The organism is Sphingopyxis sp. (assembly GCF_035944815.1).
GTDB lineage: Bacteria > Pseudomonadota > Alphaproteobacteria > Sphingomonadales > Sphingomonadaceae > Sphingopyxis.
Genome location: NZ_DASZAU010000012.1, coordinates 1 through 57,671 on the forward strand (window position 1 = coordinate 1; position 57,671 = coordinate 57,671).

Annotated in this window: 50 protein-coding genes (1 of these 50 running past the window's edge); 15 read left to right on the forward strand and 35 right to left on the reverse strand. The window is 64.0% G+C overall.

What is annotated here, in order from left to right:
* The 6 genes from VGU00_RS16720 to VGU00_RS16745 all read right to left on the reverse strand — a co-directional run.
* A partial coding sequence (locus VGU00_RS16720; protein WP_327470540.1) for a peroxidase family protein occupies positions 1-6,102 on the reverse strand: 6,102 nt, incomplete at its 3' end.
* Positions 6,103-6,441: 339 nt separating this feature from the next.
* Entirely contained in the window at positions 6,442-7,197 is a 756-nt protein-coding gene (locus tag VGU00_RS16725) for a response regulator transcription factor (RefSeq protein WP_327470542.1), read from the reverse strand.
* 166 nt (positions 7,198-7,363) lie between these two features.
* Positions 7,364-8,305 carry a sensor histidine kinase gene (locus VGU00_RS16730; protein ID WP_327470756.1) on the reverse strand — a complete coding sequence of 314 codons (942 nt, stop codon included), beginning with the start codon at positions 8,303-8,305 and terminating at the stop codon, positions 7,364-7,366.
* A gap of 104 nt (positions 8,306-8,409) precedes the next feature.
* Positions 8,410-9,087 carry a response regulator transcription factor gene (locus VGU00_RS16735; protein WP_327470544.1) on the reverse strand — a complete coding sequence of 226 codons (678 nt, stop codon included), beginning with the start codon at positions 9,085-9,087 and terminating at the stop codon, positions 8,410-8,412.
* A 236-nt stretch (positions 9,088-9,323) separates the two neighbouring features.
* Positions 9,324-10,409 carry a flavin reductase gene (locus tag VGU00_RS16740; RefSeq protein WP_327470546.1) on the reverse strand — a complete coding sequence of 362 codons (1,086 nt, stop codon included), beginning with the start codon at positions 10,407-10,409 and terminating at the stop codon, positions 9,324-9,326.
* A 115-nt stretch (positions 10,410-10,524) separates the two neighbouring features.
* Complete coding sequence (locus VGU00_RS16745; RefSeq protein ID WP_327470548.1) at positions 10,525-11,505, reverse strand: nitronate monooxygenase family protein; 981 nt, start codon at positions 11,503-11,505, stop codon at positions 10,525-10,527.
* 121 nt (positions 11,506-11,626) lie between these two features.
* Here VGU00_RS16745 and VGU00_RS16750 point away from each other — a divergent pair, with 121 nt between their 5' ends.
* The 6 genes from VGU00_RS16750 (at position 11,627) to VGU00_RS16775 (ending at position 18,470) form a co-directional block, all read left to right on the forward strand.
* A complete protein-coding gene (locus VGU00_RS16750) occupies positions 11,627-12,808 on the forward strand; it encodes an acyl-CoA dehydrogenase family protein (protein WP_327470550.1) in 1,182 nt (393 codons plus the stop codon).
* A gap of 106 nt (positions 12,809-12,914) precedes the next feature.
* A complete protein-coding gene (locus tag VGU00_RS16755; RefSeq protein ID WP_327470552.1) occupies positions 12,915-14,009 on the forward strand; it encodes an acyl-CoA dehydrogenase family protein in 1,095 nt (364 codons plus the stop codon).
* Entirely contained in the window at positions 14,006-15,211 is a 1,206-nt protein-coding gene (locus tag VGU00_RS16760) for an acyl-CoA dehydrogenase family protein (RefSeq protein WP_327470554.1), read from the forward strand. Before VGU00_RS16755 ends, VGU00_RS16760 begins: the two co-directional genes overlap by 4 nt.
* Before the next feature lie 11 nt (positions 15,212-15,222).
* Complete coding sequence (locus tag VGU00_RS16765) at positions 15,223-16,005, forward strand: SDR family NAD(P)-dependent oxidoreductase (RefSeq protein WP_327470556.1); 783 nt, start codon at positions 15,223-15,225, stop codon at positions 16,003-16,005.
* 67 nt (positions 16,006-16,072) lie between these two features.
* Positions 16,073-17,323 (forward strand): acetyl-CoA C-acetyltransferase, encoded by a 1,251-nt coding sequence (locus VGU00_RS16770; protein ID WP_327470557.1) that lies wholly within the window; start codon positions 16,073-16,075, stop codon positions 17,321-17,323.
* A gap of 16 nt (positions 17,324-17,339) precedes the next feature.
* The gene (locus VGU00_RS16775) at positions 17,340-18,470 is read left to right on the forward strand and encodes a CaiB/BaiF CoA-transferase family protein (RefSeq protein ID WP_327470559.1); all 1,131 of its coding nucleotides are present in this window, start codon (positions 17,340-17,342) and stop codon (positions 18,468-18,470) included.
* 6 nt (positions 18,471-18,476) lie between these two features.
* Here VGU00_RS16775 and VGU00_RS16780 read toward each other — a convergent pair whose 3' ends face one another.
* Both VGU00_RS16780 and VGU00_RS16785 read right to left on the reverse strand, forming a co-directional pair.
* On the reverse strand, positions 18,477-19,190 hold the full coding sequence (locus tag VGU00_RS16780; RefSeq protein WP_327470561.1) for an acyl-CoA dehydrogenase family protein: 714 nt from the start codon (positions 19,188-19,190) through the stop codon (positions 18,477-18,479).
* On the reverse strand, positions 19,187-20,326 hold the full coding sequence (locus VGU00_RS16785; RefSeq protein WP_327470563.1) for an acyl-CoA dehydrogenase family protein: 1,140 nt from the start codon (positions 20,324-20,326) through the stop codon (positions 19,187-19,189). The genes VGU00_RS16780 and VGU00_RS16785 overlap by 4 nt, the downstream gene beginning before the upstream one ends.
* A 51-nt stretch (positions 20,327-20,377) precedes the next feature.
* Between VGU00_RS16785 and VGU00_RS16790 the strand changes: the two genes are divergently transcribed.
* Together VGU00_RS16790 and VGU00_RS16795 are read left to right on the forward strand one after the other, a co-directional pair.
* Complete coding sequence (locus VGU00_RS16790) at positions 20,378-21,181, forward strand: crotonase/enoyl-CoA hydratase family protein (protein ID WP_327470565.1); 804 nt, start codon at positions 20,378-20,380, stop codon at positions 21,179-21,181.
* Positions 21,178-21,963: a tyrosine-protein phosphatase gene (locus VGU00_RS16795; RefSeq protein WP_327470566.1), complete on the forward strand. Its 786-nt coding sequence runs from the start codon at positions 21,178-21,180 to the stop codon at positions 21,961-21,963. The genes VGU00_RS16790 and VGU00_RS16795 overlap by 4 nt, the downstream gene beginning before the upstream one ends.
* A gap of 4 nt (positions 21,964-21,967) precedes the next feature.
* Here VGU00_RS16795 and VGU00_RS16800 read toward each other — a convergent pair whose 3' ends face one another.
* From VGU00_RS16800 to VGU00_RS16830, 7 genes are all read right to left on the reverse strand, one after another.
* On the reverse strand, positions 21,968-23,302 hold the full coding sequence (locus VGU00_RS16800; RefSeq protein ID WP_327470567.1) for a metal-dependent hydrolase family protein: 1,335 nt from the start codon (positions 23,300-23,302) through the stop codon (positions 21,968-21,970).
* Positions 23,303-23,396: 94 nt separating this feature from the next.
* Entirely contained in the window at positions 23,397-23,834 is a 438-nt protein-coding gene (locus tag VGU00_RS16805; protein WP_327470568.1) for a hypothetical protein, read from the reverse strand.
* 46 nt (positions 23,835-23,880) lie between these two features.
* Positions 23,881-24,525 carry a phosphatase PAP2 family protein gene (locus VGU00_RS16810; RefSeq protein WP_327470569.1) on the reverse strand — a complete coding sequence of 215 codons (645 nt, stop codon included), beginning with the start codon at positions 24,523-24,525 and terminating at the stop codon, positions 23,881-23,883.
* Entirely contained in the window at positions 24,522-25,112 is a 591-nt protein-coding gene (locus tag VGU00_RS16815) for a hypothetical protein (RefSeq protein ID WP_327470570.1), read from the reverse strand. Before VGU00_RS16815 ends, VGU00_RS16810 begins: the two co-directional genes overlap by 4 nt.
* Positions 25,113-25,117: 5 nt before the next feature.
* On the reverse strand, positions 25,118-26,515 hold the full coding sequence (gene lpdA / locus VGU00_RS16820; RefSeq protein WP_327470571.1) for a dihydrolipoyl dehydrogenase: 1,398 nt from the start codon (positions 26,513-26,515) through the stop codon (positions 25,118-25,120).
* 14 nt (positions 26,516-26,529) lie between these two features.
* Positions 26,530-26,805 carry a hypothetical protein gene (locus tag VGU00_RS16825; protein WP_327470573.1) on the reverse strand — a complete coding sequence of 92 codons (276 nt, stop codon included), beginning with the start codon at positions 26,803-26,805 and terminating at the stop codon, positions 26,530-26,532.
* Between the two features lie 32 nt (positions 26,806-26,837).
* Complete coding sequence (locus VGU00_RS16830) at positions 26,838-28,178, reverse strand: pyruvate dehydrogenase complex dihydrolipoamide acetyltransferase (RefSeq protein WP_327470575.1); 1,341 nt, start codon at positions 28,176-28,178, stop codon at positions 26,838-26,840.
* A gap of 159 nt (positions 28,179-28,337) precedes the next feature.
* Between VGU00_RS16830 and VGU00_RS16835 the strand changes: the two genes are divergently transcribed.
* Positions 28,338-28,790 carry a universal stress protein gene (locus VGU00_RS16835; protein ID WP_327470577.1) on the forward strand — a complete coding sequence of 151 codons (453 nt, stop codon included), beginning with the start codon at positions 28,338-28,340 and terminating at the stop codon, positions 28,788-28,790.
* Here VGU00_RS16835 and VGU00_RS16840 read toward each other — a convergent pair.
* Positions 28,787-29,176 (reverse strand): hypothetical protein, encoded by a 390-nt coding sequence (locus VGU00_RS16840; RefSeq protein WP_327470579.1) that lies wholly within the window; start codon positions 29,174-29,176, stop codon positions 28,787-28,789. The genes VGU00_RS16835 and VGU00_RS16840 overlap by 4 nt on opposite strands.
* Positions 29,177-29,293: 117 nt before the next feature.
* Here VGU00_RS16840 and VGU00_RS16845 point away from each other — a divergent pair, with 117 nt between their 5' ends.
* Positions 29,294-30,076: a helix-turn-helix transcriptional regulator gene (locus VGU00_RS16845; RefSeq protein ID WP_327470581.1), complete on the forward strand. Its 783-nt coding sequence runs from the start codon at positions 29,294-29,296 to the stop codon at positions 30,074-30,076.
* A gap of 1 nt (position 30,077) precedes the next feature.
* On the opposite strand, the gene VGU00_RS16850 is transcribed toward VGU00_RS16845, so the two are convergent.
* The 4 genes from VGU00_RS16850 to phaR all read right to left on the reverse strand — a co-directional run bounded on the left by VGU00_RS16850 (position 30,078) and on the right by phaR (position 35,439).
* The gene (locus tag VGU00_RS16850; protein WP_327470583.1) at positions 30,078-32,396 is read right to left on the reverse strand and encodes a VacB/RNase II family 3'-5' exoribonuclease; all 2,319 of its coding nucleotides are present in this window, start codon (positions 32,394-32,396) and stop codon (positions 30,078-30,080) included.
* Positions 32,397-32,444: 48 nt separating this feature from the next.
* Positions 32,445-33,170, reverse strand: a complete 726-nt coding sequence (locus VGU00_RS16855; protein ID WP_327470585.1) for a hypothetical protein — start codon at positions 33,168-33,170, stop codon at positions 32,445-32,447.
* A gap of 160 nt (positions 33,171-33,330) precedes the next feature.
* Positions 33,331-34,857 carry a proline--tRNA ligase gene (proS, locus tag VGU00_RS16860; RefSeq protein WP_327470587.1) on the reverse strand — a complete coding sequence of 509 codons (1,527 nt, stop codon included), beginning with the start codon at positions 34,855-34,857 and terminating at the stop codon, positions 33,331-33,333.
* Between the two features lie 42 nt (positions 34,858-34,899).
* Positions 34,900-35,439: a polyhydroxyalkanoate synthesis repressor PhaR gene (gene phaR / locus VGU00_RS16865; protein WP_327470589.1), complete on the reverse strand. Its 540-nt coding sequence runs from the start codon at positions 35,437-35,439 to the stop codon at positions 34,900-34,902.
* A 577-nt stretch (positions 35,440-36,016) separates the two neighbouring features.
* On the opposite strand from phaR, the gene VGU00_RS16870 reads away from it, so the two are divergent.
* Positions 36,017-38,968 carry a TonB-dependent receptor domain-containing protein gene (locus VGU00_RS16870; protein ID WP_327470591.1) on the forward strand — a complete coding sequence of 984 codons (2,952 nt, stop codon included), beginning with the start codon at positions 36,017-36,019 and terminating at the stop codon, positions 38,966-38,968.
* Between the two features lie 136 nt (positions 38,969-39,104).
* Here the strand turns inward: VGU00_RS16870 and alr are convergent, their stop codons facing one another.
* Both alr and VGU00_RS16880 read right to left on the reverse strand, forming a co-directional pair.
* Positions 39,105-40,154: an alanine racemase gene (gene alr / locus VGU00_RS16875; RefSeq protein WP_327470593.1), complete on the reverse strand. Its 1,050-nt coding sequence runs from the start codon at positions 40,152-40,154 to the stop codon at positions 39,105-39,107.
* Positions 40,155-40,203: 49 nt separating this feature from the next.
* The gene (locus VGU00_RS16880) at positions 40,204-41,826 is read right to left on the reverse strand and encodes an MFS transporter (protein WP_327470594.1); all 1,623 of its coding nucleotides are present in this window, start codon (positions 41,824-41,826) and stop codon (positions 40,204-40,206) included.
* Between the two features lie 110 nt (positions 41,827-41,936).
* Between VGU00_RS16880 and VGU00_RS16885 the strand changes: the two genes are divergently transcribed.
* Positions 41,937-42,704: a cyclase family protein gene (locus VGU00_RS16885; protein ID WP_327470596.1), complete on the forward strand. Its 768-nt coding sequence runs from the start codon at positions 41,937-41,939 to the stop codon at positions 42,702-42,704.
* A gap of 96 nt (positions 42,705-42,800) precedes the next feature.
* On the forward strand, positions 42,801-43,406 hold the full coding sequence (locus tag VGU00_RS16890) for a hypothetical protein (protein WP_327470598.1): 606 nt from the start codon (positions 42,801-42,803) through the stop codon (positions 43,404-43,406).
* Between the two features lie 28 nt (positions 43,407-43,434).
* Here VGU00_RS16890 and VGU00_RS16895 read toward each other — a convergent pair whose 3' ends face one another.
* From VGU00_RS16895 to VGU00_RS16945, 11 genes are all read right to left on the reverse strand, one after another.
* Entirely contained in the window at positions 43,435-43,806 is a 372-nt protein-coding gene (locus tag VGU00_RS16895; RefSeq protein ID WP_327470600.1) for a tRNA-binding protein, read from the reverse strand.
* A gap of 4 nt (positions 43,807-43,810) precedes the next feature.
* Positions 43,811-45,817 carry an acetyl/propionyl/methylcrotonyl-CoA carboxylase subunit alpha gene (locus VGU00_RS16900; RefSeq protein ID WP_327470602.1) on the reverse strand — a complete coding sequence of 669 codons (2,007 nt, stop codon included), beginning with the start codon at positions 45,815-45,817 and terminating at the stop codon, positions 43,811-43,813.
* A gap of 28 nt (positions 45,818-45,845) precedes the next feature.
* The gene (locus VGU00_RS16905) at positions 45,846-46,628 is read right to left on the reverse strand and encodes a hypothetical protein (RefSeq protein WP_327470604.1); all 783 of its coding nucleotides are present in this window, start codon (positions 46,626-46,628) and stop codon (positions 45,846-45,848) included.
* A 26-nt stretch (positions 46,629-46,654) separates the two neighbouring features.
* Entirely contained in the window at positions 46,655-47,047 is a 393-nt protein-coding gene (locus VGU00_RS16910) for a lysozyme inhibitor LprI family protein (protein ID WP_327470606.1), read from the reverse strand.
* Positions 47,044-47,286 (reverse strand): hypothetical protein, encoded by a 243-nt coding sequence (locus VGU00_RS16915; RefSeq protein ID WP_327470608.1) that lies wholly within the window; start codon positions 47,284-47,286, stop codon positions 47,044-47,046. The genes VGU00_RS16910 and VGU00_RS16915 overlap by 4 nt, the downstream gene beginning before the upstream one ends.
* Positions 47,286-48,311: a biotin synthase BioB gene (gene bioB, locus VGU00_RS16920; protein WP_327470610.1), complete on the reverse strand. Its 1,026-nt coding sequence runs from the start codon at positions 48,309-48,311 to the stop codon at positions 47,286-47,288. The genes VGU00_RS16915 and bioB overlap by 1 nt, the downstream gene beginning before the upstream one ends.
* An 18-nt stretch (positions 48,312-48,329) precedes the next feature.
* Entirely contained in the window at positions 48,330-48,770 is a 441-nt protein-coding gene (locus tag VGU00_RS16925; protein ID WP_327470612.1) for a hypothetical protein, read from the reverse strand.
* Positions 48,767-50,914 carry a methylmalonyl-CoA mutase gene (gene scpA, locus VGU00_RS16930; RefSeq protein ID WP_327470614.1) on the reverse strand — a complete coding sequence of 716 codons (2,148 nt, stop codon included), beginning with the start codon at positions 50,912-50,914 and terminating at the stop codon, positions 48,767-48,769. Before scpA ends, VGU00_RS16925 begins: the two co-directional genes overlap by 4 nt.
* 82 nt (positions 50,915-50,996) lie before the next feature.
* Positions 50,997-51,437, reverse strand: coding sequence for a methylmalonyl-CoA epimerase (gene mce, locus VGU00_RS16935; RefSeq protein ID WP_327470616.1), 441 nt, complete (start codon positions 51,435-51,437; stop codon positions 50,997-50,999).
* Positions 51,438-51,441: 4 nt separating this feature from the next.
* On the reverse strand, positions 51,442-52,020 hold the full coding sequence (locus VGU00_RS16940) for a DUF4274 domain-containing protein (RefSeq protein WP_327470618.1): 579 nt from the start codon (positions 52,018-52,020) through the stop codon (positions 51,442-51,444).
* Between the two features lie 7 nt (positions 52,021-52,027).
* Positions 52,028-53,560 (reverse strand): acyl-CoA carboxylase subunit beta, encoded by a 1,533-nt coding sequence (locus VGU00_RS16945; RefSeq protein ID WP_327470620.1) that lies wholly within the window; start codon positions 53,558-53,560, stop codon positions 52,028-52,030.
* 110 nt (positions 53,561-53,670) lie between these two features.
* On the opposite strand from VGU00_RS16945, the gene VGU00_RS16950 reads away from it, so the two are divergent.
* Positions 53,671-55,080 carry a helix-turn-helix domain-containing protein gene (locus VGU00_RS16950; protein ID WP_327470622.1) on the forward strand — a complete coding sequence of 470 codons (1,410 nt, stop codon included), beginning with the start codon at positions 53,671-53,673 and terminating at the stop codon, positions 55,078-55,080.
* On the opposite strand, the gene VGU00_RS16955 is transcribed toward VGU00_RS16950, so the two are convergent.
* Positions 55,077-55,973: a LysR family transcriptional regulator gene (locus tag VGU00_RS16955; protein ID WP_327470624.1), complete on the reverse strand. Its 897-nt coding sequence runs from the start codon at positions 55,971-55,973 to the stop codon at positions 55,077-55,079. The two genes, VGU00_RS16950 and VGU00_RS16955, sit on opposite strands and share 4 nt — an antisense overlap.
* A 117-nt stretch (positions 55,974-56,090) precedes the next feature.
* Here VGU00_RS16955 and VGU00_RS16960 point away from each other — a divergent pair, with 117 nt between their 5' ends.
* Entirely contained in the window at positions 56,091-56,876 is a 786-nt protein-coding gene (locus VGU00_RS16960) for an SDR family oxidoreductase (RefSeq protein WP_327470626.1), read from the forward strand.
* Here the strand turns inward: VGU00_RS16960 and VGU00_RS16965 are convergent.
* Positions 56,873-57,671, reverse strand: the 3' portion of a protein-coding gene (locus VGU00_RS16965) for an NAD-dependent epimerase/dehydratase family protein (RefSeq protein ID WP_327470628.1). The gene runs 218 nt beyond the window's last position; only the last 799 of its 1,017 coding nucleotides appear in the window; its start codon lies beyond the right edge, outside the window; the stop codon is at positions 56,873-56,875. The genes VGU00_RS16960 and VGU00_RS16965 overlap by 4 nt on opposite strands.

Below are 57,671 nucleotides of genomic sequence, written 5' to 3' on the forward strand. Positions count from 1 at the left end.
CGCGCCTTCGACGACCTGATCGCCGGCATTGTCGACATAGTGCCAGTCGTCGCCCGCACCGCCGGTGGTCACATCGACCCCCGTACCGCCGAACAGGCGATCGTTGCCGCCGAGACCGAAGAGATAGTCGTTGCCGGCACCTCCTTCGACCGTGTTGGCACCATCATTGCCATAGATGGTGTTGGCAAGTTCGTTGCCGGTCAGGTTGATCGCACCGGTCCCGCTATGATTGTCGGTCGAGAAAATCTCGATCTGCGCGCCGACGCCAAGCCGATAGCTTGCACCTGCGAACACCCGGTCGACCGTTCCTTCGCCGGCGCCCTCGACCACCTGGTCGCCCATATTGTCGACGAAGTGCCAGTCGTTACCTGCACCGCCGACCGTCACGTCGAGGCCTGCGCCGCCGACCAGCTGGTCGTTGCCGCCCAGCCCATAGAGCCGGTCGTTGCCGACATCCCCGTCAAGGATGTTCACGCCATCATTGCCATAGATGGTATTGGCAAGTTCGTTGCCGGTCAGGTTGATCGCACCGGTCCCGCTATGATTGTCGGTCGAAAAGACCTCGATCTGCGCGCCGGCCGTCAGGCGGTAGCTGCCGCTGGCAAAGACGCGGTCCCCCGTACCCTCGCCAGCGCCCTCGACCACCTGGTCGCCCATATTGTCGACGAAATACCAGTCGTTGCCGAGACCGCCGGTCGCCGTGTCGGCGCCGCCGAACCCGTTGACCATGTCGTCGCCGTCGGTTCCGACGATCGTGTCGTTGCCCGACGGGTCGAACTGCGGTTCCTCGACCACGGCGCCCGCGGCTTCGTCAGCCGTGGCGACGCGGAACTCGGGCAGCCCGCCGACACTGGTAAAGGTGATGGTGTGGGTGCCGTTGCTCAGGATCGTCGTTCCCGACGGTCCGGCGCTGAACACATAATCGGTCAGCACCGACCCCGCCGGGAGTTCGATCACATCCTGTGGCCGCAGCGTGCCGAGGATGACGTCATTGCCGCCGAGCGCCTTGAACACGATACGATGGTCGGATTCGAGGCCCGACATGTCGATCGTGTCGCCGCCCTCGCCCCCGTTCACCGTGATCGTGTTGAAGTTCAGGCTCGTGCCGGCGAAGTTGCCGACGACATTGATCGTGTCGCCGCCGCTGCCGCCCGGGCCACCACCCGGTCCGGGCGACGTCACCAGCCGCGTGTTCACCCGGATTTCCTCGATGTTATCGAGCTGCGCGATCACCGAGGCGAAGTTCGTCCCGTTGCGCGTGATGACAACCTCGGTATTGGCATTGAGGTCCGCGATATTGTTACCTGCCAGCGCATCCCACGCCGCGCGCGTATAGATGGTGAAGGTTTCGGCCCCCGCCACGCCGTTGAGCTGGAACGTATCGATATCGCTGCCACCGTCGACGAAGTCGCGGCCCGCCGTGCTGACCTGGTTGATCAGGTCGTTACCCGCTCCGCCATTGATCGTGTCGGCACCTGTGCCGCCGTCGATCGTGTCATTGCCGGTCCCGCCGTTGATCGTGTCTGTCCCGCCGGCGCCGTTCAATATATCGTTCCCGCCATTGCCGTTGAGCGTATCGTTGCCGCCGAAGCCCAGCACCGGGCTGGACCCGTCGGCGATATCGTCTCCCGCCGTACCGTTCAGCGTATTGTTGACCAGCGGCAGCCCGTCCCAGTTGACCCCGACCGGCCCTGTTGCCGCCGAAATCACGCTTTCGCCGGTCCCGGCTCCATCGGTGAAGCTCACGACAACGCGCAGTTGCAGCCCAGCCTGATCACCGAACGAGGTCAGCAGATTGTCGTCGGGCGTAAAGCTCGCCCCGGTCGCGCCGCCGATATTGGTCCAGGTCGTCCCGTCGGCCGAGCTCTGCCATTGATAGCTGAACGCACCGAGGCCGTTCGCATCGGCGATGCCCGCCGTATTGGTCGTCAGCGTCTGCCCCTCGGTCGGGGTGGTGTCGCTGATCACCGGTTGGCCGGTCGCCGGTGTATTGACGGCGATTTCCTGATCGGCGAAGCGCATCCGCTCGATATTGCGCAGCGTGTCGGTCCCGTCGGTTTGCGTACCGCGGGCGTGCGCGACGGTGATCGTCCCGTTCGGATTGTTGGTGATGTCATAGTCGGCAAGATCGCCCGAGAAGACCGCGATATCGATATCGCCCACGCCGTTCGCGGTCAGTATTTCGCGAACGATGCGGAGCTGCCCGGCATTATACACACCATTGAACATTTCCGACGCCAGTTCGGTCATGCTGTTGGCGGTGTCGATCTGCGCGCCCGTCCCGTCGTTGTTCTGGAACACGCCGATGCGGACGTTCAGATATTTGTCGCCGTCGATGATATCGTCGCCGCCCTGCCCTTCGATCAGGTCGCTGCCGTCGCCGCCCAGGATGATGTCGCCTCCCGTAAAGGAGGTGACGCCGGCGCCCACCACGGCCTGCAGGCCGCTGATGAGGTTGATGCCGGCCTGGTCGAGCGCGCTGCCGCGGTAACCGCCCGAACCGCCCAGCGAGGTCGGTCCCATCGCGACGGCATCGTCGTTCGTGCCGCGCAGGACATCGTTGAACGCCGAACCCGACAGGCCTTCCATGCTCTCATATTCATCGAGCGCGGCATTCCCAGGGATGACCGGAGATTCGTCGAAAACGATCGGGATCGACAGGTCGGCGTTCACACCGGTGTTGCTGTCCTTGTAGGTCGCCCAGTCGAAGCCCGACATGCCGGCCATCTTGCCGCGCCCGGCGCTGCCGACCATGATGTCATGACCTCCCTCGCCGATGAACTCGTCGAAACCGCCATCGCCGAGGAAGACGTCGTGACCGTCGATGCCGTCACGCGCAAAGACCTCATCGAAATTGTCGCCCGGCGCACCGTCGAAGGTGCCGGTTTCGATCCAGTCGCTGCCCTCGTTCCCGAGGATGCGCTCTGCATTCTTGTTGCCATAGATGAAGTCGTCGCCCTCGCCGGCAAACACTTCCGACCCCTCGTCGGTGCCGAGGAAGATGAAGTCGTTGCCACGCCCGCCAAGGACAAGGTCGAGACCGGGGCCCGCGTGGACGATATCATTGCCGTCGCCGGCCTTGATATTGTCGTCGCCGCCCGTGTCCTTGATGAAGTCGTCGCCGGCACCGCCGTTGATGATATCGTTGCCGAAGCCGCCTTCGAGCCGGTCGTTGCCGCCGTCGCCGTGCAGCGTGTCGTCCCCGATCCCGCCGATCATGATGTCGTTGCCCTCGGTCCCGCCGAGCACGACATGGTCGCCGCCATTATAGCGCAGATAGTTGGTGTCGGCGCCCGCCGTTCCGGGATTGTCGCGGCTGACGAGCGGGGTCAATATGCCTCCACCCGCGGGGTCCCCGCCCTCGAGCGTCCCGTCGCCGTCGAGATCGTTGTACTGCCGGGTCGGATCGACTTCGAGGATCAGTCCCGGGGTCGAGAAGACGTCGGACGGCAGATGCGTCGCATCGGTGTTCCGCATGATCATCGCGGCGAAGCTGTTATTTTCCATCTCGCCGAACAGGTGCAGGCCGTCGAGCCGCTGGAGATAATAGAAGCGGTCGCCGCTCTGCAGATTTTCCATCTGGACCTCGAACACGAAGTTGAAGGTCGAACCGAGCATGCCGCCGAACGGCATGGTCTTTTCGGCAAGACCGCCGATCCACAGGTCAACATTGTTGAGGCCGCCGAGCGAACCGCCCGCATAAGCGCCGGTCGCGTTGAGGAAGTCCAGCCGATCCGCAGGAACGAGGTGCCCGCCGGTGCTTACCCCTGTGATGATCGTCAGCGCCGCGTCGCGTTTTCCTTCGATCGTGGTCTGCGACGTGATCAGGCTGTGCGTGCCATAGGCCGCGACGAAGTTGATGATCGACGCCTCGTTCTTGAGGTTGGCGGCGAAATCCACCCAGCTTTCATAGGGCTTGAGCAGTTCATCCTCGTTCGTCGCCTCATAGAAGCTCGCCCGCGCGGCGTTGAGCGACGGGACGCCGGTGTCGCGGCCACGCGCAAGGTTGATAGTGGCGAGATCGAGCGGCAATCCGAGCAAATTGTTGCGCAGCGCGCTGGTGACGAACTCGTCGATCTGGTTGCCTGCCTGCCGCGTCATCCCGCGGATGATCGCGCCGGCTGCAATATCGGCATCGACGCCGACATTCCCTCCATTATTCTCGAACTGGAGCGGATTGAGGAAGCCCTGGATCAGCGAGATATGATCTTCGTTGAAAGAGGTGTCGAAGCGGTCGATCGATTCCGTCAGCATCGAATGGCCGAAGCGGTACACGACGTGCGCAAACTCCGCCACGATCGACGGATCGAGCGTGATGTCGAAGCCGTCGGGCACAAGGAAGGTGTTCACCGCCGGCTGGATCTTGCGTGCAAATTCTTCGAATACAAGGTGCTGATATTGCATCTCGGTGCCGAATTTCGCGGCCTGGAACAGGCGTTCGCCATTCCAAGAACCGTCGGGCATCTGCCATTCCGCGATGAACGCCGCATCGCCCGTCGCGAGCACGACCGCCTTGGTATGTTCGACCAGCCGGTTATGCTCGGAGTGGAAGACATGATGGACGGCGGTCAGGCCGATATTCTCGTTCGCGCGGCCGTCGCCGGCCATGAAGTGCGCGTCGAGCAGTTCATCGTCATATTCGCCGTCGGCCGGGATATTGCCGCCGATCTCGGTGTCGCCATCCTCGAGTCCGTCGGGCACCGCATTGTGCGCGATATCGGCGAGGAAGGCATGACCGGTCCGCACCGCGCCGGCCACGAGCACGCCGAGCCCGCCATTGGCAGCCGGATCGCCTTCGACAAGGAAGGGTGGATCGCCGGGGTTGAGGCCCGCCATGACGATCTGCGGATAGCCGTTGGGTCCGCGGATGAAGTTGCCATATTCATCGGTCGCGAGCAGCGGAACATTTCCGACATCGACGTCGAGCAGCTGGATGCCAAGAAGATCCGCCGCCTGCGCTTTCACATCGGCCCACGTGGCCATGCCGCCATTCACGCCCTGGATCAGCTTGCCGGTCGCGACGGGATCTCCCGCGACGTTCAGCTCATATTGCCGCAGGAAAACCTGGTGCGAGGCATGCGAGGTGTAGGTCTGGTTCTGGTCGACGAACGACGTCGTGGTGTTAAGATGCGTATCGTCCGCCGTGTTCATGATGCCGTCGGCGCCGGGCCCCGTGGTCGCGCGCGTCAGCACCATGAAATTGGTCGGGCTGGTGGGATCGTACAGCGGATCGTCCGGCTGGAGCGGGATGAACACCGTGCCGCTGCCGCCTTTGGCGACCAGATCGAGGCCATGGTCGAAGAACTGGCCGAACAGCGTGAACCACGAGTTGAACGGCGCCGAGAGCCCCTCGTCGGGTGCGATGTTCGGCAGCTCGACATTGGCGCCGCTCAATTCGATCCCGTTCGGAACGAGTAGCGCATCCAGCGGCCCGCGAACGGCCGTCAGCGCGTCCTGTGCGGCCTGGAGGTCGGCGAAGGCCGCCAGCGCGGCGGCGTCGAGCGCGGGGTCGGGCGGGTTCGCGGCATCGGCTGCCGCCTGCGCTTCGGCATAGGCATCGGTCGCGTCGTCGACATCCTTGAAGAAGGATTTGATCGGCTCATATTCGGCCTTGATGCTCTGCGCGAGCGCGATCAGGTCGCCCTCGATGCCGCTGCGCTGCAGCGCCACGATGATCGCCGCCGGGTTGCTCAGCGTCTGGTCGACCAGCAGGTTCGAAATCGTGCGCAGGCTCGAATCGATGACGACATTGTTCGGATTGTTCGACGGATTGTAATTGGGTGCGGTCGGAAAGGACGGCGCGGGTCCCGGACCGTCGGGGTCGAGCATACCGCCCTGCGCGGGACGGTAGACAGGGTCCAGCAGGCGCGGAAATGGATTATCGGCTGCGCCCTGCTCTTCGGTGCCCGGAAGCAGGTGATTATAGGTCCCGTCGACGGTCCGCAGACCCCATGCGATGTTATAGGAAGGAATCGAACCATTGGGTCCGAACAAGGGCTTGCCCAGGGGATCGGTGGGGTCTTGCGTCCACCTTGCATGCGCCTCGGCGATCTTGATCTGATCGAGGATGAATTCGAGATCGCTGCGGATATACGTGACCATGATTTGCCTCCCTACAGTGGACCTGCGCAGAGCGGCCTCCCCGGCCGGCGCCGACTCGCCTCCACGGCAGTCGATCAGCAGGTCTTGTGGTTGGAATGTATGACTTATCGCGATCGGGCGTCGAGTTGGACTGGTGGGCTATTACCTTCTGCTAGCACTATACTTGTCATGACTATATCTTTGCAGATGAAGACATAGGCCATTCGATATAGGCACTCCATATATACGGCACCACGAGAAGGCCGCGGAAGCGGTACGCAGCCGTCAGGAAGCGGATGAAGTGCAGGTCGCGAATGGCGCAGCGAAGCGCGTTGCGCGAGGAGCGAAGCGATGGTCGCCTTAACGCCGATAGGAAATTTGCGGCATCGTGTCGAAGCTGCGCCGTAAAACCGGCTGACCCGGCCTTTCTTCCAATATGCCAGGCAGATAGGTGTCGAACGGATCGTCGTTGAACGCCCTGGCCTGCATCGCCGCCGCCGCGCTGACCCGATTATGGACCCCCAGCATGCGAAATGCCGCGGCGATGTGGACCTTCACCGTTCCTTCGGCGATGGACAATAGGCGCGCTATTTCCTTGTTCGATCGTCCGGCCGCGAGCAGGTTCAAAACTTCGAACTGCCGGCTCGTCAGTGCCGCGTCGTTCGCGGGGCTACCGGACTCGGTCGCGGCGTCTTTCCGCGCGGTCAGATCCGAAACAAAATCCGGTACATACATCCTCCCGGCGATCACATTCCGTAACGCCTCGGCCATTTCCTGAACCGATACATCTTTGGGAATATAGCCATGGACGCCCGCGCCGAGCGCTTCGAGAACCACGTCGCGATCACGCGGAGCGGCGACGACGACCACGCGGACATCGGGATATCGGACGCGCAGATCGCGGAGCCCATCACTCTTGTGCAAGCCCGGCAAGCCAAGGTCGATCGTCACGAACCCGATGGACGGGCGCGTCGCTATTCTGGAAAGAACCGCCGGAAAATCCGACGCCTCGAATATGTTGGACAAACCGAAGTTTCTCGCAAAGAGCGTGGTCAGCCCTTCGCGGCAAAGCGGGTGATTATCCGCAACAAGAATATCGCTGGTTGCTTCCGCCACGGAACGTCCCCCCCACGGGCAATTTACGGTGGCATATGCCGGTAAATATGCGCCGCCCAAATCCTGCCCGCCGCCGCGACCCGTGCGGGAAGACCATCATTTCGAGTACTCACGACTCGACCGAAAAAAGCTAAGCTATAGGATCAAGCTGACGCCAACCTGACGATTAACCCTGTTCGGAAGGCGATTGTTTATCAGCACTGTCCGGGTCTTGAAATGACAGGCAGATTTCTTTTTTCTGAGGGTCGGTGACTAGCTCGGCATCATGGATTTCGACGATCCGGGCAACGATGGCGAGGCCCAATCCCGCTCCACTGGCACTGGCATGATCGGCTCGCGCAAAGCGCCTGCTCAACCGTTCGAGATCGTTGGGAGACAGGCCGGGCCCCTCATCCCCGACACATATTTTCGGGCCCGGACCAACCGAAATGACGACGAGTCCATCCACGGGGGTCACGCGCAGCGCATTATCGACCAGATTGCGAACGGCGGCGACGAGCGTTTCCCTGATCCCCGCTACCATAACCTCCGCATGGATCTTCAATTCGAGATGCCGCCCCTGCGTTGCTGCCAGCGGCGCGAGCTGGGCCGCGACCTCGGCCGCTACTTCGGCAAGCGAAACGGGATCGCGCGCGATCGGCGCCGCGACATAGGATTCGACTTGCGCCATCAGCATCAGCTGGCCGACCAGCCGGTTCATTGCCGCGACATCCTTTTTCAGCCGCAAGGCCTCGGATGATCCGAGCCGGTCCAATTCCCCCATCAGGATGGCGAGCGGCGTCCTCAGTTCGTGCGCCGCGTTGATCGCGAACGCTTCACGTTGCCCGGCGACGTCGTCGAGGCGCTGCAGCAGATTGTTGAGCGCCCCGGCAAAGGGCTGGACCTCGAGCGGCAGGTCATCCGGGTCGAGACGAAAGCCGCGATCGGTACCGGCGACCATGTCCATGCGTGCTGCTGCCACGCCGAGCGGCTCTAGCGACGTCCGGATCACCCAGCGCGCCGCTAGGAACATCGGCATCATCAGCACGACCAGCGGCAGCACGACATGCTCGGCAATCTCCAGCCATTCGCCGCGCCACCCCTCTGCATCCGATCGTTGTTCGAGCATCACCTCGACATCGAAACTGACGAATATGATCAGCGCGAGCCCGCCGAACAGCCCGATCCAGCTGAAGCCACGCGACAGGCGCCGCGATACCGAAAAAGGCCGCTTCAATCGCCGACCTCTTTCAGGAGATAGCCCATCCCGCGGACCGTAATCAGCACGTCGGGATGATCGACATCGTTCAGCTTGTGTCGAAGCCGCGATACGATCGCCTCGACCGCATTGGGTGTCACCGCTTCATCGAAACGATATAGCGCTTCCTCGATCGTCGAGCGCCGGACGACCGTCCCGGCGCGCCGAATGAGCAGTTCCAGCAGATCGGCTTCACGGCGCGTCAGTTCGATCGCGCGATCGCCGCTTCGCGCGGCCCGCGCCGCTACGTCGAACGCCAGCTTGCCCGCGCGGATGATCGGCTGGCTCCGCGGGCCGGGGCGTCGCAACAATGCACGAAGGCGCGCGGCGAGTTCGTCGATCTCGATCGGCTTGACCAGATAATCGTCCGCGCCGGCGTCAAGCCCGGCGACCCGGTCGCCCAGGGCATCGCGGGCCGTAAGGATGAGGACCGGAGGCAGCGGTAGCTTCGCCCGTTCGCGTCGCAACCAGTTCAGGCCGTCCCCGTCGGGAAGGCCGAGGTCGAGAATGATCGCGTCATAATTTGCTTCGGTCAAAGCCGCGTCGGCGTCATGCAGGTCTTCGGCAATATCGGGGGTAAAACCGCTCTGCGCGATGCCATGCTCGATGAGCCCCGCCAAACGGCGATTGTCCTCTACGATCAGGACACGCATGACTCAAAGGCCGGAAAATCAATTCCCGGCGCCGTCCGTCGGCTGACGCGATGCATCGATTTTGTCCCCACCAATATTTACTTGGCATAGCATGTTCTGAATCGGCTGGTAAGGACACAATAGGCAAAACTGCCCGGAAACGGCACAAAACCGCGGCAGCATTCAGATATCATTACTTAATTATCGGCAAACAGCACCGCTTTTGTCTTCCGGCGGAATAACGGTCCTGATCATGGTTAGGCGAAATGCAAACGGCGGTATTTTCCGCGAAAATAGAGCAAGGGATCGCGGTGCGGCTCGAACTGCGCGCGGACCACACGCCCGACGAGGATGAAGTGGTCGCCGGCCTCGTGCAGCGATTCGCGCTGGCATTCGAACGACACCAGCGAACCGCCGAGCAATGGCACGCCGGTCTGGCCGGGCGCCCATGGCTGGTTAGCAAAACGGTCCTCGCCCTTCGCCGCGAACCGGTTCGATACCGGCTGCTGACCGATCTGGAGGACATTGACCCCGAAATGCGCGGCGTCGCGCAATGCCGGCGCCGTCCCGGCGGTGTTGGCAATACATATGAGCAGCAACGGCGGGTCGAGCGATACCGATGTGAAGCTGTTCGCGGTCAATCCGACGGGCGTCCCTGCCGCGTCGAGCGCCGTCACGATCGTAATCCCTGTCGCGAAACAGCCCATCGCATCACGGAGCGTGCGCGGATCAGAGCCGGCTTTGAACTCCATCGCCTCGCGCGGCTGGCGGCGCTCGAGGAATTCGAGGAGCTGCCCCAGCAGTGCTTCCTTGCGGTCCGATGCGAGTTCGAGATCGCAATCGTTGATCTCGGCACATTGGCCGAGCGGAAGCGCGGCGATGAAGGCGTCGCTGCCGACGCTTGCCTCCGCGGGAGAAAAGCCGCCACGAACGGCAAGCGTTGGAAGGGCAAGGCGCGCCGCAGCGGCGCTTGCAATAGCCACGTCATCGACGGGCATGTCGACGAGGACAAGCCCTGCGGCGAGATGCGTCCCATCATCGAGGCCGAGCGCATGCGCAGCGATCCAGCTGCCACGTCCCGCTGCGACCACCACCGGCCGCGATCCCATTTGCGCAAGGACGGCGCGCAAATCCTCGATATGCGGCGCAAGATCGGCGCCATCGCGAAGGTCGAGATTGACGACGCGGCGTCCGGAGAGCACCAGCGCCTCGGCCACTTCGCGCCAACTCGCGCGGCCTTGCCCGATGTCGGGGAGCAGCAGGACCGCCGGGTCATTTTCATCGCCCAGCATGTCAGCCGCCAAAACGACGCCGCCAAAACCCTTATATTCGATGAGGCTCAAAAATCCCCCTTGCCGCGCCGGCGGGCGGTCGCCCCGGCGGCAATCGCTATGACCAGATTGTGATGAATCGGACCATATCGAAAGCCGCCTCGTCGCGCCAGCGTGCGGGGGCGAATTAGGCGCGCATCGACGCCAGCCGCTGGTCGACGATCGCGTCGGCCTCGGCGATGATGCGGTCGATGAGCTGCTGGCAGGTCGGGATGTCGTGGATCAGCCCCTGCACCATCCCTGCCCAGAACACGCCTTTCGCAAGGTCGCCGGTCTCGAGCAATTCGCGGCCTGCCTTGCCGTTCACCAGCTCGGCGACGTCGGCGAAAGTCGCGTCGGGCACAGCGAGGCGCCGCACCACCTCTTCGCTCACCGCGCTCTTGCCGACGCGCGCGGTGTTTTTGAGGCTGCGGAAGATCAGGAAGCTGCCGCGCTCATCATTGTCGATATAGGCCTGCTTCACATTGTCGTGGATCGGCGCCTCGACGGTGGCGCAGAAGCGCGTGCCCATGTTGATGCCTTCGGCGCCGAGCGACAATGCGGCGACAAGGCCGCGCCCGTCGCCGAAGCCGCCCGAGGCAAGCATCGGGATCTTCACCTTGTCGGCGGCGGCGGGGATCAGGATCAGGCCGGGGATATCGTCCTCGCCAGGGTGGCCCGCGCATTCGAAGCCGTCGATCGAGATGATGTCGCAGCCCGCACGCTCGGCCGACAGCGCGTGGCGAACCGCGGTGCATTTGTGGAGGATCGTGACGCCATGGGGTTTCAGCATCTCCCAGATTTCGCGCACCGCCTGCGTGCCTGCGGTTTCGACGATCTTGACCCCGCCGTCGATGATCGCCTGCGCATAGGCCTTGTAATCGGGCGCGTTGATCGTCGGAAAGACGGTCATGTTCACGCCAAAGGGCTTGTCGGTCATCGCGCGGCACCGCTCGATCTCTTCGCTGAGTGCGGCGGGCGATGGCTGCGTCAGCGCGGTGATGATGCCGAGACCGCCCGCGTTCGACACAGCGCTGGCAAGTTCGGCGTAGCCGACGCTCTGCATCCCGCCCTGGACGATCGGATGCTCGATACCCAGCATTTCGGTGATGCGTGTCTTGAAAGCCATATCGATCTCTCCTGCGCGTTCCTGCCCTTACGGCATCGTCGCCCCGATCCATGAAATAACTTGACGCTTACGTCAACGTCGGGTTGACTAGGAAAATAGTTAGATAGCGAAGGGAATCGGAATGACGGCGCACGAAGGCATATCGGATCGGGCGCTTGCCATTGCCGCAAAGGTCGAAAATTTCGTCCGCGAAACGATCATTCCTTATGAGAAGGATCCGCGCCGCGACCATCATGGCGCGCCGACCGACGAACTCGTGATGGAGATGCGCGACCATGCGCGCGCCGCCGGCGTGCTGACGCCGCACATCCTTGGCGACGGCAGCCATCTCAACCAGCGCGAAACCGCTGTCGTCCTGATCAAGAGCGGCCTCTCACCGCTCGGCCCGCTCGCGTGCAACACAATGGCACCCGACGAGGGCAATATGTATCTGCTCGGCAAGGAGGGCAGCCCCGAACTCAAGGACCGTTTCCTGAAGCCGATGGTCGAGGGACGCATCCGCTCCGCCTTCTTCATGACCGAACCCGCCGAAGATGGCGGTGCGGGGTCCGACCCGTCGATGATGAAGACGACATGTCACCTCGACGGCAATCACTGGGTGGTGAACGGGCGCAAGACCTTCATCACCGGCGCGCAGGGCGCGCGCGTCGGCATCGTCATGGCAAAGTCCGAACAGGGTGCGTGCATGTTCCTCGTCGACCTGCCCGATCCCGCGATCCGCATCGACGACGTGCCGAACACGATCGACAGCTCGATGCCCGGCGGCCATGCAACGCTGACCATCGACAACCTCCGCATCCCCGCCGACCAGATGCTCGGCGAGGCGGGCGAAGGATTCCGTTACGCGCAGGTCCGCCTGTCCCCTGCCCGCCTGTCGCACTGCATGCGCTGGCTCGGCTGCTGCATCCGCGCCCACGAGATCGCGACCGATTATGCCAATCGCCGCGAAGCATTCGGCAAGCCGCTGATCGAGCATGAGGGCGTCGGTTTCATGCTCGCCGAGAATATGATCGACCTGAAGCAGGCCGAATTGATGATCGACTGGTGCGCGGGCGTCCTCGACACCGGATCGCTCGGCACCGTCGAAAGCTCGATGGCGAAGGTTGCGGTGTCGGAGGCGCTGATGCGCATCGCCGACCGCTGCGTGCAAGTCATGGGCGGCACAGGGGTTACCGATCGGACGATCGTCGAACAGGTGTTCCGCGAGGTCCGCGCCTTCCGCATCTACGACGGCCCGACCGAGGTTCACAAATGGAGCCTCGCCAAGAAGATCCGCCGCGACTGGAAGGCGGGCCTCGCCTGACAGGGGTGTCAGTTGACGGCCATCGAGCCGTAGCGTCAAAACACTTGACGTTTACGTTAACGTCCGGATGATGGCCGGAAACATTGAGGGTGGAGGAATCGGGCCGATGTCGATCTTGTACGACGAAGGGCAACAGGCAATCGCAACCGAATCGCGTCGCGCGCTCGAAGCGCGGGTCAGCAAGGATGACCTGCTGCCCCTGCTCCAGACGAGCGGCCGATATCATGACGGTTTCTGGGCGACCGCGAAGGAACAGGGCTGGACGGCGCTCGCGCTTCCCGAAGCCTATGGCGGCCTCGATCTCGGTCTCGTCGAGCTGGGGCTGATCGCGCATCAGGCGGGTCGGACGCTCAGCGGCGCCCCCTTTCTCACCTCGAACTTCGGCGCGGCCAAGGCGATCGAGCTTTACGGCAACGATACGCAGAAGGCGCGCTGGCTCCCGGGCCTCGCAAGCGGTGAAACGATCGGCGCCATCGCCTTTGCGGCGGGAGCGGATGCCCTGCCCGCCCAACCGGCGGTTATATTGAATTCCGGCAAGATCGAAGGAACGGCTCCCGGCGTATCCGGCGGGCTGCTTGCCGATGTCGGCATCCTTCTCGCACAGGACGGCGGCGTTCCCGCGCTGGTGATCGCCGATCTCGCCGGCATCGAACGCAAGGCTGTCGACAGCTTCGACAACAGCCGCTGCGTCGCGGATCTGCTGTTCGCTGGCGCGTCGACGGAGCCGCTCGTAATCGGCGAAGCGGCGCGCGCGGCGGCGCTCCATATCCTTGCACTGCAGGCAGTAGTTACCGCGCACGAACAGACCGGCGGGGCCGAAGCGCTGATGGAAATCGCGCGCGACTACGCGCTGACCCGCAAGGCCTTCGGTCAGCCGATCGGCGCCTTCCAGTCGATCAAGCATCGCATCGCCGAGCTTTATGGCCTCGTCGAACTGGCGCGCGCCAATGCAATCCACGCAGCCGCGCGCGAAGGGCAGGATGATTTCATCACCGCCGCCGCAGCCGCGCGCCTGTCGGCAACCGAAGCCTATGATACCGCCGCGCGCGACTGCGTCCAGATCCACGGCGGGATCGGCGTGACGTGGGAGATCGGGCTGCATCTTCACATGCGCCGCTCGCGCTCGCTCGCACTCGAACAGGGAAGCAGCTTCTTCTGGGAAGACGTGCTCGTGGATCAGCTTGCAGGAGATGTCGCATGAGCGATCTCGAAACATATCGCGCCAAAGCTGCCGAATGGTGCGAAGCGATGGCGCCCGCTTTCGGCAAGGCTGCGCGCAAGGGGCTCAGCGTCGAGGAGGATCTTGCCCTCGGCCGCCGTTACCAGAAGACGAAATTCGACGCCGGCTACGCCGGCATCAACTGGCCGACCGACCTCGGCGGCCAAGGACTCGGCCATATCGAAAAGATCACTTTCGAGGGCGAGGAGATGAAGCACGGCTTCCCCAACGTCTATTTCGGCATCTCGCTCGGCATGCCCGTGCCTGTCCTCATGCAATTCGGCAGCGACCGCGAATTCGTCAAGGAACGTGTGCTCAAGGCCCTGCAGGGCGAGGAAATCTGGTGCCAGCTTTTCTCCGAACCGTCGGGAGGCACCGACCTTGCGGGCCTGCGTACGCGCGCCGAGACCGACGGCAACGGCTGGAAGATCAACGGTCAAAAGGTCTGGACGAGCTGGGCGCAATATAGTGACTATGGTGTTATCGTCGTGCGCACCGACCCGACCGTCGCCAAGCACAAGGGGCTCACCTATTTCTGGGTCGACATGAAGGCGCCCGGCGTCACCGTGCGCCCTATCAAGCTCGCGGGCGGCGACAGCCACGTCAACGAGGTATTCTTCGACGATGTGAAGATCAGCGACGACCACCGCATGTCGCCCGTCGGCGGCGGCTTTGCGGTCGCGCTCGCGACGCTGATGATCGAACGTTATGTCGCGACCGATAGCGCCGGCTTCGGTCCGCACCTCGACCTGTTCGTCGAACTGGCCAAAGAGGTGAAGCTGAATGGTCGCCCGGCAATCGAGGACGGACGTATCCGGCAACAGATCGCGCGCAATCATGCGATGCGCGCCGGGCTCGATTCGATCAACATGCGCGCCCGGTTGATGATGCAGGCGGGAATGACCCCGGGGCCCGAAGGATCGCTCAACAAGCTGGTCGCGGTGCGTTCGCGCCAGAAGCTGTCCGAACTCGCACTCGACCTGCAGGGCACCGACGCCTTCGCGTTCGACGAACATGCCTCGCCGAAGGACGATTGGGCATCGAGCTGGATCAACGCGCCGACGGGCCGCATCGCGGGCGGGTCGGACGAAACCCTGCTCAATACCATCGCCGAGCGCATCCTCGGCCTGCCGCAGGACCATCGCCCCGACAAGGGCGTCCCTTTCAACCAGATTCCCGCCTGAGGAGCCTCCCCATGAAGATCGATTCCACCGTCGCCGCTGTCGTCACCGGAGGTGCTTCGGGCCTCGGTCGCGCCACCGCCGAGGCCCTCGCTGCCTCGGGCGTGAAGGTCGCGATTTTCGACATCAACGACGCGCTTGGCGAAGAGGTGGCGGCGTCGATCGGCGGCCTGTTCGTCCACGTCGACATCACCGACGAACAATCGGTACTCGACGGCTATGCCAAGGCCCGCGCCGCACACGGCCAGGAGCGCGTCTGCGTCCATTGCGCGATGACCTCGCGCCGCGGCAAGACGCTCGCCTATGACAAGGAAAGCGGCGGCTATCGCCGTACGCCCACCGCCGACTATGCCTTTGGCGTCGAGGGCATATTGACCGCGAGCTATCGCGTCGCATCGATCTCGGCCGAAGGCATGGCAGCCCTTCCCGAAATGGAAGACGGCGAACGCGGGGCGATCGTGCTGACTGCCTCGGTCGCGGCGCAGGACGGGCAGATCGGCCAGGTGATCTACGGCTCGGCAAAGGCCGGGGTGAACGGCCTCGTCCTGCCAATGGCGCGCGACCTCATGGACCTCGGCATCCGCGTCAATTCGATCATGCCGGGCGTCTTCGGCACGCCGCTCCTCAACAATATGAACCCGAAGGTGAAGGAAAGCCTCGAGGCCTCGGTTCCCTTCCCCAAGCGGCTCGGCAAGGCCGAGGAATATGCGAGCCTCGCGATGGAGATGGTTCGCAACACCTATTTCAACGGCCAAGCCGTCCGCCTCGACGGCGCAATAAGGATGGCCCCCCGCTAGACTCCCCATCAACGCGCTTTTCAATCGACCGACGATCTTCGAAGCTCTCCACGAAAGGATATCCACCATGGCCGAGGCCTATATCATCGACGCCGTTCGCACCCCCCGCGGGGTCGGCAAGCCCGGCAAGGGCGCGCTCTCGCACCTCCACCCGCAGCATCTCGCCGCGACCGTGCTCGCCGCGATCCGCGACCGCAACAATCTCGACACCGCAACCGTCGACGACATCGTCTGGTCGACGTCGAGCCAGAACGGCAAGCAGGGCGGCGACCTCGGGCGTATGGCGGCGCTGTCGGCGGGCTATGACACCAAGGCCAGCGGCACGACGCTCGATCGCTTCTGCGGCGGCGGGATCAGCTCGGTCAACTTCGCGGCCGCGAGCGTGATGAGCGGCATGGAAGATTGCGTCATCGCCGGCGGGACCGAGATGATGAGCTACACGACCGCCTACGCCGCCGAACAGGCGAATGCGGGCCTGCCGCAGCGCCTGATGGGCTCGGGTCATGAGGCCCTCGATGAAATCCACCCGCAATCGCATCAGGGCGTGTGCGGCGACGCGATCGCGACGATCGAAGGCATCAGCCGCGAAGACCTCGACGCGCTTGCGCTCGTCAGCCAACAGCGCGCCGACCGCGCAATCAAGGAAGGCCGCTTCAACAAGTCGGTCGTGCCGGTCCTGAACACCGACGGCAGCGTCGCGCTCGACCATGAGGAATTTCCGCGCCCCGAAACCACCGCCGAAGGGCTTGCTTCGCTGAAGCCGGCGTTCACCGGCCTTGCCGATTTCGACCTTGGCGGTGGCTTCACCTTCCGCAAGCAGATCAACCGCCGCTATCCCGATGTCGAGATCAAGCACTTCCACCACGCCGGCAATTCGTCGGGCGTCGTCGATGGCGCGGCCGCGCTGCTGCTGACCTCGAAGGATTATGCCGACAAGCATGGCCTGAAGCCGCGCGCGCGCATCGTCGCCTATGCCAATATTGGCGACGACCCGACGCTGATGCTCAACGCTCCCGTCCCGGCGGCGAAGAAGGTGCTCGAAAAGGCGGGTCTCAAGAAGGACGACATCGACGTCTGGGAAATCAACGAAGCCTTCTCGGTCGTCGCCGAAAAGTTCATCCGCGACCTCGATCTCGACCGCGAGAAGGTGAACATCAACGGCGGCGCGATGGCGCTTGGTCACCCGATCGGCGCGACGGGTTCGATCCTGATCGGCACCGCGCTCGACGAACTCGAACGCTCGGGCGGCCGTTACGGCCTCGTGACCATGTGCGCCGCCGGCGGCATGGCCCCCGCGATCATCATCGAACGTATCTGAGTTACAGGAGTAGAGCATGACCGGGCCGCTGAAGGGTATCAGGATCATCGAATTTGCCGGCATTGGTCCCGGCCCCTTCTGCGGCATGATGCTCGCCGACCATGGCGCCGAGGTGATCCGTATTGATCGCCCCGGCGGCTTCATGGATCCGCGCGATCCGCTGAGCCGCAATCGCACCTCGATCGCGCTCGACATGAAGAACCCCGACGCGGTCCGCATCGCACGCGAGCTTTGCAAAAGCGCCGACGGGATCATCGAGGGCTATCGTCCGGGCGTAATGGAGCGGCTCGGGCTCGGCCCCGACGTGCTGCTCGCCGACAATCCGAAGCTTGTCTACGGACGCATGACCGGCTGGGGCCAGTTCGGTCCCTATGCGCAGGCCGCGGGTCACGACATCAACTATATCTCCCTCTCCGGCGTCCTCCACGGCATCGGCCGCGCGGGTGAAAAGCCCGTGCCGCCGGTCAACTATGTCGGCGACTTCGGCGGTGGCGGCATGATGCTTGCCTTCGGCATGTCGAGCGCGCTCGTCCACGCCGCGCGTACCGGCGAAGGCCAGGTGATCGACTGCGCGATGACCGACGGCTCGGCGCTGCTCGCGGGAATGACTTGGGGCTTCCTTGCCGCAGGCCGGCTCAAGGACGAGGCCGGCGTCAACATGCTCGATGGCGCGGCGCACTTCTACGACAGTTACGAATGCGCCGACGGCAAGTTCGTCTCGATCGGCTCGATCGAACCGCAATTCTATGCCCTGCTTCGCGAGAAGACAGGGCTGACCGACGATGCCGATTTCGACGCGCAGTTGGATCCTTCGAAATGGGGGCCGCTGAAGGAAAAGCTCACCGCGCTGTTCAAGACGAAGACGCGCGACGAATGGTGCGCGATCATGGAAATGACCGATGTCTGCTTCGCGCCGATCCTGTCGCTCGGCGAGGCGCCGCAGCACCCGCACAATGTCGAACGCGAAACCTTCCTGACGGTCGGCGGTGCGATCCAGCCCGCCCCCGCCCCGCGCTATTCGGCGACAGTCAACGACACGCCGCGCGCCGCGCCTGCGGTCGGCGCCGACGGCGATAGCGTGCTGACGGGTCTTGGCTATGATGCGGCAGGCATCGCCGCGCTACGCGAAAGCGGCGCGCTGCGCTGACCCCCGTCACCCCGCGCGGGCGGTCAGGCCTTCCCAGAGGCCGCGCCCGCCGAGGACGGCAACCTGACGCCCAAGGGCCTGCGCCCAGTACGCGTCGTTGCCATGTTCACCGCGCCAGCGCATCAGCGGGATCGTGACGCGGCGCAGGTCATATTCCTCGGTGAACCCGATCGCGCCATGCACCTGGTGCGCGATCGCGGTCACGACGCCGACCGCGCGATTGGCGCGCAGCTTCGCGGCGGCGATTTCGAAACCCGCCGCATCGGCGTCGAATCCCGTCGCGTCGAGCCGCGCCGCCATCGCGGCGGCAGCCGCGTCGACCGCCGCCACCTCGCACGCCATCACCGCGAGCGATTGCTGCACCGCCTGAAACTTGCCGAGCGGGCGCCCGAATTGCTGCCGCGTGTTCACATGGTCGATCGACAGCGCCAGCGCCTGCCCCATCGCGCCGGCCATCAGGCTGACCGTTGCGGCGGCGCGGTGCGGCATGGAAGGGTCGCCGAGACCCGAGAGAATGATGTCGGCGACCGGCAAATCCGGTGCCGACATGCCCGCGATATGGAGGACGGCATTAGCATCGCCCCAGTCACCGCCAAAACCGCCTTCTTCCTCGGCCACCAGCAGCAGCGCAAAACCCGCCTCCTCGACCGCCGCGATATCGCTCGCACCGGTCAGGACCGCACGCGCCGTGTCGCAAAGCATCGCGCGCGACGCGCTCATCGCAGACCCAGCCCGCGCGCGATGATCCCGCGGATCACTTCACGCGTCCCGCCGCGCAGCGAAAAGCTGGGCGACGCGATAAGGAGCGCGCGGAGCAGTCTCGCGAGATCGGCTTCGTCATCCCACGCGCAGTCGATGATCGCCTGCACCCGCCGCGGCATATCCTGTTCGAAGGCATTCCCCAGTTCCTTGACCACCGACGCCTCGACCATCGGGTCCTCACCCGCCGCCAGCTTCGCCGCCGTCGACATCGAAAGCTGGCGCAGCGTCCACATCTCGGCCGTCAGTTCGCCGATCAGTCCGGCCACCGCCGGATCGGGATCGACCCCCGCCGCATCGATCAGCGCGACCAGCAGCGCATGGCTCGACAGATAACGTTCGGGCCCCGACCGTTCGAGCCCCAGTTCGGCCGTAACCTGCTTCCATCCCTGCCCGCGTTCGCCGACGAGCGCGCCATGCGGGACGAGCACATCGTCGAAGAACACCTCGTTGAAATCATGGTTGCCCGCCATGTCGATGATCGGGCGGATCGTCACGCCGGGCGTGTCGAGGTCGACCAGCAACTGGCTCAGCCCCGCGTTGCGTTCGCTGCCTTCCTCGGTGCGCACCAGCGCGAGGATGACGTGCGACAGATGCGCGCCCGTGGTCCAGATTTTCTGGCCGTTGATCCGCCAGCCTTCCGCGGTTTCGCGCGCCGACGTCCGCACCGCGGCAAGATCCGATCCCGCGCCCGGCTCGGACAGGCCGATGCAAGCGTAAAGCTCGCCCTTCGCGATCCCCGGAAGATAGCGCTGGCGTTGTTCCTCGCTGCCATAACGCAGGATCAGCGGCCCGGTCTGCCGGTCGGCAATCCAGTGCGCGCCGACCGGCGCACCCGCGGCGAGCAGTTCCTCGATCACCACATAACGTTCGAGCGGATGCCGGTCGCCGCCGCCATATTGCGCCGGCAGCGTCATGCCGACATATCCGGTGGCGCCGAGACGCCGACTGAAATCGGCGTCGAAGCTCGCCCAGCAATTGGCACGTTCGACGATGTCTCCGCGCGGCTGATGCTCGGCCAGCCACGCCCGTAATTCGGCACGCAGTGCCGCAATGTCGCCGGGCGGATCGAACGGATAGAGCGCAAAGCCTTGCATGTCGCACCAGCCATGCAATAGCTTTGGTTAGGCAGCAAAGGATTATTGACGATGGGTGAATTTTTGAGTGTCGAGCGGCGGGACAAGATCGCGATCCTGACGATGATCAAGCCCGAAAGCATGAATGCGATCGGCACCCACGAGGATTGTCAGGACATCATCGACACGCTGCGCGACCTCGGCGACGACCGCAGCGTCAGCGCGATCATCCTGACCGGCAGCGGCAAGGCGTTCAGCGCCGGTGGGAACCTGAAAGGTATGCAAGACCGCCAAGGCATCGGTGTGCTCGACCAGCCCGATTCCACCCGCGCCAATTACCGCAAGGGCGTGCAGGCGGTGATCCGCGCGCTGATGGACTGCGAAGTGCCGATGATCGCCGCGGTCAACGGCCATGCGATCGGGCTCGGTGCCGACCTTGCCTGTACCTGCGACATTCGCATCGCGGCCGAGAGCGCGAAATTCGCATGCAGCTTCATCAAGGTCGGGATCGTTCCCGGCGACGGCGGTGCATGGCTCCTTCAGAAGATACTCGGCTATCCGCGCGCTGCCGAACTCTTTCTGACTGGCGACCGCTTTGACGCGCAGCAGGCAAAGGAATATGGTCTGGTCACGGACGTCGTGCCCGATGCGGAACTGCTCGACCGTGCAATCGCCATTGCCGAGCGGATCGTCTGCAATCCGCCCCGCGCGCTGCGCCTGACGAAACGTCTGCTCCGAGAGGCGCAGCACAGCCGGATGAGCGATATTTTGGAACTCAGCGCAGCCTATCAGGCGATCGTCCACGAAACCGCGGATAACCGCGAGGCGATCAATGCCTTCGTCGAAAAACGTCCCCCTATGTTTACAGGAGAATGACCATGCTCGCCGAGCGTGTCCTGCCGCTGTCCGGCATCCACAATTTCCGCGACTATGGCGGCTATGCCGTCGAGGGTGGTGGCCGGCTCCGCGACGCGATGCTGTGGCGTTCGGCGCACCATGAGGCGGCGACCGACGAGGATCTCGACGCGCTCGACGCGCTGGGGCTCGAAACGGTGGTCGATTTGCGCGGCGACGACGAGCGCGAACTGCATCCCTGCCGGCGCAGCGAGACCTTCTCGGCGCGCGTATTGTTCGCGGGCGGCATTACCGCCGGGCTCGCGCCGCATCTGCAGGCCGCGGGCGGCACGATCGACGTCGAAACAGCCCGCGAGCGCATGATCGACACCTATGCCGGCATGCCCTACCGGCCTGCGCTCGTCGCGACGCTGCGGCTCTATCTCGCGGCGCTTTCCGAATATGATGCGCCGAGCCTCGTCCACTGCGTCGCGGGCAAGGATCGGACCGGCTTTGCGGTCGCGATCGTTCACCGGCTGCTCGGCGTCCATGAGGATGATCTGATGCAGGATTATCTGCTCACCAACACCGCGGGCAAGATCGAGGAACGCATCGCGCAGGGTGCGGCGCATATCCGGTCGCGTTACGGTGCCGAAATCCACGATGATGCGATCCGCGCTTTGATGTCGGTCAACCCCGCCTATCTCGACGCCGCACTCGCCACGGTGCGGCGCGACCATGGCGACATCCCGACCTATGCCGAGGCGGTGCTGAACTTCACCCCCGACAAGCGCGAGGCGCTGGTCGACCGGCTGGTGGTGTAAGGGCCTATTGGCCCTTCACCAGCACCCCGCCCTTCACCACGGCGTCGACGCTTTCGAGCTGGCGCACGTCGGCCAGCGGATCGCCGTCGACCGCGACGATATCAGCATAGCGGCCGACCGCGATCGCCCCGACATCCTTCTCGCGGCCCAGCGCTTCGGCGGCATTTTTCGTCGCCGCCTGCACCGCCTGCAGCGGGGTCATCCCATATTCGACCATCACGCGGAACTGCTTGCCGACGTCGCCGTGCGGCATCACGCCCGCGTCCGAACCGAACACCATGCGCACGCCCGCCTTCACCGCTTTCCGGAAATTGTCGCGCTGGATCTGCGCGACTTCGCGGTCCTTGCGCAGATTATCCTCGAGCACGCCATTCTTCGCGCCCTCGGCCTGCGTATATTCGGTGTTGTAGATATCCATCGAAAACCAGACGGGCTGCTTGCGCGCGACGGCCATGCGGATGCCTTCGTCGTCGACAAGGCTGACATGCTCGATCGTGTCGATGCCGGCAGCAATCGCGGCGCGGATGCCCGACGCGCCATGCGCATGCGCGGCGACGCGCAGGCCCCATTGATGCGCCTCGTCGGCGATCGCGGCGAGTTCCTTTTCCGAAACCTGCAACTGCCCCGGCTCGGTGTTGCGCGAGAAGACGCCGCCCGTCGCGCAAACCTTGATCACCTCGGCGCCATATTTGCGCTGGCGGCGAACCTGATAACGAAGCTCTTCGGGATTATCGCCGATACCCTCTTCCTTGCCGTCCTTCTTTTCGAGGCTGGGCGGCAGGAAGGTGCTGTCGCAATGCCCGCCGGTCGCGCCGAGCGCATAGCCCGCGGGCACGATCCGCGGCCCCGTGGCATAGCCCGCGTCGATCGCCTGCTTGAGCCCGATATCGTTGCGGTCGCTCGACCCGACGTTGCGCACCGTGGTAAAGCCCGCCCCCAGCATGTCGTTCGCATTTTTGACCGCGGTCATGCCCCAGAAACTGTCGGTGAATTCCAGCCCGCGATAACCGCCGATATCGGCAGGGCCATCGAGATGAACGTGCATGTCGATCAGCCCGGGCAGCAGCGTCTTGTCACCAAGGTCGATATGCTTGACGTTCGATCCCCAGCGCACCGTGCGCGCGTCGGCGATGTTCGTGATCCGCCCGTCCGCGCCGACGAAGATCGCAGGATAATCGACCGTTTTCCCGGTCAGCACATCGATGTAGCGCGCGGCGGTGATGACGGTCTGCCCGCTGCCGTCCTGCGCCAGCGCCGACGTAGCGGCCGCAGCCGAAAAAGCGGCGGCGCCAAAAGCGATTCCCCGCAGAAAAGTCCCGAACTTCACTCGCGATTGCATTGTCCGCCCCGCCCCTTGTTATTGCCTGTCGCGGTGATGGCAAAAAGCGGCAGCGTAGGACAGGGGAAAATCCGGGAGGATCGAAAAGCGGCGTTCAGCCGAGCCCCTTGCGGCCGAAACCCGACGGGCGGGGCGGCGCGAAACCGGCATCGTCGGCGAACTCTCCCGTGACCGGTTGGGCAGGCGGAACGTCACCGCCCTGATCGCGCTTGCGCATATAGTTGGCGAAGACGGCGTCGGCGTCGAACGACGGTTCGTCCGACACTTCGCCGGGCTTCAGCGCGGTATCGAAGCTCTTGCCCGGCACCCGGTTGACGCCCGTCGCGGCACGAAGCAGCTTGATGATCAGCGGCAGCGCGAAGAGCAACCCGACGATCGACAGCCCGATCACCGTCGGGCCGAGCCCGATCCCGACTATTCCGTCGATCGAACCGCCGCCAACGCCGACGAAATGGCGCAGCATGAATCCGATATAGAGCAGCGGAAGCAGACCGGCGATCACGCCCAGCGTCTTGCCAAGGGAAAAATTCATTCGGACAGCCCCCACAGTCGAGCGACCACCCGATAGCAGCGAGAGTTTACGATTCCCTTAGGGACGCCGGCGATGCTTCCTTCGGCCTGCGGACCCAGCAGATGCCGAGCAGGGCAAAGGCGGCGCCGAGCATCGTGCCGCCCAAAATGTCGCTCGCCCAATGGACGCCGAGCATGATCCGCGAAAAGCCGTTGAGCACGATCATCACGCCGGCAAGGCTCCACGCCGCCCGCCGCCAGCGCGGCGGCGCGAGCCAGGCGAGCAGCAGATAGACGACCGCCGCGCTCGTCGCATGGCCGCTGGGATAGGAAAAGCTCGTCTGATGATCGAGATGGTCGATCAGGTCTGGACGCGCGCGACCGAAGCCGAATTTGAGCAGGCTCGACGCGAGGTTCGACAGCAGCGATGCCCCGCCTAGCGCCACCGCGCAGCGCGGCCCGCACCAGTGCCAGACGAGCGCACAGAGCAGGATGACGATGATCCAGCGCGGCGTGCCCCCGCCAATCCAGCTCGCACCCTGCATGAAGGCGATGAGCATCGGGTCATTCTGGTCGACGCGCAGCGACAGCGCATGCGAGACCCGCCAGTCGACCGCGTCGGTCCATCCCGCGCCCACGGCGAGGCCGAGCAGGACGGTCGCAAAGATCAGCAGGCCCGCGATTAGGATCGGCCTGTTCTGCGTTATCGTCATCGCTGTTTCCCCACCGCCGACCGGCGCCATTCATCCAGATACGCCGCGAAACGCCGCAGCTGATCTGCGCCGCCATCGATATCGTTGTCGATCAAACGCAATTCGCTGACCGCGCCACTAGCGCTGTAGGCGATGTAGAGCCCCTGCCGCATCCGCATCCCCAGCCGCGCCGATCCGCTCGCTTCGCCGGGCAGCCGGTCGGCGCGATCGACGACGGTCTCGACGATATCGCCGATCGGCAGCGGGTTCGGGGCTACGGCATAGCTCGCATGAAAATGGAGCTGGCGATTCTCGATCCGCGCCGCCACATCACGGCGCACGACGCGCAACCCGTGCCGACCGGCGTAGAAGAGGCATATGCCGCCCGCGACGATCATCGCCGGAATTTTGAACGGCGCCAGCGGGTCCCTGCGCGGCGCCGGCGCCGGGAGTTCGAGCCCTCCCGGCAATTGCGCGGTTCGGGGCACGGCTTCGCGCTCGCCATGCAACAGCCCCGCCATCGCGAATGCAATCGCCGCAAACCCCAGGAAGAACAGCGCCTTGATGGCGCTGCCCGTCCGGGAGAAATGGAGGATCGACGGGTTCAAGCCGGCTAGATGTGCAGCGGCCGCCCGAATGCCGCCAGCACGCCCTCGTGCATCGTTTCGCTGAGCGTCGGATGCGGGAAGACGGTGCCGATGAAATCATCCTCGACCAGCTCGGCGGTCTTGCCGATCGTATAGCCCTGAATGAGCTCGGTGACCTCGGCGCCGATCATGTGCGCGCCGAGCAGTTCGCCGGTCTTCGCGTCGAACACCGTCTTGGTGAACCCCTCGGACTCGCCAAGGGCAATCGCCTTGCCGTTGCCGATGAAGGGGAAGGTGCCAGCCTTGACCTCGTAACCGAGTTCCTTGGCCTTTGCCTCGGTCAGCCCGACGCTCGCGATCTGCGGGCGGCAATAGGTGCAACCGGGGATGTTGCGCGGGTCCATCGCGTGCGGGTGATTGCCCGCAATCGCCTCGACCGAAATCACCGATTCGTGCATCGCCTTGTGCGCGAGCCAAGGCGGCGCGGTGACGTCGCCGATTGCCCAGATACCGGGGACATTGGTGCGGCACATCGCGTCGGTGTCGATATGGCCCTTCGTCGTCTTCACGCCGAGCGCTTCGAGGCCGATATTCTCGGTGTTCGGGACGATGCCGATGGCGACGATCGCGTGGCTGAATTCGGCGCTTTCGGTCTTGCCATCCTTCGTCTTGATCTTGGCAGTCACGCCGGTCGCGGTTGCTTTGAGTTCCTCGACGCCAGCACCGGTGAAGATCGTCATGCCCTGCTTCTTGAGCTGCTTTTCGAGGAAGGCCGACACGTCGGCATCCTCGACCGGGACGAGCCGGTCGAGCATTTCGACGACGGTGACGTCGACGCCCATATCGCTGTAGAAGCTCGCGAACTCGATCCCGATTGCGCCCGATCCGATGACGAGCAATTTCTTCGGCATTTCGGGCGGGACGAGCGCGTGGCGATAGGTCCAGATGCGCTTGCCGTCGGCAGGCGCGAACGGCAGGTCGCGCGCGCGCGCGCCGGTCGCGACGATGATGTTCTTCGCGGTCAGCGTTTCGCTGCCCTTTTCGCCCTTCACTTCCAGCTTGCCGGGCGCGGTGAGCTTGCCCTCGCCCATATGGACGGTGATCTTGTGCTTCTTCATCAGGAAGGCGACGCCCTGGCTGAGCTGTTTCGCAACCCCGCGGCTGCGCTTCACGACCGCGTCGATATCGGCGCTGATCTGTTGCGCGATCAGGCCGTAATCGCCGGCATGCTGCATATAATGATAGATTTCGGCCGAGCGCAGCAGCGCCTTGGTCGGGATGCAGCCCCAGTTGAGGCAGATGCCCCCGAGATTCTCGCGCTCGACGATCGCGGTTTTCAGGCCGAGCTGCGCCGCGCGGATCGCCGCGACATAGCCGCCGGGACCCGAGCCGAGGACGATGAGGTCGTAGTTGGTGTCAGCCACTTTAAACTCCGTGTTTAGCCGAGCGCGCGCACGACAGGGCGCACCATGTAAAATAGAACGAACTGGAAGACGAAAATAGCAATCGCGCTTCTTATTACCGCTTCGATCTTTCTCTGCCCCGCGAGGTACATGCCGGTAAGAATTAGCAGAATTCCAATCGCAATCCCAAGCCATGCTTGAGGAGCGATGCTCTCCAGGGCAGCCTTGCTCTGGCCGCCGAGCATTGGAACGCCGATTTCAAAAACCAGGAGCAGCGCGCTGAAGAAGATCAAGGCAAAACTGGCAGCCAAGATTGTGACTGCAGCCATAAATCTGGTGATTTTCAAGCCACCAGCCCCAGCGGGTTCTCCACCAGTTCCTTGAAGGTCTTCATCAGAAGCGCCCCATCCGCCCCGTCGATCGCGCGGTGGTCGAAGCTGCCGGTGGCCGACATGACGGTGGCGATCGCGAGCGCGTCGTCGACGACATAGGGGCGCTTCTCGCCCGCGCCGATCGCCATGATCATCGCCTGCGGCGGGTTGATCACCGCGGTGAACTGCTTGATCCCCATCATGCCCATGTTCGAGATCGAGGCGGTGCCGCCCTGATATTCAGCGGGCTGGAGCTTGCCTTCCTTCGCCTTCGCCGCGAGTTCGGCCATTTCGGTCGAGATCTTCGACATCGACTTGCCGCCCGCATCGACGATGATCGGGGTGATCAGGCCGCCGGGGATGCTGACCGCGACCGAGATGTCGGCGCGGCTGTATTTGCGCATCACGTCGCCGCCGAAGCTGACGTTACACGACGGCACGCGTTCGAGCGCGACCGCGAGCGCCTTGATCAGCATGTCGTTGACGCTGAGCTTGACGCCGCGGCTTTCGAGGCTGGCGTTGAGCTCGCCGCGCAGTTTGAGCAGCGCGTCGAGACGGATGTCGACGGTGAGATAGATGTGCGGAGATTCCTGCATCGACTGGCTGAGCCGGCGCGCAATCGTCTTGCGCATGCCGCTGAGCTTCTCGTCCTCGTGCGGGATGCCGAAATCGGGGATTTCGCTGCGCCCGGCGGCGGGTGCCGACGCGGCAGGCGCCGGAGCCGCAGCGGGTGCAGAAGCCGGCGTCGCAGCAGCCGGAGCCGCGGCGCCCGCGGGCGCGCCCTCGAGGTCGGCCTTGACGATGCGGCCACCCGGGCCGGTGCCGGTCAGCGTCTTGAGATCGATGCCCTGCTCGGTAGCAAGCCGCTTGGCAAGCGGGCTCGCCTTGATGCGCTCGCCCGAAGCCGCCGGCGCCGCGGCGGGTGCCGGTGCCGGTGCCGGTGCCGGTGCAGCAGCGGTTGCCGGTGCAGCGGCAGGTGCCGGAGTCGGAGCGGGCGCCGGTGCTTCGGCCTTGGCTTCTGCTGCGGGAGCGGCGGGCGCCGGCGCGGCCTTGGCGCTCGATGCATCCTCATCCTCGCCAGCGATCGTCGCGATCACCGTGCCGACCTTCACATTGTCGGTGCCTTCGGCGACGAGAATATGGCTGATCACGCCTTCGTCGACCGCTTCGAACTCCATCGTCGCCTTGTCGGTTTCGATCTCGGCGAGCAGATCGCCCGACTTGACCGTATCGCCTTCCTTCACCAGCCATTTGGCGAGGGTGCCCTCCTCCATCGTCGGCGAGAGAGCGGGCATTTTGAGTTCGATTGGCATATTCGGGCTTGTCCCTGTCAGTCTTGCAGGCCGGGCCTGCCGCTACGGATTCTTCTCCGCCATAAGCCTTGCTTCGAGCAAGGTCCAGCGGGCCAGCTTGCGTTTCATACGAATGTGACGCACTCTTTGCGCCAAGCAAAAACACGAGGGGTCGGGGCGATGCGGACATATCTGGTGGTGATCGACGACAGTCCGGAGGCGGCGCTGGCGCTTCGCTTTGCCGCGCGCCGCGCCGCCCGCACCGGCGGCGGCGTCATCATCCTCGCGATCATCCCGCCGCAGGATTTCGTGGCGTTCGGCGGGGTGCAGGCGACGATCGAAGCCGAAGCGCGCGAACATGCCGAGGAACTGGTGGCGACCGCCGCCGACGCGGTGATGCAGGAAGGCGTGACGCCGCAGAATATGATCAAGTCGGGCAAGCCCGCCGAGGTGGTCCGCGAAGTGATCGGCGCGAGCGACGAGATCGCCGCGCTCGTCCTCGCGACGGCGGCCTCGGGTGCCCCCGGGCCGCTGGTCGCGCATTTCACCGGACAGGATGCGGGAACCCTCCCCTGTCCGGTGATGCTGGTGCCGGGCGGGATCGACGTCGCCCGGCTCGACGCGTTGAGCTAGATCACGAGCGCGCGCGGCACGGCCGCATCCTTCCATTCGAGGATCGCAAAGCCGAGCACGCCGATGGCCTGCGCGACGACGACCGCGATGCCGAGGGCGGTCATCTGGGCGCCGAAGGTCGCGATCACCGCAAAGCTGGCGGCGACCCAGCCGAGATTGCCGAGCGCGATCAGCTTGACCAGCGCCGGGTTCGGGACCGCCTGCCGCGCCGCGACGATCATCAGCAGCGCGGCGGCAAGACAGATCCAGCCGCCGACCGCGACGACGCTCGCGGGCAGGCCGAGCAAGGCCCCGACGGGTGCGGCAGCGAGCAGCCCGACAGCAAAAACGCCTCCGCAGGTGATGGCATCGGCAACCAGGACATTCTTGAGATTGAGGATCGACATGTTGGTTCTCCTTTCGACCCGCCCTGATTGAACCTGGAATTGAATGGCGTCGATTACGCGGGAGGTAATGGAAAAGAGGAAGGCCGGGGTATAGCTCCGCTTACGAAGGAGACGATCATGCAAGTCGCAACGCTCGGCGAACAGCTTCGCGAATGGCGCACGCGCCGCCGGATGAGCCAGATGGACCTCGCGCTCGATACCGAAATTTCGACGCGGCACCTCAGCTTCATCGAAACGGGCCGGTCGAAACCGAGCGCGGCGATGCTCGGGCGAATCGCCGACTGCCTCGAGGTGCCGCTCCGCGCGCGCAACGCGCTGCTGCTCGCCGCGGGCTATGCGCCGGATTATCAGGAACGCGCGCTCGACAGCGCCGAAATGACGGGAATGCGGGCGATCGTCGAACATGTGCTGAAGGGGCACGAGCCCTATCCCGCGCTCGCGGTCGACCGGCACTGGAACATGGTCGCGGCGAACGCGGCGGTTTCCCTGCTGACGCAGCTCGCGGCGCCCGAACTCTTCGAGCCGCCCGTCAACGTGCTCCGCGTCGCGATGCACCCCAGGGGCCTCGCGCCGCATATCGTCAACCGCGGCGAGTGGCGCGCGCATCTGCTCGAACGGCTCGATCACCAGATCGACGCGAGCGCCGACGCCGGCTTGATCGCGCTGCGCGAGGAACTGGCGGCTTATGGCGCCGACGTCGGCGACGACCATGGCAGCGCAGCGAACGGCATCGCGGTGCCGCTGATCCTCGACACGCCGATGGGGCAGATACGCTTCGTCTCGACCGTGACGATCTTCGGCACCCCCGTCGACATCACGCTGTCGGAACTCGCGATCGAAGCCTTTTTCCCGGCGGATGCCGAGAGCGCCGCGCTACTGCAGGCAATGGCCGCAACCTGACCTAGCGCTTCCGCCCCTTATGCTTGATGTTCGCGGGGCGGCCACGCTTGCCGACCATATGCTTGCCGGCCTTGTCCTTCATGGCTCCCTTCGCCTTCACACCATCGCGCCGCGGCGGGCGATTGCGGAAGCCGCCTTCGGGCGCATCGGGCAATTCGAAGCGCAGCGCGCCGCTGACCGGGTTCGCATCCATCAGCCGCAGTTCGATCCACTGCCCGACCGTATAGCTGACCCGGCCATGCTCGCTGTCGAGGCTGCGCGCCGCCTCGTCATAAAAGAAACGCTCGCTGCCGAGCGTCGAAACCGGCACCAGCCCGTCGCCGCCGAGCCCGTCGACGGTGGCAAAAAAGCCGAAGGGCTGGACGCCGGTGATCCGCGCGACGACGATCTCGCCGGTCTTGGTCGCCAGATAGGCGGCGACATAGCGGTCGACCGTCTCGCGCTCCGCCTCCATCGCGCGGCGTTCGAGCGCGCTGATCGCCTCGCCGATGCGCGACAGCCCCTTGGCGTCGGCTTCGCCGAGCCCCGTCCGCGCGGGGAGGTCCTTCGGTTTGCCCGGCACCTCCAGCTTGTAGGAATCGACGAGCGCACGGTGGACGATGAGGTCGGCGTAGCGCCGGATCGGCGACGTGAAATGCGCGTATGAGCCGAGCGCGAGCCCGAAATGCCCGGCGTTGGCCGGCCCATAATAGGCCTGCGTCTGGCTGCGCAGGATCGCCTGCATGATCTCGGGCAACCGGTCGTCTTCGGAAAAGCCGTCGATCAGGCGGTTGAACACCGCGGGCGTGATCACCTGCCCGAGCGCGAAGCTTCGCTCGAAGGTTTCCAGATAATCCTTGAGCCCGACAAGCTTCTCGCGGCTCGGCGGTTCGTGGATGCGGTACATGACGGGCGACTTCTTCGCCTCGAGCGCCTTGGCTGCGGCGACATTCGCCGCGATCATATAATCCTCGATCAGCCGCATCGAATCGAGCCGGTCGCGGACGCGGATTTCGGCGATGCTACCCTGTTCGTCGAGAATCACCTGCCGTTCGGGCAGATCGAGGTCGAGCGGGTCGCGCGCAGCCCGCGCCTTCGCGAGCAGCGCCCAGCAAGCCCACAAATTCCTGAGCGTCGGGAGGACGTCCGCGTCCCAGTCGTCGCGCGGCGTATCAGCATCATAGGCGGCTTGCGCATGTTCATAAGCGATGTTCGCGCGCAGTCGTACGAGCGCACGGTTGAAACGCCATGACGTCACTTTGCCATGCTTGTCGATGACGAGGTGGCACGCCATCGCGGCGCGATCCTCGCCGGCTTTCAGCGAGCACACCCCTGCCGACAGCGTTTCGGGAAGCATCGGAACGACGCGGTCGGGGAAATAGACGCTGTTCCCGCGCCGCCGCGCTTCGCGGTCGAGCGCGCCGTCGGGACGGACATAATAGCTGACGTCGGCGATCGCGACGATCGCGCGAAAGCCGCCCTTGTTGCCCGGTTCGTCGTCGGGGATCGCCCACACGGCATCGTCATGGTCGCGCGCATCTATGGGATCGATGGCGACGATCGGCAGGTCGCGCAGATCCTCACGCCCGCCCGGCGTGAGCGGCAGCTTCGCCGCGCGCTCGGCCTCGGCGAGCGTTTCGCCGTCGAAGACATGGGGAATCTCGTGCCGCGCAATCGCGATCATGCTGAGCGATCGCGGCGCGAAGGGATCGCCGATGCGGTCGACGACCTTCGCCTTGATCGCCGCGCCGCGCCCGGTGAGTTCGGCGCGGACGAGATCGCCGATATCGGCGTCGCCCTTGTCGGCGACAGCAAAGTCATAACGCGCGCGCTTGTCGGCGGGACGCAGCCAGATCATCGGCTTGCCGCCGGGACCGACGTCCTCAACGAGCACGCCGATCACCATCTCGGCGCTCGCCGCCAGCCGCTTCATAGGGTGCGCGACATGGCCGCTGCCGCGCTCCTCGGTCCGCGCGAGGATACGGTCGCCGACGCCGAGCGCGCCTTTCCGCCCCTGCTCCATCACGCGCAGCCGCGGCGCGGGGCCGGCGCCCTCCCAGCGATCGGGGACCGCCCACAAATTGCTGCCCTCGATCGCGACGACGCGCAGCACGGTGACGCGCGGCAGCCCGCCATGTTTATGAAAAGCACGCCCGGGCGCCAGATCGACGAGCCCTTCGTCGGTCATGTCCTTGAGCAACGCCTTCAGCGCGATCTTTTCATTGCCGTGAAGCGCGAAATGCTTCGCGATCTCGCGCTTGCCGACCGCGTCCTTGCTCTCTTCGATGAAGCGAAGAATCTGGTCGGGCGTCGGCAGTCCGACATGTTTCTTGCGGGCCATCCATCACGGATAGGGGGTAACGCGCGGCGCGTCACCCCCATCCGCAGATCAATAATAGGGTTGGATGTCGATCACCCGGCCCGAGGGGTCCGCCGTGCAGACCGAGCGATAGCTGCCGGTCGCCACCGTATAGACATGGTTGCCGTGCTTGTCGCGCTGGCTGACCACGACGCTACTGCCCGAGGGCGCGCTCTGATATTCGTCGGCGCGGCGCTCGCACGCGGCGCGCCCGCCATCGGAACCGCGGCGCGCATAGCTGCGATTCGCGGCACGCCGGTTCGATGCCTCTGCCTCACCGGCCATATAACCGTCGTGATAGCCCTCGCTGTCGTTCCGGTCGTACGACCCACCATAAAGACCGTCGTTATAGCCGCGCGAATATTCGCTGTCGTGGTTCGCGCCGCTGTCACCGTGCTTCTTTTTGTGGCTGGCGAGCGCGGCGATCAGGCCGACGGCCGCGATCGCGCCAACCGCCGCAGCGGCATCGCCGCCACCGCCTTTGCCGCAATCGCTCGCGCCGACCTTGTCGACGCTCGCATAGCGTCCCTGACCGACGACGACGCGGACGCAAGTGTCGCTGTCACCGTTCCACCAATATTGACCGCCGTTCTTGAAGGTCTCCATCTTGTAGCCGCGATCTTGCATCTCGCTTTCCGCGCCGGGCGCGCGGGCGCCGACAAGGTCCGAAAGGCCGCCGGGCGTCTTGGCGTAAGCCGGACCCAAAGCGGCACCGATCATCGAGGCAGCCGCCACGATCGCAATCGTCCGTCGCATATCATTCCCCTGATTGAGCGCGCGGCGCACGACCCCCGCCGCAACGCGAAGCACGGGGCTCGCCGAACCGAGTCCCTCGACGCGTTGCATAGCAGATTCGCCGCCCGCAAAGAATGAGGTTCGGGGTTAGGGCGCGGCTAACCACGGCGGATGGGCAGATTCAGTAAGTCCGCCCGATCAAAACGCGCTCAACCGCCGGGTCGCCGGTAAAGAAGCACGCACCATCGGCGGGCTCGGCATCGAGCGGTGTGTTGCGCATCGTAAGCTTGAACGCCTTCAACTGCTCGACGATCTTGTCTAGCGCCGCGCCGGTTGGACGCGACCATTGCACCTCGACCCAGCCGGTGAACTTGTCCTCGCCGGCATAATGCGCCGCAAGGTCGGTCACGTCGCGGCGGATGTTCGCATGGAGGCGCTCCTTCGCTTCGGCGTAGAGATTGTCCTGTATCTCACCGAGCGTCGCGACGGCAGCCGCAACGAACTCGCCACGCGGGATGAAGGCGCTGTTGAGCTTGCCGTCATCCTTGTAGAGGCGGTCGCGGCGGATCACCGCGACATTGCCGCCGGCAACGTCGCGCGGACCGATTTCGAGGATGATCGGCGCGCCCTTCTTGACCCAGCCCCAGCGCTTCGTCTGTGCCTTGTTGGCATTGGTGTCGAGCAGCACGCGCACGGGTTCGCGGAACGCGTCGAGCGCCTTCAGTTCCTTTTCCAGCGACGCGCAATAGTCGAGGATCGCGGCATCCTCCTCATTGTCGCGCAGCATCGGCACGATAACGATCTGGTGCGGCGCGATCCGCGGCGGGCAGCGGAGGCCATCATCGTCGCCATGCGTCATGATCACCGCGCCGATCGTGCGGGTCGAGAAGCCCCAGCTGACCGTATGGCAGAGGCTGTGGCCGCCTTCCTTGTCCTGAAAGCGGATGTTGGCCGCCTCGGCAAAGCCGGTGCCGAGATAATGCGAGGTACCGGCCTGCAGCGCCTTGCCGTCCTGCATCATCGCCTCGATCGAATAGGTCGCGGCAGCGCCCGGGAAACGCTCATTTTCGGGCTTTTCGCCCGCGATCACGGGCAGCGCGAGCGCTTCCTCGGCAACGCTGCGATAGAGTTCGAGCGCGCGCATCGTTTCGGCGAGTGCGTCTTCCTTGCTGTCGTGCGCGCTATGGCCTTCCTGCCACAGGAATTCGGCGGTGCGCAGGAACATGCGCGTGCGCATTTCCCAGCGTACGACATTCGCCCACTGGTTGACGCGCAGCGGCAGGTCGCGCCACGACTGGACCCAGCGGCTCATCGCGGCGCCGATCACCGTTTCCGACGTCGGACGGACAATCAGCGGCTCTTCCAGCTTCGCTTCGGGATCGGGGATCAGCTTGCCCTTGCCGTCCTGGATCAGGCGATGGTGGGTAACGACCGCCATTTCCTTGGCAAAACCATCGACATGGTCGGCTTCCTTCTCGAAGAAGCTCAAGGGAATGAACAGCGGGAAATAGCAGTTCTGGACGCCCATGTCCTTGATACCGGCGTCCATGATCGTCTGGATCCGTTCCCAGATGCCATAGCCCCACGGCTTGATGACCATACAGCCGCGAACGCCCGATTCCTCGGCAAGATCGGCTTCCGCAATCACTTCCTGATACCAGGCCGCGAAGTCGGCCTGCCGGGTTACGCTGAGCGCATGTTTGACCATGAGATTGTTCTTTTTTCCGTCACTGGAGCCAAAGGGCTCCGATTAATTTTTCTTGGCGAGCTGCGCCTTGAGGTCGGCGACTTCGGCCTTGAGCGCCGCGATCTCCGCATCCTTGGCCTTGCTGTTACCGGCGCCCGGGATGAAGGCCCCCGCCGCCTGCTGGAACATTTCCATGTTCCGCCGGGTCATTTCCGCGAGTGGGTTGGCCCCCAGCGCGCCTTCGAACGCCGAGCGGACATCCTGCTGGTTCTTGCGGAAGGCCGCCATCGAGGCTTCCAGATATTGCGGCACCACCGACTGCATCTTGTCGCCATACATGCCGATCAGGTGACGAAGGAAATTGACCGGCAGCAGCGTTTCGCCGCGCGTTTCCTCGTCCATGATGATCTGCGTCAGGACATTGTGCGTGATATCCTCGCCGCTCTTCGCATCGACGACGCGGAATTCGCGGCCATCGCGCACCATCGTGCCGAGATCCTCGAGCGTGATATAGCAACTGCGTTCGGTATCGTAGAGCCGCCGGTTGGCATATTTCTTGATCGTGACGACGTCATTTTCCGCCGCCGCCCTGGACTTCGCCATTTTGACCCGCGCTCCTTGTATTCCGGGCAATGGCGACCGCGCCGCACCGGACCGGCTATCGCATTAGCATCAAATTATGATGCGTCGCAACAATCGCCACAAACACCCTGCCACGCGCTCCAGAGAAACCGATTCGCTACCCGACGCACGGGCACAGCCGCTCGGGAGGGATTGCTTCGTCGTGCAGAAACCCTTGGGTCGGCGGCGCCCGCATGCTCGCTGCGCTGGGGCCCGCGCACAGGCTCAAACGCAATTTAGTTGCACCGGAAACGTTTCCGGCGAAACTATCAGCGCCCACCTGGTGTCTTCGGGGTGTTTCATGTCGCTGGAACATAAGCATATTATTTGAAGCATGCCAGCGCAAGCGTCGCCGGGTGTTGCCAAAATGACACAAAGACACGGGTCAGAAGTATCACTGACACAAATTTGCCATGCGGGGCTTGTGCTCGCGTTTTTTTCGGGCTCTCTAAAAGGCAATCCGTTCATCTTAGATTTTGAACGGGCCAACCGGGGAGTTACATTGATGAATAAGACGCACCTGCTTTTGGGTGCTGCTGCGTTTGCAGTGGCAATATCCGTGAGCCAGCCTGTGCTTGCACAGGAAGCCGCTTCGGCGGACGAGACGACCACCGTACAGGAAGACGACGCCAGCGCCAAAGACGCCATTGTCGTCACCGGCTCGCGCATTCGCCGCGACAGTTTCAATTCGCCTTCGCCGATCACCGTCCTGACCCGTGACGATTCCACCGTCGCCGGCTTCAACTCGACGTCGGAAATCCTGCAGAGCACTTCGGTCACCGCGGGCGCACGCCAGATCGACAACACCTTCACCGGTTTCATCACCGGCGGCGGTCCGGGTGCCAACACCCTGTCGCTCCGCAGCCTCGGCCCTGCGCGTACCCTGATCATGCTCAACGGCCGCCGCCTCGCCCCGTCGGGCACCAGCGGCAGCGTGGCATCGGCGGACCTTAACGTCCTGCCCAACGCGATCGTGGAGCGCATCGAAATCCTCAAGGACGGTGCCTCGTCGATCTACGGCTCGGACGCGATCGCCGGCGTTGTCAACATCATCACCGACCGCAAGACCAAGGGCCTGACCCTCGACGGCGGTGTCTCGATCCCCGAAGTCGGCCAGGGCATCACCCGCCGTATCGCCGTGATCGGCGGCTACAGCAGCGACCGCTTCAACATTTCGGGTTCGTTCGAAATCTACGATCGCGACATTCTGAAGTTCGACGCGCACAAATATCTGCGTTGCCAGACCGAATATATTGCGTCGGCACCGGGGCAGCCGTTCGGTTCGGGCGATTTCGTCGATCCGAAGACCGGCAAGCCCAAATGCTATCCGACCGGCTTTACCGGCGTCGACGGCGTGACCGTCAACACCATCGGCACCAGCACACGCGCCGGTGCAGCGGGCGGCCCGGGCAATCCCGCGATCGGGACCTTCAACCGCTTCCGCTTCAATCCGGCAGCCGGCGGCAGTGTCCCCGGTTGGGAAGGCGTCAACAACGGCGGCTCGTCGGGTCTCGGCAATCGCGACACGATCAACGACAATTATTTCAATCGTGCGCTGATTTCGCCGACCACCAACTATAGCGGCTATCTGCAGGGCGACTTCCAACTCAACGCCCTCGGCGATGCCGAAATCTATTTCGATGGCCTTTTCACCCGCCGTGAATCGACCCAGCCGACCTTCTTCCAGGCGATCATCGACTATTGGGCGGGCAGCCCGCTCATCCCGACCGAGCTGCAATTCTCGAACATCGGTGCAACCGACCAGTCGGGCGGCCGCGCCGTCGGCGTGCGCGCGTTCACCAGCCGCAACTATCGCGGCCGGCAGCGCGTCGATTATATGCGGTTCGGCGGCGGCATCCGCGGCAACCTGCCGTGGAAGGACTGGACCTACGACCTTTATTTCGGGAAATCCTACAATAAGGGCGAATATTTCTTCCAGCAGCTGATCACGTCGCGGATGATCCAGGCGATGGATGTCGTTCCCAACGGGTCCGGCGGCTTCGTTTGCCGCGACACTTCGAACGGTTGCGTCGCGGCACCGCGCCTGACTGGCGATGTCGTCAACGGCGCCATCCCGCAGGACTATCTCGATTTCGTCGCGCCGGAAGTCGGCGGTACGACGAAGTTCTGGGAAACGACGGTTTCGGGCCAGGTCAGCGGTAACCTCTTCACCCTGCCCGGCGGCGACGTCGGCATTGCCATCGGCGCCGAATATCGCAAGCAGAAGATCGACGACCAACCGCCGATCGAACAGCAGACGGGTCAGCTCTACTCCTTCTCGACTGCCGGGATCACGCAGGGCAAGGACGCGGTGAAGGAAGTGTTCGGCGAAATCGATCTGCCGATCCTCGCCGATCGGCCGTTCTTCAACGTGCTGTCGCTCAACGGATCGGTGCGTTACACCGATTATGACAGCTATGGCGACGGCTGGACGTACAAGCTCGGTGCCGTCTGGTCGCCGATCGAGGCACTGTCGTTCCGTGGCACCTACGGGACCTCCTATCGCGCCCCGGCGCTGTCGGAACAGTTCCAGGCCCCCACGGCCGGCTTCCTTTCGAACAACGTCGATCCCTGCTTCCAATATGGCACCCGCGATCCGTCGACGACGATCTTCAAAAATTGCCAGGCGGCGGGCATCCCGACCAGCTACGGCAATGGTCAGGCAGGATCGCCCCTCGGCCAGAGCGTACGCGTGCTGACCACCGGCGGCGCCGACAGCGGCATCAAGGCCGAAACGTCGAAGAGCTGGACGGTCGGTACGATCATTCAGCCGCCGCTGCCGGCTTCGGTCGGGAAGTTCGAACTCGCGGTTGATTATTTCAACATCGAGATCAACAACGGCGTCGCGCAGTTCGGTGGCGGGAACATCATCTCGTCCTGCTACAACGACCCGCAGTTCGCTTCGGGCACCAACGGCGGCGAGCTGTGCCAGTTCGTCGTGCGTGACGCGGCGGACAGCACCAACCCGTATCGCGCAACGGTGACGAACGCGTTCATCAACATTGCGACCAACAAGGTTCGTGGTCTTGACTTCAACCTGCGTTATGTCGTGCCGATCGGTGAAACGACCCTGCGTGTGAATGCCGGCGCAACCCGGTATCTCGAGCAGGCAAGCAACATCAATCCGAACGACCCGCTCGACGATGACAATGGCGAGATCTACCTGCCCAAGTGGACGGGCGATCTCGACGTGACCTACGACATCGGCAAGGTGAGCTTCTATTACGGCCTCAACTGGGTCGGCAAAATGGACAGCTTCGAAGCCGTTGGCGAAGACCGGAACAACAGCATCTACCAGTTTGCTACGCCGAATTATTTCACGCATTCGGCGTCGGTCCGGTTCAAGCTCGACAACTTCACGATCACCGGTGGTGTGAAGAATTTCACCGACAAGGAACCGCCGCAGATTTCGGCCTATGTGTTCAACCGTCTGGGGAATTCCCCGCTGTACAGCGGCTATGATTTCACCGGTCGGACTTTCTACCTCAACTTCACCGCAAAGGTGTTCTGATCGGGTAGGGACATATCCGCGGCGTCCTTGCAGAATAGCAAGGCCGCCGCGATCGGTCGCATCCGCGCCGATATTTACGATAGAAATGGAAAAGGGCGCCCGCTTGGGCGCCCTTTTTCAATCCGGCGCCAAGTCGTTACCGCCAATAGCGCTCGAACCGGCTGCCTAGCCCGGTGAGCAGTTCATATTGCGACAGCCCGCTCGCTGCCGACGCCGTCGGCAGGTCATAGTCGAGACCGATCCAGTCGCCCTCGCCGATCGCGCCCGCTCCGCTCACGTCGAACGCGATCAGGTCCATCGACACGCGGCCGACAAGCGGAATCGCGCGCGTCTGCCACGTCGCGCCGGCACCGGTTCCCGCGTGGCAGCGCAAATAGCCATCGGCGTATCCCATATTGGCGACAGCGATCCGACAATCGCGTTGCGCCGTCCATGTCGCGCCATAACCGACCGTCTCGCCCGCGCGCACGCTCCGCACTTGCAGAACCCGCGCCTCGGGAAACACGACCTGGCGAATATGCCCCGCCGCCTCGCCGCGCGGGGTACCGCCATAAAGCGCCAGCCCCGGACGCGTAAGATCGAACGCATAGTCGGCGCCAAGACAGACGCCCGCACTGTTCGCGAGGCTGTAACGCCGCGCCGGAATGGTCTGCCTCAATGCGCAAAACGCCGCGAGCTGGCGGCCATTCTGCTCGCTATCCTCATCGGCCGAGGCTAGATGGCTGAGCAACGTTTCGATCGCCAGCCCGTCGAGCGCGCCGCTCGTCGCCTCTTCGGGGCGGAGGCCAAGCCGGCTCATCCCGGTGTCGACCATCACATCGCACGGCCGCCCTTCCCCCGCCTCGCGCCAGCGGCGGACCTGTTCGATACTGCCGAGCACGGGGCGCGCGGGGATGGTGCGGGCGGCGACCATGTCGTCGGCGCCGACGCCGTGCAGCACCGACAGCGATACGCCCCGCGGCAGCGGCATCAGCGCCGCCGCCTCGATCCAGGTCGCGACGAAGAAATCGCGGCAGCCCGCGGCCGCCAGATGCTGCATCACCGCGCGCGCGCCGAGCCCGTAACCGTCGGCCTTGATCGCTGCGCCGCACGCCGCGCCGCCGCTTTGCGCGGCAAGCCAGCGCCAGTTGGCAACCAGCGCATCGGACATCAGGCGAAGACGGAGCGGCGAAGGGATGGCAATCATGCGCTTGCCCTAGACGGCTTCGCGCGCCGCGCCAATGGGGCCGATCGGCTTAGCTTGCCGGCTTGTCCCACTGCCCCTCGACCGGGTCCTTCAGCATGAAGGCGGTGACGAGGAAGGCGACCAGTACGACGCCCCATGTATACCAGAGCCCCGCATAGGCGTTTCCGGTCTTTGCGACGATGAAGCTCGCGATCAAAGGCAGGAAACCGCCGAAATAGCCGGTGCCGATATGATAGGGGATCGATAGCGACGAATAGCGCACATGCGGCGGGAACATTTCGGAAAGCAATGCCGCGACCGGCCCATAGGTGAAACCCGACAGCGCGCTGAGGCCGAGCAGCGCAAGGAAGATGATGACGATGCTGCCGGCGTCGGGGACCTGTTTCGCGAAATCATAGCCCAAGGCTTCCAGCGCCGGCTGGAGCAGCGCCGGATCCTCGCTCGCGACCTCGCGCTCGCCGATCCGGATCTTGACGCTGTCGAAACCGCCGTCGGTCTGGACGACCGTGTAGGGCACACCGAGCTTGGTCAACTCGCCCAGCGTCCGCCCGCAGGCGGTTTCCTGTTTCTGCGCGAACGGATCGAAGCTGCATCGCGAACCCGTGACCGTCACCGGCGCGCGCTCGGCCGCGGCCGACAGCGCCGGATTGCCGACGCTGCCCATCCACCAGAACAGCGGGAAGAGCAGCACGAGCGTCGCGGCATAGCCCCAGACGATCGGCTTCTTGCGTCCGATCCGGTCCGACAGGCGCCCGGCCCAGATGAAAAAGCCCATCCCGACCGCCGCAGCGCAGCCGACGATGATTTCGGCGGCGGTATCCTCGACCTTCATCGGGCCTTTCAGGAAGGACAAGCCCGAGAACATCGCCGTGTACCAGATCACGGTCAGCCCCGCCGCGATACCGAACAGCGCGATGAAGATGCGGCGGAGATTGCCGGGATAGGTGAAGCTTTCCTTGAGCGGGTTCTTGGCCAGTTCGCCCTCGGCCTTCATCGCCTGGAACACCGGGCTTTCGGACAGTTTGAGACGCATCCACAGCGAGATGGCGAGCAGGATCAGCGAAAGCAGGAACGGCACGCGCCATCCCCAGCTCTCCCACACGGCATCGGGCATCAATGCCTTGCAGCCGAGCACGACGATCAGGCTGAGCACGAAACCGCCGACGACGCTCGCCTGGATGAAGCTGGTATAGAAACCGCGCTTTCCGGGCGGCGAATGTTCGGCGACATAGACCGCCGCACCGCCATATTCGCCGCCGAGCGCGAGGCCCTGCAGCACGCGGAGCAGGATGACGATGATCGGCGCGACGATGCCGATCGACGCCGCCGACGGGATCATGCCCACGCCCGCGGTGGCGATGCCCATCAGCGTGACGGTGACGAGGAAGGTATATTTGCGCCCCAGCCGGTCGCCGAGAAAGCCGAACAGCACCGCGCCGAGCGGGCGGAAACCGAAACCGACCGCGAAGCCCGCCCAGACGAGCAGGATTTCGAGCGTCGCATTGTCGCTGGGGAAGAAGGCCTTGCCGATGATCGCCGCGAGCGTGCCGTAGATGAAGAAATCATACCATTCGAACACCGTGCCCGCCGACGATGCGGCGATGACCATGCGAATGTCTTTCGCGGTCGGTTCGTAAACGGCCCCGTTTCCGGCGGCGGCACTCTCGGTCATATACTCTCCCCCGCCCCGGTTTGCATGGGGCTTTCGCTCTTCTCTACCGGGCAAGCGCCGCCGCGCAAGCCTTCTTGGCGTAGCGTCATTCCGGTGGCAGGATACCGCCCATGCAGTTCATCGACCTTTCGATCCCGATCACCAACGACGTCGTCTCCGACCCGCCGGTGATGCGCCCCAACATCACCTATATGACCCATGAAAATACGTGGGAGCAGATCGCGATGTTCTTCCCCGGCCTGACGCGCGAGGATTTGCCCGACGGCGAAGGCTGGGCGGTCGAGATGCTGTCGCTGAGCACGCACAACGGCACGCATATGGATGCGCCCTGGCATTATCATTCGACGACCGACAGCGGCGCCTCGCCTGCCCCGTCGATCGACGAGGCGCCGCTCGACCTGTTCTTTCGCCCCGGCGTGAAACTCGACTTTTCGGACCGCCCGCACGGCCATGTCGTCAGCGGCGCCGAGGTAGAGGCTGAACTCGCGCGGATCGGCCACGACCTCCAGCCGCTCGACATCGTGCTTGTCCAGTCGGGCGCGATCTACGGCACCGACAACTTCACCGATCAGGGCTGCGGCATGGGCGCCGAGGCGACGCTCTACCTCACCGAGCGCGGCGTTCAGGTCGTCGGCACCGACGCGTGGAGCTGGGACGCGCCGTTCAGCCACACCGCAAAACGCTGGGCCGAAACGCGCGACCCGTCGATCATCTGGGAAGGCCATAAGGCGGGGCGCATCAGGCCCTATTACCAGATCGAGAAGCTGACTAATCTCGCCGCGATCCCCGCGACGGGCTTCACCTTCAGCTGCTTCCCGGTGAAGATCGAGCGCGCGAGCGCGGGGTGGATCAGGGCGGTGGCGCTGGTGGACGGCTAAACCAAACGATTGTTCCAGCCGGTTGCGGACATTGAAGCTCGACCGTATCGTCGCGACATGAATGCGCCGGCGCCTATTCCACAACACCCGAACCTGGTGGCTGCGCTTGAAAAACTATATGATGTTTTCTCGGCGCCGCCGCCCCCCGTTATAGAAGGCTGCCCCTGCTGCATCGACACGCGCGGTGTCGATGTCCTGCTGAGCACGCCATTGCGGGAGTTGAGCGGAAAGGTGCTCTGGCGGTACATTACCGGTGCTTATCTCACCGTGGGGGGCGACCGCGATTTTCGCTACCTGTTGCCGCGCATTTTTGACCTTTCCGCATTTTCGCCTTTCGAGATTCCAGACACGGAGATTGTGCTCGGGAAACTCGCGCGTGCCCGCTGGACCACATGGGAAACGCTCGAAAGAGAAGCCGTGTGGCAGTTTGTCGATGCGTGGTTCGATTACGCGCTTGAGCAGGATTTGAGGGACGGGGCAGAGGGCTGGCTCGTCGGCAGCCGGGCGGAGAGTATATTATGCGGTGCAGCTTACGCCGGGATGCCCTTGTCCGGCTGGCTGGCACGGCTTCTTGAGCCTCGCGCCGCGCCGCTGTTGGCCGACCTGGTCGAGCGCTATCCGAATGGCATGTCCGCATTCTGGGAAGATGCTCCGGGCGGGCTTGAGCAACTGTCGCCCATTCTGGCGCGAGGGTCGGCTTAGCCGCGCTCCCGCCCTAGCGAGCCCTTCGTCAGAACAGGCGCGACCCGTTCGGTACCGCGCGGTCGGGCGCGAACAGGATCACCGCACCCTCTTCGTCGGCGAACCCCAGCGTCAAAACTTCGGACATATATTTACCGATCTGGCGCGGCGGGAAGTTGACGACCGCGGCGACCTGCCGCCCCGCCAGTTCTTCCAGCGCATAACGGTCGACGATCTGCGCGCTGCTCTTCTTCACCCCGATCGCCGGACCGAAGTCGATCTTCAGCTTGAACGCGGGCTTGCGCGCCTCGGGAAAGGGCTCGGCCTCGACGATGGTGCCGATGCGGATGTCGACGCGGAGGAAATCGTCGAAGCCGATCGCCTCCGCTGCCGGTGCATCCTGATCGTGATTGACGTGCAAGGCGTTACTCCATCTCCAAAATCACCGCGTCGACGGCCAAGCTATCGCCCTGCGCAGCGTTGACCGTCTTCACGACCCCCGATTTTTCGGCGCGGAGGATATTTTCCATCTTCATCGCCTCGACCGTCGCGAGCGGCTGGCCGGCCTCGACCTTGTCGCCCTCGCCCACATGCAGCGTGACGAGCAGGCCCGGCATCGGGCAGATGAGGAATTTCGACAGATCGGGCGGGATCTTTTCGATCATATGCCGGGTCAGCGATGCGATATGCCAGGGCAGCACGCGCACGTCGTGGATATGCCCGCGCGTCGTCATCTTCCAACCGGTGCGCGTCTTCAGGGCTTTCACCGCTAGTTCGGTCCCGTCGATCTCGGCAACCACCAGCCGGTCGCCCGGCGTATATTCGAGCGCGATGTCGATCTTGTCGCCTTCGACCTTGATATGCTTCGCGCCGATCTTGACCTTGTGCGGCGTGCCGTCGATCGACACCTGCCACTTCGCGGGCGGTTCGAGCCGGTCGCCGAGCTGGCCGTCGGTCCGCCGCGCGCGGTCGGCCTCGGCGCTCGCCATGAAGCCGGCGATGGCGGCGAGTGCGCACGAAATCTTCGCGTCGGTCGGCGCGCCGTGGAAACCCTCGGGATATTCCTCCGCGATAAAGCCCGTCGTCAGCTCGCCCGAGCGGAAACGCGGGTGCTGCATGATCGCCGAGACGAAATCGATATTGTGGCCGAGCCCTTCGAGTTCGAAACGGTCGAGCGCCGCGATCTGCAGGTCGGCGGCTTCGTCGCGTGTCGCGCCCCATGTCACCAGCTTGGCGATCATCGGGTCGTAGAAGATCGACACTTCGCCGCCCTCTTCCACGCCCGCGTCGACGCGCACGCCATCCACCCCGCGCTCGTCGCCTTCCCACGCCGGAACCGGCGTGCGGTAGCGGACGAGGCGTCCGGTCGAGGGCAGGAAGCCGCGGTACGGGTCTTCGGCATAGACGCGGTTCTCGATCGCCCAGCCGTCGATCTTCACATCGTCCTGCGTCATCTCGAGCTTTTCGCCCGCGGCGACGCGGATCATCTGCTCGACCAGGTCGATGCCGGTGATCGCCTCGGTCACCGGATGCTCGACCTGCAGCCGCGTGTTCATTTCGAGGAAGTAGAAGCTTTCGCCCGTCGGGTCGGCGCCCGAGACGATCAGCTCGACCGTGCCCGCGCTGTAATAGCCGACCGCCTTCGCGAGTGCGACGCACTGCTCGCCCATCGCCTTGCGCATTTCGGGCGACACGAAAGGCGACGGCGCCTCTTCCACGACCTTCTGATGGCGGCGCTGGATGCTGCATTCGCGCTCGTTCAAATAGAGCGTGTTGCCGTGCTGGTCGCCGAGGATCTGGATCTCGATGTGCCGCGGGTTCAAAATGAACTTCTCGATGAATACCCGGTCGTCGCCGAAGCTGTTCAGCCCCTCGCGCTTCGTCGCCTCGAAGCCTTCACGGACGTCCTTTTCGTCATAGGCGAGGCGCATGCCCTTGCCGCCGCCGCCCGCCGACGCCTTCATCATCACCGGATAGCCGATCTCGTTCGAAATCTCGACCGCATGCTCGGTATCGCGGATCTCGCCGACGAAGCCGGGGACGACGTTGACCCCCGCTTCCTTCGCAAGCTTCTTCGACTCGATCTTGTCGCCCATCGCGGCGATCGCATTCACCGGCGGGCCGATGAAGGCGATATTTTCCTTCGCCAGCGCCTCGGCGAAGCTCGTGCGCTCCGACAGGAAGCCATAGCCCGGATGCACCGCTTCGGCGCCAGTCGCCTTGCACGCGGCGATGATCTTGTCGGCGATCAGATAGGATTCGGACGCAGGCGAGGCGCCGATATGCACCGCCTCGTCGGCCATCTGCACAAAGGGCGCGCGCGCGTCGGCGTCCGAATAGACGGCGACGGTCGCGATGCCCATGCGCCGCGCGGTCTTGATGACGCGGCAGGCGATTTCACCGCGGTTGGCGATCAGGATCTTCTTGAACATGGCTCTTCCATCTCGATTTCAGATTGTTTTAAAACTGCTTCCAATTCTGCGCTTCTTTTTGCCTGGCGCAGGCCGCGATCAGGTGCGGATCTTTCGGCGCGGCGCATTTCGCCGCGATTCTAGCCAAGACGTCATCCTGAAAGGCCTTTGCCTCGGCGTCAGACATGGTGTCGGGCCCAATGCGATCCCCTTGGAAAAAGCTGGCCGGCCCGATATTCAGCGGATATTCGCCGGAAGGGACAATCTCGTGCATGAATTTTTGCCAGACGGAATTGCGCGTCTCGAGAATTTCCCCCGTAGGCTTATCGTTGACGCAGAGTGAGACGAGCCCGACACCTTCGGGCAATTCTGAAACATCGATCGCACGGAAGGCATTTCCCTTGCCATCCGACAGCAAGAAATATGGCGACAGTTCCGGCTCGACCGCACCATTTTTCGCATTTTTTCTATACCCGTACGGGCAACGGCTATGGCGCCCGACTATGCCATTTCTGGACAATTGATCGAGCCAGTTACTTCCATTTTTGTCGGTCAGTAAAAGCGTCATATCGCCGCTTTTCATACGAACCGTGGGCGCGATGGATTGGCCGATCCTGCTGGATGATCGGGAAACACGGAGAAGAAACGGCCACGGAAAATCCCAGGTGAGCTCATTCCATCTCGTCTCATCCGAAATGATCGCGGTACTCACGGCCTTTTCCCGGCCATCTTCCTTCATCGTCAAAACAAGCCACCCGGATGACGAATATTCGCCTTCATCCTTCAAGGCGGGATCGTTTCGGACACAGCCGGCAAGGGCGACGGCGCCCAACAAAAGCAGAAGGCCCCGCCTCACCCTCAATATTCCTCAATCAGCTCTTTAAGCTGCTTGGTGCGGGCGTCGGTCAGTTGGGCCTTGCACCCGCTGATCACCATCGGCTCGGCCGACCCTCCCCGCATCGTGTACCCCTCGCTCGCGCAATGCTTGTCGCGGTACGTCAGCCACGCGCGCTGCCCGGCGAGCAGTGTATCGAAATAGCCGGGGCGACCGTCCTGCGTGCTGTCGAAATCGGTGTCGATGACCTTCATGCGCGCCGAGGTAATCTTCCACTGCGCGTTCATCGCCGCGTCGGCGTGCTCATACTCCTTATAGGCGCAGGCATTGAGTTCGAACTGCGCCATGGCATTGCCGCAGTCGATCTCGGGGTCCTGCGCAGCCGCAGCGAGCAGCATCAACGACATCAACATCATTCGTCCATCTCCTTCGCCGCCGGCTCGGCCCGATAGATTTTCGACACCTGCCGGGCCCACAGCAGCATCAGCGCCAGCGCGCCGACCCACAGCATATTCTCGGCCCACAACGGCGACGCCGTGCCGCCCTCGGCGCCGATCCGCACCCCCTGCATCCGGTTTGCCGTATAGCCGCACGCGCAGGACGCGGGCAGCAATAGCAGCGACGTGAGCAGGGCCAGGAACGGCTTGCGCGTCACTATTCGGCCGCTTCCATCCGCATCGGCTCTTCGCTCGTCATCGGCACGATCCCGAGCTTCGCGAACAGCGCCGCGTCGGCATTGTCGCCGCGGTTGCCGGTGGTGAGCAGCTTGTCGCCGGTGAAGATGCTGTTCGCGCCCGCCATGAAGCACAAAGCCTGCGTCGCTTCCGACATGCTCTCGCGGCCCGCCGACAGGCGGACCATCGACTTCGGCATCGTGATGCGCGCGACCGCGATCGTGCGGACGAATTCGATATCGTCGATCTTCGCGAGCGGCGTGTCCGCCAGCATGTCGCCGAGCACGGTGCCCTTCACCGGCACCAGCGCGTTGACCGGCACGCTTTCGGGATGGCGTTCGAGCGTCGCGAGCGCGTGGATGAAACCGACGCGGTCGGTGCGCGTCTCACCCAGCCCGACGATCCCGCCCGAACAGACGTTGATCCCCGCATTGCGGACTTCCTCAAGCGTGTCGAGGCGATCCTGAAACGTCCGCGTCGAGATGATATTCTCGTAATTCTCAGGGCTCGTGTCGATATTATGGTTGTAATAGTCGAGCCCCGCGACCGCGAGCGTCTGCGCCTGTTCCTTCGTCAGCATGCCCAGCGTCATGCAGGTTTCCATGCCCATCTGGCGCACGCCCTCGATCATCTCGACGATCGCGGGCATGTCGCGGTCCTTGGGGTTGCGCCACGCAGCGCCCATGCAGAAACGCTTCGATCCCGAATCCTTCGCCTGTGCCGCCGATTGCAGCACCGCGCGCACGTCCATCAGCTTGGTGGCCTTGAGGCCGCTATCGGCGCTCTTCGACTGCGAGCAATAGCCGCAATCCTCGACGCAGCCGCCGGTCTTGATCGACAGAAGCGTGCAAAGCTGAACCTCGCCGCGCGCATGGTAACGGCGGTGGACGCCCTGCGCCTCCCACATCAGTTCGTCGAACGGCAGGTCGAACAGTTCGGCGATTTCCTCGCGCGTCCAGTCGGTGCGCGGCTGGTCGTCCTGTTCGGCGGTGTGGGAGAGGTTCATGGATTTCGACCCTTTTTGTTATTTGCAGAAGCGCGTCAGCGCGGCGCTATAGAATTCGAACGGCGGAGTCTCGCCCGCCAGCGGTTCGTAACCACCGTCGGCCCACGCGCGGCGGTCGGCATAGGGCACCGTCACCTCGCGGCGGTCGGCGTCACTGCCATAGACGCCGGTGCTGTAGAGCGTCAGGTCGATATCGGCTTCGGGATCGTCGCAGTTGAGGCGGATGATGCCCTTGTTCACGAACTTGTCGCTCGTCTCGAAATAGACATCGCGCCAGGGGCCCTTCGCGCTCTCCAGGCGCGCGAACCAGTCGGTGAAATAGACGTCGTCGATCTGTTGGCGATAGACATGCTCGACACTTATGTCGGGGCGATATTCGCTCGCGCGGCTTTCCGCCTCGGCGGCAACCGACGGACTGGCCGCCAGTCCGGCCAATATCAGGCCCAGTGCTCGGATCATGCGGCATCCTCCAATGGCGGCATATTATGGCCGAGCAGGCGCAGCACATCGGCAGCGCACTCGACGACGTTCGAGCCGGGACCATAAATCCCCTGCACCCCCGCATCGCGGAGATAGTCATAATCCTGCGGCGGGATGACCCCGCCCGCGATGACCTTGATGTCGTTGCGGCCGGCATCGCGAAGCTTGTTGATCAGTTCGGGGATCAGCGTCTTGTGACCGGCGGCAAGGCTCGACGCCCCGACGACGTCGACCCCGCTGTCGAGCGCCAGCACGACGGTTTCCTCGGGCGTCTGGAACAGCGGCCCCGACACGACATCGAAGCCCATGTCGCCGAACGCCGAGGCGATCACGTTCGCGCCGCGGTCGTGCCCATCCTGCCCCATCTTGGCGACGAGCAGTTTCGGCTTGCGGCCCATCCGGCGCTCGACCGCCGCGACGCCGTCGAGCACCTGCTGCCAGCGCGCATCGCCCTCGTAAGGCGCGGCATAGACGCCCTTCACCGGCGTCGGCTGAGTGCCATAGCGGTCGAAGCTTTCCTCCATCGCCGACGAGATTTCGCCGAGCGTCGCGCGGGCGCGGGCGGCTTCCACAGCATGCGCGAGCAGGTTATTCTCGATCGACTGCTCGCCCGCCGCCGCATCGCGCAACGCCTTCAGCGCCGCCTGGCACGCGGCTTCGTCGCGGCGCGCCTTGGTCTTGTTGATCCGCGCGATCTGCGCCTCGCGGACCTTCGTATTGTCGACTTCCAGCGTTTCGAGCAGATCCTCGTTCGCGAGGCGATATTTGTTCACCCCGACGATCACATCGTCGCCGCGGTCGACGCGCGCCTGCCGCGCGGCAGCGGCGGTTTCGATCATCGCCTTGGGCCAGCCGGCGGCGACCGCCTTTGCCATGCCGCCTTCCTTCTCTACGCGCTCGATGATCTCCCACGCCTTGTCGACCAATTCCTGCGTCAGCGCCTCGACATAGTAAGAGCCGCCGAGCGGATCGACGACCTTGGTCATCCCGGTTTCTTCCTGGATGACGATCTGGGTGTTGCGTGCGATGCGCGCCGAGAAGTCGGTCGGCAGCGCGATCGCCTCGTCGAGCGCGTTGGTGTGCAGCGACTGAGTGCCGCCGAGCATCGCCGCCATCGCCTCGATCGTGGTGCGCATGACGTTGTTGTAGGGGTCCTGCTCGGTCAGCGAGACGCCCGACGTCTGGCAGTGCGTGCGCAGCATCTTGCTGCGCTCGTCCTTGGCACCAAGGTTGGTCATCACACGGTGCCAAAGCACGCGCGCGGCGCGCAGCTTCGCAATCTCCATGAAGAAGTTCATGCCGATCGCGAAGAAGAAGCTGAGGCGCCCGGCGAACTTGTCGATGTCGAGCCCCGATGCGACGCCATAGCGCACATATTCGGCGCCGTCGGCGATGGTGAAGGCGAGCTCCTGCACCTGCGTCGCGCCGGCTTCCTGCATATGGTAGCCCGAAATCGAGATGCTGTTGAACTTCGGCATCTCGCGGCTGGTGTAGCCGAAGATGTCCGAGATGATCCGCATGCTCGGCTCGGGCGGGTAGATGTAGGTGTTGCGGACCATGAACTCTTTGAGGATGTCGTTCTGGATGGTCCCGTCGAGCAGCTTGCGCTCGACCCCCTGCTCCTCGCCCGCGACGATGAAGAAGGCGAGGATCGGGATCACCGCCCCGTTCATCGTCATCGACACCGACATCTGGTCGAGCGGGATGCCGTCGAACAATATCTTCATATCCTCGACGCTGTCGATCGCGACCCCCGCCTTGCCGACGTCGCCGACGACGCGCGGATGGTCGCTGTCATAACCGCGGTGCGTAGCAAGGTCGAAGGCGACGCTGAGGCCCTTTTGCCCTGCGGCGAGGTTGCGGCGATAGAAAGCGTTCGATTCCTCGGCGGTCGAAAAGCCCGCATATTGCCGGACCGTCCACGGCCGCCCCGCATACATCGACGCGCGCACCCCGCGCGTGAAGGGCGCGAAGCCGGGCAGGCCCGGATCGGTGGTGACATCTTCGGCCGAATAGAGCGGCTTGACGTCGATCCCCTCGGGCGTCGCCCAGGTCAGGTCCTTGCCCTTCACTTCCTTGTCGGCGGCGGCAGCCCATTGGTCGAGGGTCGGTTTGTCGGTCATATGCAGTCTCTACGTTGTGATCCCCGGCGAAAGCCGGGGCCTCGTGCAGTCATGGGCCCCGGCTTTCGCCGGGGTACACAAATCAATGATCGCCCTTCGGCGTCTCCATAATCTCGGTCAGCACCCCGCCCATATCCTTGGGGTGGAGGAAGAAGATCAGCGTCCCATGCGCCCCGATCCGCGGCTCGCCGAGCACCCGCTTGCCCATCGCTTCAAACTCCGCCTTGGCGGCATGGATGTCGGGAACCTCGTAGCACATATGATGCTGCCCTCCTGCGGGGTTCTTTTGCAGGAAAGCCGCGATCGATGCATTGCCGGGCAATGGTTCGATCAGCTCGATTTGTGTGCCGTTCAGCGCGCCATCGGCGCCCGGCGTATCGACGAAGCAGACCTTCACGCCTTGCTCGGGCAGGTCGAACGGCTCGTGAATCTTCGTCGCACCCATCACGTCGCGGTAAAAGGCAATGCTGTCGGCGATCGACGGCGTTGCAACGCCGATATGGTTGAGGCGGCCTAGTTTCATGATGTTATCCTAGCCATTCTTCTTTCCAGCCCTCGCTGGACGGAACGTCCTTTATCAATATGCCAGGCAGCGGCCCTCGCATCTCGATCGGAAGGAATTTTCGAGCGACTTCACCAAATCTCTGTCCGAGTTTTTCAAACTCGTTCGGCCAGAGGTCACGGTCATAATCGAACGAATACTCCTTTCGCTGATATCCTTCGCCAAACCATCTTTCCCTGATGTATTCGATCAGATCGAAATGCTCCAGCGCTTCCGAAACGTAGTCGGTATTTTGGTTATTGTTCAATTCGTCCCGGTCCTGGTCAGTCTCTAGGTAGAAATCAGGTGAAGCTTTCCAGAATATCATCAACGCGGTCGCGGCATCGCAATTTTGCCGCGATACGATCCATTGCAAAACAACGGGTTCGACATAGTCCCAATTTCCGTAGTGCGCGATGACATGCCAGTCGTTGGGACCCGACCGATCACGCAGCCATGTCAGCCGATAGTCGTCCTCCGGGTCATGTACCGCAAGCGCCCTCTGTTGGGTGAGGTATGTATCCAACTTCGCATCGAAGTCGCGGCAGATAGGAGGCGCCTTCACGTCAATCTCACAACGGAATATTGTCATGCTTCTTCCACGGGTTTTCGAGCTGCTTGTTCCGCAGCTTCCTTAACCCCAGCGCAATCCGCCGCCGCGTCGAGTGCGGGTAGATCACTTCGTCGATATACCCCCGCTGCGCCGCGACGAACGGGTTGGCGAAACGATCTTCATATTCCTTCGTACGCTCGGCGATTTTTTCGGGGTCGCCGATGTCGCTGCGGAAGATGATTTCCACCGCGCCCTTTGCGCCCATCACCGCGATCTCGGCGGTCGGCCAGGCATAGTTCAAATCGCCGCGCAGATGCTTCGACGCCATCACGTCGTACGCGCCGCCATAGGCCTTGCGCGTGATCACCGTGATCTTGGGCACCGTCGCCTCGGCATAGGCGAAGAGCAGCTTCGCGCCATGCTTGATGATGCCATTATATTCCTGCGCGGTGCCGGGCAGGAAGCCGGGGACGTCGACGAAGGTGACGATCGGGATTTCGAACGCGTCGCAGAAACGGACAAAGCGCGCGGCCTTCTTGGACGAATTGATGTCGAGCACGCCCGCGAGCACCAGCGGCTGGTTCGCAACGATGCCGATCGTGCGCCCCTCGATCCGTCCGAAGCCGCAGATGATGTTGCCCGCATGCGCCGGCTGCACCTCGAAGAAATCGCCTTCGTCGACCGTTTTGCGGATCAGCTCGTGCATGTCGTACGGCTGGTTCGCATTGGGCGGGATCAGCGTGTCGAGGCTCTTGTCCTCACGGTCATAGGGGTCGCTCGTGGGGCGGACCGGGACTCCGCTGCGGTTGTTTTCGGGCAAATAGTCGAAGAAATCGCGCGTCGCGAGCAGCGTCTCGATATCATTCTCGAATGCGATATCGGCGACCGAGCTTTTGGTCGTGTGCGTGATCGCGCCGCCCAGTTCCTCCTGCGTCACCACCTCGTTGGTCACCGTTTTGACCACGTCGGGCCCGGTGACGAACATATAGCTCGAATCCTTCACCATGAAGATGAAGTCGGTCATCGCGGGGCTGTAAACCGCACCGCCTGCGCACGGCCCCATGATCAGGCTGATCTGCGGCACGACGCCCGACGCCAGCACATTCTTCTGGAACACGTCGGCATAGCCGCCCAGCGAGGCAACGCCCTCCTGGATGCGCGCGCCGCCGCTGTCGTTGAGCCCGATGACCGGCGCGCCCGCGAGCATCGCCTTGTCCATCACCTTGCAGATCTTTTCGGCATGGCGTTTCGACAGCGATCCGCCGAACACGGTAAAATCCTGACTGAAGACATAGACGAGGCGGCCGTTGATCGTTCCCGACCCGGTGACGACGCCGTCGCCCGGGATCTTCTGCGCATCCATGCCGAAATCGACGCAATCATGCTCGACATAGGTGTCGAGTTCCTCGAACGATCCTTCGTCGAGCAGCACGTCGAGCCGCTCGCGCGCGGTCAGCTTGCCCTTGGCATGCTGCGCATCGATGCGCTTTTGCCCGCCGCCCAGGCGGGCGGCGGCGCGGCGGCGTTCCATTTCGGCGATATTGGCGGACATGCGGCTCTCCGATTGTGTCTCGAATGCGCCGTCTGCCTCCGTCGGCGCTCTGATGCAAATGCGAATTTGCAAAGTTGCAAAGTCGATATTTGCAAAGTAGCCTGCGCGCCATGCAGCCAACGCGCCTCTACGCTGGGCGACAACTTCGCCAACTTCGGGAAACCCGCGCGATCCGGCAGGCCGACTTCGCGGGCCAGCTCGGCATCTCGGCCTCCTACCTCAGCCAGATCGAGCATGACGACCGCCCGCTCACGCCGGCGCTCCTCGACCGCCTCCAAAAACTCTTCCCGCTCGAATGGGAAGAGGTCGCCGCCGACGCCGGCGACCGCCGTGCGGCCGCGCTGCGCGAGGCTGTGGCCGATCCGCTGTTCGCCACCTCGCCCCTGCCCCCCGAACAGCTCGAACGCGCCGCGCTCCAGCAACCGCAGCTCGCCGACCAGTTCGTCGCGCTCCACGCCGCCTATCGCCGCGCGGGTCAGCGGCTGCAGATCATCGACGAGGCGCTGACCGGCGGCACAGCCGAGGGCAGCCGCCTGCCGTGGGAAGAGGTACGCGACTGGTTCCACGACGCGGGCAATTATGTCGACAGCATCGACCGCGCCGCCGAGACGCTCGCCGCGCAATTGCGGGGTCGCGACCCGTCGCCCGCGATCGAGACGATCGAGCGCCGGCTGCGCGACGCGCTAGGTATCTCGATCGTCTATCGACAGGCACAGGCGCTGCGAGATTTCGACGCGACGATGCGCCATCTGGTGATCGACCCGTCGCAGCCGGCGGAGACGCGCCGCTTCCAGCTGGCGCACCAGCTCGCCGCGCTGGCTCTTGCAAACGAGATTGCGGCGGTCGTCGAAGCGTCGCCGCTACGCACCGCCGCCGCGCGTCAGCTGCTGCATGTCGGCCTAGCCAACTATGCCGCGGGGGCGGTACTGATGCCTTACGCTCCCTTTCGGGCGAGCGCACGCGCGGTGCGACACGATCTCGACCGTCTGCGCCTCGAATATGGGGTCAGCTTCGAGCAGGCGTGTCACCGCCTGTCGACGCTCCAGCGTCCAGGCGCGCGCGGTATCCCGATGTTTTTCTGCCGCGTCGACATGGCGGGCAATATCACCAAGCGGCACAGCGCCACCCGGCTGCAATTCGCGCGCTTCGGCGGCGCATGCCCGTTGTGGATCGTCCACGAAGCGGCCGCGATCCCCGATCGCATCCTGTTCCAGCTCGCCGAAACGCCCGATGGCCTGCGCTATGTCTCGATGGCGAAAGGGCTGGTGAAACCGTCGGGCAGCTATGCACGCTCGCCCCGTCGCTACGCCGTCGCCCTGGGATGCGAGGCGCAATATGCCGCCGATTTCGTCTATGCCGACGGCGTCGATGTCGCGGCGCCGCAAGCGGCAACACGCATCGGATCGTCGTGCCGCATCTGCCCGCGCGACGATTGCGACCAGCGCGCCTTCCCGCCCAGCGACCGCCCGATCCTCGTCGATCCCGACCGGCGCGACGTCGTGCCGTACCGGATCGGCTAGCCGTCGACCGCCAGCTCCGCATCGAGGAAGTCCAGAAAAGCGCGAATGCGGGCTGCAGCGCGATCCTCGGGCGCGTAGAGCGCATGGATATCCTCGCCATCGCCGGGATTGAAATCGGGCAGCACCTCGACAAGTCGCCCTGCCTTCAGGTCCTGCGCGACGTGAAAATGGCCGTGCCGCGCGATGCCGCCGCCGGCGACCGCCATCTGGCGCACGACCTCGCCCGAATTGCCGAAAAAGCTGCCGTGGACGGGGCGCTGGACGATCCTGCCGCCGACGCGAAACGGCCAGCTGTCGACCGAACGGCGAAAGCTGAATCGCAGGCAATCATGCCTATCCAGATCGTCGGGCGTTAGCGGCGTCCCGCGCCGCGCCAGATAGTCCGGACTGGCGACCAGCAGCATGCGGCTATGTCCCAGCTTCTTGGCGCGCAGGCTCGTGTCGCGCAGCGGCCCGATGCGGATCGCAACGTCGGCGCGCTCTTCGACCAGATCGACGATCGCGTCGGACAGCGCCAGGTCGATGGTGATATCGGGATAGCGCGCGGTAAAGCGCGGCAGGATCGGTAGAAGCCCCATCGTGCCGATCGACGGCGACGCGTTGATGCGGAGCAGCCCGCGCGGCCCCTGCCCCTCCAATCCCAGCCCTGCCTCGACGCTCGCAATGTCGGCGAGCAGCACGCTCATCCGCTCGCGATAGGCCTGCCCCTCGGCCGTCAGCGCGAGCGACCGCGTCGTGCGGCGCATCAGCGTGACGCCAAGGCGCTGCTCGAGCCGGGCGATGCTGCGGCTCACCGCCGAGGGTGTGAGCCGCAACGTCTTCGCCGCCGCCGCAAGGCTGCCGCCGTTCGCCACCGCCAGAAACGTCTCGATATCGCCGAACCGGTTATCCATCGCCATTCCTGATTTTGAATCATCACTGAAATGATGAAGCGCATTCTAATCAACAATAAGGCGCGACGCTATCTTCGCTGCATCGAACAAGCACAAAGTCGTGAAAGGAACTCCGTCATGGACCTGAAACTCAAAGGCAAGACCGCCATCGTCACCGGATCGACCGCCGGCATCGGCTTCGCGATTGCCAAACGCCTCGCCGAGGAAGGCGTCGACGTCGTCATCACCGGACGCAATCAGGCGAAACTGGACGAAGCCGCTGCCGAACTGGCGAAATCGGGCACGATCCGCGCCGTTCTCGCCGATCCGGCCACCGCCGAAGGCGCCGAAGCGCTCATCGCCGCGGTCCGGGACACCGACATCCTCGTCAACAATCTCGGCATTTATGAAGCTAAGCCCTTTGCCGAAATCAGCGACGCCGACTGGCACAATATCTTCGAGGTCAATGTGGTGAGCGGCGCGCGGCTGTCGCGGCACTATTTCCCGAAGATGCTCGAAAACAACTGGGGCCGCGTGATCTTCATCGCCAGCGAAAGCGGCCTGCTGCCGCCCGCCGAGATGATCCATTACGGCATGACCAAGACCGCGCAGCTCACGATCGCACGCGGCCTCGCCGAGCAAACGAGGGGCACCGGCGTCACCGTCAACAGCGTGCTGCCGGGGCCGACGCGGTCGGAAGGCATCACCGACTTCATCCGGTCGGTCGTATCGAACCCCTACGCCCCCGAGGCCGAGCGCGAAAAGGCCTTTTTCGAGGAACTCCGCCCGCTGTCGCTGATCCGCCGCCTGATCGAAGCCGACGAGATCGGCGCCATGGTGACCTATCTCGCGAGCCCGCTCGCCGCAGTCACCAACGGCGCCGCGATCCGCGCCGAGGGCGGGATCGTTCCGACGATCGCCTAGACCTTCACGATCCCACGCTCGATCAGACTATGCGCCGTCGCGAGGATCGCTTCCTCGGGCGGTCGCATCGTCCAGCCGAGCCGCTCTATCGCATGGCTGCTGTCGCCGCCGCGGACATTACCGAGTTCGGCGACCACCTGCTTGAGCTCGGGCCGAAAGATCGCAAGCGTCTTGAGCAGCCAGTCGGGCATCCGGCGCGTCGGCACCTTGCGCGCCTGCTCGCCGAGGTTCGCGGTCAATATGTCCGCGACTTCGACGAACTTCAGGAAGGGGCCGGAGCAGACGAAGCGATCGTCGCGGATGCCGTCGACTGTCAGCGCACGATAATGCATGTCGGCGACGTCGCGCACATCGATGATGCCAAAACCTACATCGGGGCACATCGGCACCTTGCCCTCGAGCAATTGCTTAACCAGCTCGATCGACGTCGACAGATCGTCGGACAGCAAGGGCCCGAATACCGCCGCCGGATTGACCGACGCAAACTCCATATCGCCGCCCTCGGCCGCCATCCAGTCGCGTGCGGCGCGCTCGGCGACGGTTTTCGAGCGCGGATAGGGCATGACCTCGGGATTATCGAGATTGGTCCAGTCGGCCTCATTGTAGATGTCGCGCCCCTTGCCGTGCCCATAGGCGATCGCGGCCATCGACGAGGTCAGGACAAAACGCCCGACTCCCGCGGATCTTGCAAAACGCAACGCCCGCAGCGCGCCCTCGCGCGCCGGGATCACCAGTTCGTCGGCATGTTTGGGCACATCGAGCGGAAAGGGCGAAGCGACATGCGCGACGCGGCTG

Coding starts and splice junctions, on each gene's coding strand:
- VGU00_RS16745 (WP_327470548.1), bottom strand. CDS start 11,505: ATGGCTTTCAAGACACGCATCACCGAAATGCTGGGTATCGAGCATCCG.
- VGU00_RS16735 (WP_327470544.1), bottom strand. CDS start 9,087: ATGCGTGTCCTGATCGTAGAGGACAATCGCCGTTTGGCGGGGCTCATC.
- VGU00_RS16900 (WP_327470602.1), bottom strand. CDS start 45,817: ATGTTCAAGAAGATCCTGATCGCCAACCGCGGTGAAATCGCCTGCCGC.
- VGU00_RS16950 (WP_327470622.1), top strand. CDS start 53,671: ATGCAGCCAACGCGCCTCTACGCTGGGCGACAACTTCGCCAACTTCGG.
- VGU00_RS16755 (WP_327470552.1), top strand. CDS start 12,915: ATGTCGATCTTGTACGACGAAGGGCAACAGGCAATCGCAACCGAATCG.
- VGU00_RS16730 (WP_327470756.1), bottom strand. CDS start 8,305: ATGCTCGAACAACGATCGGATGCAGAGGGGTGGCGCGGCGAATGGCTG.
- VGU00_RS16960 (WP_327470626.1), top strand. CDS start 56,091: ATGGACCTGAAACTCAAAGGCAAGACCGCCATCGTCACCGGATCGACC.
- bioB (WP_327470610.1), bottom strand. CDS start 48,311: ATGAACCTCTCCCACACCGCCGAACAGGACGACCAGCCGCGCACCGAC.
- VGU00_RS16810 (WP_327470569.1), bottom strand. CDS start 24,525: ATGACGATAACGCAGAACAGGCCGATCCTAATCGCGGGCCTGCTGATC.
- VGU00_RS16785 (WP_327470563.1), bottom strand. CDS start 20,326: ATGCAAGGCTTTGCGCTCTATCCGTTCGATCCGCCCGGCGACATTGCG.
- VGU00_RS16790 (WP_327470565.1), top strand. CDS start 20,378: ATGGGTGAATTTTTGAGTGTCGAGCGGCGGGACAAGATCGCGATCCTG.
- VGU00_RS16830 (WP_327470575.1), bottom strand. CDS start 28,178: ATGCCAATCGAACTCAAAATGCCCGCTCTCTCGCCGACGATGGAGGAG.
- VGU00_RS16800 (WP_327470567.1), bottom strand. CDS start 23,302: ATGCAATCGCGAGTGAAGTTCGGGACTTTTCTGCGGGGAATCGCTTTT.
- VGU00_RS16780 (WP_327470561.1), bottom strand. CDS start 19,190: ATGAGCGCGTCGCGCGCGATGCTTTGCGACACGGCGCGTGCGGTCCTG.
- scpA (WP_327470614.1), bottom strand. CDS start 50,914: ATGACCGACAAACCGACCCTCGACCAATGGGCTGCCGCCGCCGACAAG.
- VGU00_RS16750 (WP_327470550.1), top strand. CDS start 11,627: ATGACGGCGCACGAAGGCATATCGGATCGGGCGCTTGCCATTGCCGCA.
- VGU00_RS16925 (WP_327470612.1), bottom strand. CDS start 48,770: ATGATCCGAGCACTGGGCCTGATATTGGCCGGACTGGCGGCCAGTCCG.
- phaR (WP_327470589.1), bottom strand. CDS start 35,439: ATGGCGAAGTCCAGGGCGGCGGCGGAAAATGACGTCGTCACGATCAAG.
- VGU00_RS16760 (WP_327470554.1), top strand. CDS start 14,006: ATGAGCGATCTCGAAACATATCGCGCCAAAGCTGCCGAATGGTGCGAA.
- VGU00_RS16885 (WP_327470596.1), top strand. CDS start 41,937: ATGCAGTTCATCGACCTTTCGATCCCGATCACCAACGACGTCGTCTCC.
- VGU00_RS16945 (WP_327470620.1), bottom strand. CDS start 53,560: ATGTCCGCCAATATCGCCGAAATGGAACGCCGCCGCGCCGCCGCCCGC.
- VGU00_RS16795 (WP_327470566.1), top strand. CDS start 21,178: ATGACCATGCTCGCCGAGCGTGTCCTGCCGCTGTCCGGCATCCACAAT.
- VGU00_RS16770 (WP_327470557.1), top strand. CDS start 16,073: ATGGCCGAGGCCTATATCATCGACGCCGTTCGCACCCCCCGCGGGGTC.
- VGU00_RS16955 (WP_327470624.1), bottom strand. CDS start 55,973: ATGGATAACCGGTTCGGCGATATCGAGACGTTTCTGGCGGTGGCGAAC.
- VGU00_RS16855 (WP_327470585.1), bottom strand. CDS start 33,170: ATGCGACGGACGATTGCGATCGTGGCGGCTGCCTCGATGATCGGTGCC.
- proS (WP_327470587.1), bottom strand. CDS start 34,857: ATGGTCAAACATGCGCTCAGCGTAACCCGGCAGGCCGACTTCGCGGCC.
- VGU00_RS16805 (WP_327470568.1), bottom strand. CDS start 23,834: ATGAATTTTTCCCTTGGCAAGACGCTGGGCGTGATCGCCGGTCTGCTT.
- VGU00_RS16765 (WP_327470556.1), top strand. CDS start 15,223: ATGAAGATCGATTCCACCGTCGCCGCTGTCGTCACCGGAGGTGCTTCG.
- VGU00_RS16840 (WP_327470579.1), bottom strand. CDS start 29,176: ATGTCGATCCTCAATCTCAAGAATGTCCTGGTTGCCGATGCCATCACC.
- VGU00_RS16775 (WP_327470559.1), top strand. CDS start 17,340: ATGACCGGGCCGCTGAAGGGTATCAGGATCATCGAATTTGCCGGCATT.
- alr (WP_327470593.1), bottom strand. CDS start 40,154: ATGATTGCCATCCCTTCGCCGCTCCGTCTTCGCCTGATGTCCGATGCG.
- VGU00_RS16845 (WP_327470581.1), top strand. CDS start 29,294: ATGCAAGTCGCAACGCTCGGCGAACAGCTTCGCGAATGGCGCACGCGC.
- VGU00_RS16850 (WP_327470583.1), bottom strand. CDS start 32,396: ATGGCCCGCAAGAAACATGTCGGACTGCCGACGCCCGACCAGATTCTT.
- VGU00_RS16835 (WP_327470577.1), top strand. CDS start 28,338: ATGCGGACATATCTGGTGGTGATCGACGACAGTCCGGAGGCGGCGCTG.
- mce (WP_327470616.1), bottom strand. CDS start 51,437: ATGAAACTAGGCCGCCTCAACCATATCGGCGTTGCAACGCCGTCGATC.
- VGU00_RS16910 (WP_327470606.1), bottom strand. CDS start 47,047: ATGATGTTGATGTCGTTGATGCTGCTCGCTGCGGCTGCGCAGGACCCC.
- VGU00_RS16880 (WP_327470594.1), bottom strand. CDS start 41,826: ATGACCGAGAGTGCCGCCGCCGGAAACGGGGCCGTTTACGAACCGACC.